This is a genomic window from Butyrivibrio sp. TB (assembly GCF_900110805.1).
Lineage (GTDB): Bacteria > Bacillota > Clostridia > Lachnospirales > Lachnospiraceae > Butyrivibrio > Butyrivibrio fibrisolvens_C.
In genome coordinates this window covers 1-41,367 of the sequence record NZ_FOER01000035.1, presented here as the reverse complement: position 1 = coordinate 41,367, position 41,367 = coordinate 1, and the positions used below count along the sequence as shown (strand labels likewise).

Genomic DNA, 41,367 nt, shown 5'->3' with positions numbered 1-41,367 from the left:
GCTTGCCCTTGATGGGTTCTGACAGAAACGCTACGATGTTGTCCCCGACGGTGGGAAGTATTAGCTGTTCTTATCATCTTCACCGTCGGCAAAGCCAAGCAGCGTTTCTGTCGGGTTCGGTCAAGGGTGGCGTACGGTAGCAATTACATTAGTTTAGTACGATGGAAAGTGGACTATTATTGACACTCAAACTTCATGATGATAGCCTAAAATGAGCGGATGAAATTTCGCTTATTCTTATGATGCCAACAAGGCAAAGGCATATCAAGGTTCCTTTAACCCATTAAATCCTACAGTAAATTTACACTGTCCGTAAGGAAAATCCCGTTTGCAATTTTGCTCATTTTAGTGCAAAGTAATAGAAGCATGGAAGGAGCAGAGATTACAAAATGTTCAGATTATGGGTGAGACTATTCAAAGACAATCATATGTTACAAGATACAGTGATCTGCAATGACGAAGAAGATACCAGAACTCATAAGGTTATGGGAAGTCTGGAGAAGGCATGCTATGAGCTTGATCTTCCAAAGCCTATATGGCTTTCTGTCAATGTTAATGACTTCAAGAAGACCAGTAAATGCAGGTTCACGCAGGACAGCTTCATAGAGGAAGTTCCATTTGACTACATGGAGATCAATGTAATCGAAGAAGATAATACATGGTTTTGAAAGGGGAAGAAAATGAATAACACACAAAATCCTAATAATAACGGATTGAATGCAGCCGGCACTGGTACGCCTGACGCTCCTTTGCAGGGCACATACCAGTATACAGGTAATGCAGGATACAATAATTACAATCCTGCAGGTGCTAATAATCAGGGAGGTACTCCTCCTAAGAAGAAAAAGAAAAAAGGAAAGAAAATCCTTGCGGCGTTTCTTGCAATTGTCATGATTGCAGGACTTGGATGCGGCGGTGTATATGTGGCCAAGAAGAAGGATATCTCAATTAGTGATCTTCTTAAATCCAAAGACAAAGAAGATACAGCTGCCACTCAGACAACAGAAGAAACCAAGGATCAGCAGGAAGAGCAGCTTGTAGTAGCAACTGATGTATCAAGTCTTGTTGAGAAGGTAATGCCTTCTATAGTAGTTATCGAGAATAGATATACTGTCAACCTGGAAGACTATGGCTATGAAGAGGGAGAAGCTCTTAACGGAGGATCAGGTTCCGGTGTTATAATCGGACAGAATGACGAAGAGCTTCTTATCGTTACTAATTATCACGTTGTAGAAGGTGCTGACGATCTTACTGTACAGTTTGTTAATGGTACCAACAAATCAGCTTTTATCAAGGGAACTAATTCAGGAATGGACCTTGCAGTTATAGCAGTACCTCTTACAGAAGTGGATGATGCTACTATGAATGCTATAAGTTTTGCTACAATGGGCGATTCAGACGATCTTAAACTTGGAGAGCCTGCCATAGCTATCGGTAATGCTCTTGGTATGGGTCAGTCAGTAACAGTTGGTGTTATCAGTGCTTTGAACAGACGACTTCCCAATGAAGACGGATCAGAGGGATTGTTCATTCAGACAGATGCTTCCATCAACCATGGTAACTCCGGTGGCGCACTTCTTAATGTCAAAGGTGAACTTATAGGAATCAATTCAAGAAAAGTGGTAGCAGATGAAGCAGAAGGTATGGGATATGCTATTCCGATATCTGTTGCAAAGCCTATAATTGAAGATCTTATGGATTCTTCTACAAAATATAAGGCATCCAAGGAGAACAGAGGATATCTTGGAGTTACAGCTTATACACCTACAGGTGTAGAGGGTGCTTATATATCATCTATAGAAAGTGGTAGCGCTGCCGAAGCTGCAGGACTTGAAGTTGGAGATGTTATCATCAAGGTAGAAGATGCTAAGATAGCTTCAAGAGGAGATCTTGATGCAAACCTTGCTTATTATGAAGCAGGTCAGACTATTACTATCACAGTACTTAGAAAAGGTGACAACGGATATACTGAAGTTGAAGTACAGGTAACACTCAAGGAGCAGAAGGCTTCTAAGTCAGGAAGCTCAAGTGATAAGGATTCATCTTCTAAGAAAGAATCTAGTGATGATAAAGGCTCAGACGACTATGAAGATGGCGGCGACTATGAAGACGGAGACCAGGAAGGCGGATCTGATTCTGAGGGAAGCGGAGATGAAGACGGCGGAGATGACGGAGACGACTTCGGATTTTAAGACATTTTAAAAGCTTGTTTTATTTATAAAGAAAGCCATTTTAAGGAAACTAGAATCCTTAAAATGGCTTTTTATTATAAATAAAACAGGCTTTCGTTTTCTGTTTTGTGAAGCAAAAGGCCATGCTTCACAAGTGCCTATTTAAGCTTTATGCCTGAAGGAAAGCGTACTGGCTGTCATACAGGTTGTGATAGTAGCCGTTTGGTATCTTTAGAAGTTCATCATGAGAACCCTTCTCCTGGATCTTACCATCGTCTACATACATGATGCAGGTGGCATTCTTGATAGTACTGAGTCTGTGAGCGATGATGAAGGAGGTTCTGCCCTTAAGCATCTGCTGCAGACCCTTTTGAAGAAGTATCTCTGTCTCTGTATCGATACTTGACGTAGCTTCATCAAGTATCAGGATCTTAGGATCAGCAAGAACTGCTCTTGCAAAGGATATTAGCTGGCGCTGACCTGCTGATAAGCGGCTTCCTCTTTCGTTGACCTGCGTATAATAGCCGTTTTCAAGATTTATGATAAAATCATGAGCACATACAGTCTTGGCTGCAGCTATAACTTCTTCATCAGTAGCTTCCATATTGCCATAGCGGATATTGTCCATAATAGTTCCGGAGAATATGAAGCTGTCCTGCATCATAACGCCCATCTGCTGTCTTAAGGACTTTATAGTGACATCATTTATATCTATACCATCTACAAGTATCTTGCCACTTCCTACGTTATAGAATCTGCTGATAAGATTTACGATAGTAGACTTACCGGCGCCTGTAGGACCGACTATGGCATAGGACTCGCCTGCACCTACTTTAAAGCTTACGTCGTGCAGGATTTCAACTCCGTCGTCGTAGGCAAAGCATACATTCTTGAACTCTACATCGCCCTTTATCTCAGGCATTGTGGTTGCACCTTCTTTGTCCTTGACCGTAATAGGAGAATCAATAGTCTCGAAGATACGCTCAAGGTATGATATAGCAGTCAGAAGCGAGTTGTAGAAGTTTGCAAGTGTCATAATAGGCTGCCAGAATCTTGATACATAGCCTACGAAGGCAGTCAGAAGACCTACTGTGATCGCGGTCTCTCCGTGAGTAAGCCAACCTATACCCAGTACATATATTACAGAAGTTGTGATAACAGTGATATTCTCAATCACAGGGCTTAGGATGAAGTTGTACTTGACGGCATTCATCCATGCACTTCTTGCATCCTTATTAAGTCTGTTGAAAAGGACGGTATTGGTGTCCTCTCTGACAAAAGACTGAGTGACCCTTATACCATTGATACTTTCAGCTATGTAAGCGTTAAGATTGGACTGCTTGTTGCTCTGTATCTGCCAGGCTCTTCTTTGTCTGTTTTTGACAAAAAGGATGATAACAGTGAGTACAGGAAGACCGCACAGACATACAAGTGTGAATCTTACATTCAGATAGAGCATGAATATGAGTATGAATACCAGTGAGAACATATCTGTGATGGTATTAACGATACCATTGGACAGAAGGTCACTTAAATTGTTGACATAGTTAACAACTCTAACCTGAATCTTGCCATGGGGCTTGTCATCGTAGTAGGAGAAGGGGAGCTTCTGAAGATGTACGAACAGCTCTCTTCTAAGGTTATATATAACTCCCTGACCTACTCGGGATGTAAGTATTATCTTATATTTCATGATGACTGCACAGGTTATACCTACAAGAAGTGCTGCCAGAGCATTGATGATGATAAGCTGCACAGCCTTATCAGGAGTATATACCTTGTCATACACTGTCGCAGATATAACATCCATGACATTTTTCATAAAAAGAGGAATAAGCATGGATATGGCGCTTGATATTACCATTATGATCACGGCTATAGTCAGGTCTTTTTTGTAAGTGCCGACATAGCCTGCAAGTCTTTTTAGCTGATTTATGTCAAAACCGCTGTCAAGCTCTTCGTCTTGTTCTATCTTATTTCTAGCCATTATGCGGTCTCCTTTCTCTTCATGATCTTGTCAAATTCGCCGTACTGATGCTCGAATACTTTCTTGTAGTATCCGTCTTTTTCTATAAGCTCGTCGTGAGTTCCGGACTCTGCAATACGTCCGTCCTCTACAACCAGTATGACATCAGCATCCTTGATAGAGGATATACGGTGAGCGATGATAAAAACTGTATGACCATCAAGCTTCTTGAGGTCGCGCTGGATCTCAGCCTCTGTCTCCATATCAACAGCTGAAGTTGTATCATCAAGTATCAGGATGGAAGGCTCTTTAAGAAGGGCTCTTGCAAGAGATATACGCTGGCGCTGACCACCGGAGAGGCCGACACCCCTTTCTCCTACAACAGTGTCATAGCCGTCGTCCATCTTCTGAATGAAATCATCCGCATCAGCCATCTTGGCAGCCCACTTAACCTTCTCGAAAGGACAGTTAGGATCAGCATAAGCTATATTGCCTTCAATGGTATCTGAGAAGAGGAATATATCCTGCATGGCAATACCGATACCATCCCTAAGTCTATGAAGATCCAGATCCTTAACATTGATGCCGTCCATAAGAACTTCACCTTCCGTGGTATCGAAGAATCTGCACATAAGATTCATGATGGTAGATTTACCTGAACCTGTAGCACCGATGATACCAACTGTCTGGCCCGGCTTTATATGGAAGCTGACATTGTGAAGGACAGGCTCTCCGTCTACTGTGTAAGATACGTTTCTGAATTCTACATCGCCTTTTATCTTATCAACTTCCTTGGGATATCTTGGTGTCTGGATATCAGGCTTCTGGGTGATAGTCTGATATATCTTCTCAACAGAAGTTGTGAACCTGTGGTAATCATTGATAAGCCAGCCCATGAACTGAAGCGGGTTATTGAGCATCCACAGATAACTGTTGATCATAACAAGGTTACCAAGAGACATGTAGCCGTAGATACACATGATGCCGCCTGCTACCATAAGCAGGAAGGTAAGCATATGTGACAGGAACATGAATATAGGTACATACTTGGTCCAGACTCTGGCTGCATCAAGCTCTGCGTCTCTGTACTGGGCGTTCTCCTTGTCGAACTTCTCAATCTCGTAGTCTTCCTTGGCAAAAGCTCTGACAACGCGGTTACCACTTATGTTCTCCTGAACGAATGCGTTAAGAGATGAGAACTTGTCTCTGATGTTCATGAACTTGGGCTTTATAGTCTTACTCTGAGAGTAGGTCATGAAAGCAGTGATAGGAAGAACCAGTATCATTGCAAGACCTATCCTGAAATCTACAGAGAATATCATAAACAAAGCTATTACGAACAAAAGGACATTCTCATATATGCTGTAGATTACAAATGCAACAAAATGGCGGATTGCCATCATGTCACCTGTCTGTCTGCTCATGAGGTCACCGGTTCTGCTCCTGTTATAGAAGGCGAAGTCCTTCTCAAGGAGATTGCGGTATACGCCGTCTCGCATGTCATAGAGCATATCCTGAGAAGCTGTCTCGAACAGATACAAAAAGATAAGTCTAAAGACAGCTCTTACAACAGTGATACCGATCATAAGAAGCAGAAATTTTGGAAGAAGGTCTGTTCTGATATTCCTGCCATCACCTATGATGTCATCAACGATGAAGCCTGTGATCCTGGGATTGATGATCGCAAGAACAGATGTTGCTGTAACCAGGATAAGTCCAAGCGCGACTTTCCAGGTGTACTTTTTGAGGTAGGAATAGAACCACCTCATTGCCGATTGATGTTTTTTGATTTTCATAATGTCCCCTCTGGCAGTCTGAAACTGCTCTAAAACTAATACTCCGTACAATTTATATTAGTCTGTTGCTGGATTTTTACAATGATATATGTTGTCTAAGATTGATTTTTTCTGCTTTAAAATAGTATTATGGTTGTGACAGGATGTATAAGTGGATTATCGGCGGATGGATTCGTAAATTTGATGAGGGTGACATAGAAGTACATCCCTGTACTTCTGAAAATGTCAGATTTACATCCTGTAAAGGCGACATAGAAGTACATCCCTGTAAAGACGATATACTATGATGAAAGGAAGAGCTTATGATATCGGTAGATGCGATTGGTTGTAATTATGTTCATACTAAGGGCTGGGAGATCAACAGGCCGGAGGGACTTAACAATTATCTCTTCCTCCATATACAGACACCTTCGGATATTATGGTTGATGGTAAGATGGTCTATTATCCTGAACCCTGCTTTATCCTGTTTAAAAAGTGGCAGAGACAGCTCTTTCATAATCATGAAGATATGACCTATATCGACAGCTGGGTACACTTTAGGAGCGCCTGTGAATCAGGCAGTGATATCATTCGTAAAGATGGGCATAATGATGCCGCTAGAACAGATTATATAAACTCCGGATCCCATAATAGTAGTAATAACTCCGCTGCCCGAACTATAAGAGACTGGAATGCCAAAGATGATAATAACGAAAAGGACGAGATAGAGATACTCATAGAGAGTCTTGATATCCCATGCGGTAAGCCTGTTATCATTTACAATACAATAGAACTTAGCGATCTGTGGCATCTTGCAGATGCAGAGTTTCATCAGGCAGGGAGTCACAAAAAAGAGCTTCTTGATATGAAGATGAGGGCGCTTATCTATAAGTTTGCAGATATAATGCATTCTGAAAGCGGAACTCCAAGTAAATACAATCATTACAGGAAGGCTTTCGGAGAGCTTAGAAACAGTATCTTTAGCGGCAACAATGCTGCTACCATAACTGATGTTGAGAAGCTTGCCAAGGGCCAGAATATGAGTCTTTCATATTTTGAGCATGTATATAAGGAGCTGTTCCATGTACCTGTGACCAAGGATATCATTAAGGCGAGGATAGGCTATGCAAGGTATCTTCTAAGGTCAAGTGGGAACTCTGTTCAGGATATAGCAAGCTACTGCGGCTATGAGAACATAGAGCACTTCAACAGGCAGTTCAAGGCAACCGTGGGCTGTACCCCCACCCAGTTCAGAAACAGATAGTGTAAACTTTGCGCTTGGGCGGCGTGACATGATATCTGGAGATTTTTATATAAACTTTACTTGCCAATATAGTGTCCTAAGCATATACTTAGAATGCTGAAATCGATTTTACATATATTAGTGAATTAAAAAATAGGCAATAATTGATAGAGACAGATAATATAAAGAGACGATAAATCGGATCGGCGGATCAGGAACTTGGAAGATTCAAAAAGAAAGGTTTTTTATGAGCGATTTTTTTAACAACGACGACAACAAAGATAATACTACTAATGAAACTACTAATACAGAAACAACCGCAAATACAAATAGTAGCGACAATAATGATAACAAGAGCGCTATGGATTTTCGTGAGATAGATGAGAATGGTAAATCTACTGTAGATGATAAGGATCTATCTGGTTCTGATAAGAAGGATAGTGATTATGAGGATATCTGCTTCATCTGCAGACGTCCTGAGTCCAAGGCCGGTCGTATGTACAAGCTTCCAAACCATATATGCGTGTGTGAGGATTGTATGCACCGCACCATGGATACTGTAAGTCAGTATGATTACAACAATCTTCTCAATAACCCTGAACTCATGAATCAGCTTAACAAGAACAGCGGTATTACATTCATGAATCTTGGAGACTTTGGATCTAACCTTCAGGGCGGAATACCTAATTCACAGAAGATCAAGAAATCCAAGAAAAAAGAGGAAGAGGAGACTATTGATATCAAGAAGATCCCTGCTCCTCACAAGATCAAGGCACAGCTCGATGAATATGTAATAGGTCAGGATCAGGCCAAGAAGGTTATCTCTGTTGCGGTTTATAACCACTATAAGAGAGTTGCTACAGGCACTATGGACGATATTGAGATTGATAAGTCTAATATCCTTATGATAGGACCTACAGGAAGTGGTAAGACATATCTTGTTAAGACGCTTGCCCGTCTTCTTGATGTACCGCTTGCTATAGCAGATGCTACATCACTTACAGAAGCAGGTTATATCGGTGATGATATCGAAAGTGTAATATCTAAGCTCCTTGCGGCAGCAGGCAATGATGTCAAGAAAGCTGAGCGCGGTATCGTCTTCATCGATGAGATAGATAAGATCGCCAAGAAGAAGTCCACAACAGCAAGAGATGTAAGCGGCGAATCCGTACAGCAGGGAATGCTCAAGCTCCTTGAAGGATCTGAAGTTGAAGTTCCTGTAGGTGCTAATTCCAAGAATGCTATGGTACCTCTTACAACAGTTAATACCAAGAATATCCTCTTTATCTGTGGTGGTGCCTTCCCGGATCTTTCAGATATCATCAAGAACAGGCTCAATAAATCTTCATCAATAGGTTTTAACTCTGAACTTAAGGATAAGTATGATGACGATGAGAACATCCTTTCATACGTAACTACAGAAGATTTAAAGAAGTTCGGAATGATTCCGGAGTTCCTTGGAAGACTTCCTATCGTATGCACACTTTCAGGTCTTACCAAGGAAGCACTTATCAAAATCCTCAAAGAGCCCAAGAATGCTATCCTCAAGCAGTATCAGAAGCTCCTTGAGCTTGATGAAGTAGATCTTAGATTTGATGACGGCGCGCTTGAAGCTATTGCAGAGAAGGCTCTTGAAAAGGATACCGGAGCCCGTGCTCTTAGATCTATCATAGAAGAGTTTATGCTTGATATCATGTACGAGATACCAAAGGATGACAATATAGGCAGAGTTACTCTTACAAGAGAGTATATTGAAGGCACAGGCGGACCTCAGATCGAGATCAGAAGCGAAAAGCCCAAGATTGAGAATAAGGCAGAAGCTGCTATAGAAGATAAAAAAGAATAATAAAAGCAAGTTATTACGCGAATTTAAAGGGACGGTTTCAGTGTTATAAAGAGCCAAAGGATTTATAATAACACTGGAACCGTCTCTTATATATTATCTGACACCAATGGGAATTATTATGGACATAAATAAAAAAGCTTATGGTAATCTTTTAAAATCTATAAGGAAATACAAAGGTAATTGCCTTTTGTTAAATTATCAGAAAATTTGTAGGCTTTATTGAAAATATTCTGCTTTTATGATAGTATTATTTTGACTAAATAGATTAAAAAGGAAGGCATGACGATGGAAGGTAGCCCGCGCAGAAGAATGGCGAGTATGTCAGTATGGCTCGGAATCACATCTATACTGTTTTATAGCACAGGAGTTATAGCGATCATACTTGGAGGCATAGCAATAATACTTGCATTTCTTTCAAGAGGGAATACTAAAAAGCTTTCACGGCAGGCTATTATCGGATTGATAATAGGTACGATCGGAGTAACAGTTACTTATGTAACAATAGGACTTATTTTTTATAAGATTTTTTCAGATCCAAGTGTCGTATCTGCGATAAGAGAATATGCACAGACCGGTTCGATAGATGCTTACAACAATATGGAGAATGCGATATACAGTATCGTAAGATAGTTGTTGTTACTGATTACGATTATCGGGTTCACAAAGTGACCTTCTGGTAATTCAGTAAGTAAGGATTTAGTTATGATGAGAATTGGCGCTATAGGATATGGAAGCGTATATGGTGGATATAGCGTAGGCGCTGCAGCAGGGGCCGGTGAATCCAAAGCTGTAGTTAATCCCGGAGAGTCTGATGTTAAGTCGGCCGGAAGGAAGTCTTCTCCTGCAGAGTGTGAGACTTGTCAGAATCGCAAATATCAGGACGGATCTGATGAGATGGTTTCGTTCAAGACAGCTCAGCACATGAGTCCTGCAGAAGCAGGTTCCAGAGTACGGGCGCATGAACAGGAACATGTATCTAATGCTTATGCCAAGGCAGCCCAGAAAGGCGGCAAGGTACTTCAGGCATCAGTGAGTATCCATACAGCTATATGTCCGGAATGTGGAAGGACATATGTATCCGGCGGTACTACTACTTCTCAGATCAAATATGGCGGCGAAGATAATCCTTATCAGAAACAGCGTAAGGCTTTGGATGCAGGATTGCTCGCCGGAATGAATGCGGATTATTCTGTATAACATATATTCCTGAATATAAAATCTGATAGTCATAGCTTTTTTAGATCAATATAATAAGTTCTATGAAGAGTTCTATGAATATTGGAAGTGTTTAAAATTTTAGAGATAATAATTATCATAAAACAAGGATAACTATATAAAATGGCTAAAACATCAGGTGTTTCTACTTCTATGATCAAGGCGACTGCCAGAGAGAGGCTCCTTGGTAACTATGGCACTATAATTGCCGCAAGCATTGTGGTCAACATCATCTATTTTGTTAGTATGCTGACCATACTGCAGATAACAAATATATTCATATCGCTTACAACGCAGATCATTGTTGATCTGCTTTTTGGCGTCTTCATATCAGGCCGGTGCTACATGCTTATGAATCTTGCATATGGCCAGCCTGTAACATTTGGAGATCTCTTCTTTGGATTTAAACAAAATCCTGACAAGGCAATCCTTATACAGCTGATCTATACTATAGCATCTCTTATTCTTCAGATACCACAGTTTCTGCATGTAGCAGGACTTATACCGATTACATGGATGGCTATAGGAACTCTGGTACTGCTGATTCCATATATCATCTTTGCAGTTGCCATGTCACAGACTTTTTTCCTGTTGCAGGATTTCCCGGACAATTCGGTAAGGCAGCTTGTGAGAAAGAGCATATCCGTAATGCGCCATAACTATATTAAATATATAGGCTTTGTACTAAGCTTTGTGCCGATGATGTTTATAGGCGTCATTACATTTTTTATACCGCTATTGTGGGTAGAAGCTTATTTTAATGCCAGCAGGGCGATGTTTTATAAAGAAATAATATCGCAGAGATAGAGGGCGTTATTATCTTTTTGCTCCCTATAAAAAGGACAGGAACATATTAAAACTATAATAAGGGGATAAGTCTAAGGGAAGTCCCCTTCTACTTCCTTGGAGGAACCTTTCAATGGATCTTACAGATATCACTCGCAGTATGGTGCGAAGCAAGGAACCTGTAGCTTTAAAGCAGCTTGATACTCCATGGACAGACAAGGCGCTTACAAGTAAGTGTCCTAAATCAGAATATCCAAGACCCCAGTTCGTGAGGGATAGTTATATATCTCTTAACGGAATCTGGGGTTTTTGTGTTACTGATTCACCTTCGATTCCACGGAAGAAGGATATATGCGGGAGTATAAGAGTGCCTTTTTCTCCGGAGAGTATGCTTTCGAAAGTTGATATTACGGCTGGCAGCAGGAAGACTCTCCTTCCACATGTCCTAAAGCCGGGCGAGTATCTCTGGTATTACAGGAAGGTTGACGTTGTGGGAAGACCTGATGCTTCGTCCCGTCTTCTCCTTCACTTTGGAGCAGTGGATCAGGTGTGTGATGTCTATATAAACGGACACAGCGTGGCACATCATGAGGGAGGGTATCTTCCCTTTACTATTGATGTAACAAGATATTCCCAAAAAGACTACTTTGATCTTAAAGTATGCGTTACAGATGTAACTGACACGTCCTGGCTTTCAAGAGGCAAACAGACGCTAAATAGAGGCGGTATGTTCTACTCTGCCCAGAGCGGGATATGGCAGAGCGTGTGGATGGAGTGGGTGCCTGATACAGCTATCCTTAAGGTGGTTGCAGAGCCTTCCAAGGACCTTTCTTTTGTGAAAATAAGGCTGACGGTGACAAAGCCGTGCGATGTGATAATAAGACAGATTCCGGATAGTAGGATAGGACAAAAGGATGATATAGGGGGCGAAGAATCGGAGTTATTTGAAAAGATGATAACAGCAGATAAATTCCACCCCTGTGATCCGCTTGATGCGCAGACCGATCACCCTATACCGTCATCAGATACTATCCCAATGGATACCTTGTATGCGTATACAACTAAGGTCGGAATACTGATAGAGGATGCAAAACTCTGGACACCGGAGAATCCATATCTGTATCATATAGAGATAATTGCAAGAGACGAAGAAGGCAGTACAGACAAGGTTAAGTCCTATTTTGGTATGAGGACCTATACCATGGAGCAGGATGCCAAGGGGCATATGAGATTTTGCCTGAATCATAAGCCTTATTTTATAAAAGGAGTCCTGGATCAGGGCTACTGGCCTGATGGTCTTATGACTGCGCCTTGCGACGCTGCACTTATCTATGATATCAAGACTATGAAGAAACTTGGATTCAACACGCTTCGTAAGCATATCAAGATAGAGGAATCAAGATATTATTATCACTGCGACAGACTTGGCATGCTGGTAGTTCAGGATATGGTCAGCGGCGGATCAACTTATGACAAGCCACTTGTAACGTATCTGCCCAATCTTTTTCCAAATATAATGCAGACACTGGATGACTCGGCTAAGAGTTACAAGTTCCTTGCAAGATCAGATGCGGCAGGAAGACAGGCTTTTGTGGCAGAGATGCGCAGCACGGCTTCCTATCTTAAGAACTGCACATCTATAGCTATATGGACTATCTTCAATGAAGGCTGGGGGCAGTTTGATGCTGCGACGCTTCCGGATATTCTTAAGTTCATTGATAATACAAGGCCTATAGATGCGGCCAGTGGCTGGTTCGATCAAGGGTCAGGAGATTTCAACAGTATACATAACTATTTCAGGAAGCCTTCTGTTCCGGTTGATAAGCATAAAAGAGCATGTTTCCTTTCAGAGTGCGGCGGCCTTACCTACTATATGGAGGGACACTGCGCCAGTAGGAAGACCTACGGCTATGCGACCTATAAAAGCAGGAAGAAGATGAATGAAGATTATGGGCAGTTCATCCATTACGAGATACTGCCACTTGAAACCAAGGGACTGTGCGGATTCATCTATACGCAGGTAAGTGATGTAGAGGATGAAGTCAACGGGATCCTGACTTATGATAGAAAAGTAGTGAAGATCAGAACGAAGATATGGTGATGACCTGTAGATAGAACTTTCATTTGCCTTTAGGTGGTATTACTGTTAATAATAATATCTGGAGCAGGTTCCTGATTCATTTGGGGGCAGATTACTTGTTTATGAATTATTATATAGAATACTGATCAGAGCTTAATTGGTGGAGGATGATCACATGTTAAAAAAGAGAATAGTAATGTCAGTACTTGGCGTACTGATATGCGGGTTTTCTGTAGGTATATTCAAGCTTGCGGCATTTGGAGTAGACCCATTTCAGGCCTTTATGAGCGGCATAGATCACATGATCCCGATTGATTTTGGAACTTTATATGTAATTGTCAATGCTATACTGCTTACGTTTAGTCTGGTGTTCAACAGAAAGAAGATAGGTATCGCGACCTTTATCAATCTGTTTCTTTTGGGATATGTTACACAGTTTAGCTATGAAACTCTTCAGAAATTTTTCCCTGATCCGTCTATACCGGTAAGGGCAGCAGCTCTTATTATCGGCATAGTAGTAATATGCTTCGGTTCAGCCTTTTATATGACTGCTGATCTGGGCGTGTCTACTTACGACGCCGTTGCTATTATCATGGCAGATACATGGCATATGGGCAAGTTCAAGTACCTTAGGATCATAACAGATGTTGTATGTGTGGTTCTTGGAGTAGTGCTCTTTATCATGAGCGGCGGCATGGCTAAGGATATACCGACATTTGCGGGAATAGGAACTATAATAACAGCATTTTTCATGGGACCTTTAATTGAATTTTTTAATGAACATGTAGCAAGACCTATATTAAAAAAATAAACCATCTGGGGCGTGCCAGAGCGTCCCAGGTGGTTTATTTTTAATCTCATGCCACGAGCAAGGCAAGTGGCTAATGGTTCAAATTGGTGGAGCTAAAGGCACCAATTTGGGTTTGAAAGTGGAACACTTCCAAACTTACTCTTCTTCCAAAATCTCATCTCCGATCACGATATATCTATGACTATCATGATCGTAAAATCCTACCAGATGATCTTCTCCGGTTACGTATGTTAACATATGACAGTAATCGCAGACAGTTTCATTATCATAAGAATTAGTTCCAACGCTGCATAAGTACTTATCTTCTTTGACATAGAAGCATCTATCTGATAATGGATCATACATTAGATCAAGGTTGATTTTTGAGCCCTGATCAGCCACCATAATAGCATCTTTGTCCTTTTCCAGATAGTAAACATCATTATCCAAAATGAACCATATCTTATCCAGTGTCTTGTTTGCAACAAAGTCAATTGATATTTCGTCGGTGTGGTATAGTACGCTGCGAGTAACTTCTTTTCCATCATAGGTGAACTTTACCAGATCACCATCTGATGATCCAATGCAGACAGGTCCTTCAGCAGTAATTGCCATTTGAAAATATTTGGCCTTTTCATCATCCTTGGTAAGGCAGATGATCTTGGGAGTATTACCTGAGAAAGCATAGCAATCATCGAATGAATGCATCATCATAGCATCAGAAAAGAAGTCTGTATCAACTATATAATGATCTGAAAAAAACGATATGGGCATTTTTTTGCCACCTGCTATATCGAATTTGAGATCTTCAGTATCTTCGGTCAATATTGTAGGCTCGCTATCTCCGGATTTATAATATTTCACTCCATCATTATCCATGTACATTATCTGATCGCATGATTTGGTAAAATATGACTCAAGCAAATATTTCTCGCTAAGTTTTATCTCCTGTTCGTGATCAATACATTTAAAGCAGTCTTTAGAGCTGCTGTATTCGTTGAAATATATCATGGTCGCATCATTTGAAACTGCTATGACACTTGGAGAATTTTCGGTTATGTATGTCTTTTTTTCAATATCTATTCCGGCAGTGCATATTCTGTCAGTACCTGTATGATCATAAAATGCAACTACACGTCCATTTGGAGAAATACAGGCTCCTATGATATTCCCTTTGGCTAGAGGTTCTGTAGTCTGATTCCATATATCATAAATGAATAATTCCTGATTGGGAGTTCCAACTTCTCCTTTAATACAGTAACAGTATCCGCCATCAAAGCATATCCCTGCCTCAGAAACATCAGATGCAATCTCTGTTACATTAAGCTCTGCGTCAATGTAATAACATACATTGTCATATACAAGAACGGCCTCAGAAGCATCAGCATTAACGGTCACATCAAGATAGTATCTCTCACCATCATGGAAATCTTTTAGAATTTTGCCATCGGAGTTATAGATGTACTGATCAACCTGAGAGATTGTTGGACCGGAATAGTTTGCTGTTCGGCGACTATCTTCTTCAGTGTTTATGATGTTTTTTGGCTGATCATCAGTGCCATGGGACTTGCTTTCGAGATCAGCGGTATTGCCGCTACTGTTATCTGATAATGATGGGGATCCACTTTTGATAAGTATTACTAAAGAAAAAACAGACAATGCACCAATAATAAAGACAATTGCGCTTATAAATCCAACTAGAAGATTCGTTCTTTTTTTGTTCATATAAAAAACCTTTCAATGAATGGCTGATAATAACTGTGATAATAAATAGTCCCGATATTATAGGATGTATAATGGGAATGCATACCTACCACTATCATAAATGCATTCCTGGTGATTGAACAGAACTATATTGCAAATTGTAAATCAACTTATAAAATGAATTTTGGGTGTTGACATGAGGGATAAAAGATTATAAAATAGCATTTGCTTGCGGAAGTGTCGGAATTGGCAGACGAGCAAGACTAAGGATCTTGTGATGGTTACATCGTGAGGGTTCAAGTCCCTTCTTCCGCACGAAACAAAAGGATCAACTCGAAAGAGTTGGTCCTTTTTGTTTTGCGCGGAAGGGGACTTGAACCCGCGCAGCTGAAATGGAACTAGGGGACGGAGTCAAGAGAACATTTTGTGCAGAGACAAAAATGCTTGTTTTTGAAAGTTGTTACCCTTTTAGCCTTATTTTGCTTGTTTTTCGAAAATCTTTTTAAATAATCTTGCCAAAATCAATATTTGTTACCCCTCGACTTGCTTTTGAGGGGTAACAAGGGCGTGTCCTGCTTGCGCAGAGAATCAATTGCTGTACATTTTCGGCTGTACATTAATTCAAAATTCCTATTTATCACAATTCAATCTGGATATAGAATAGTTGTATCGCTGTCTATTTAAGGACAACGGGGGATTGCACTATTCGGACGGATGACGCTTGAGTAAAAAAGGCTTTTATGAGCGGTTTGGATTTGCTAAAAGTCGTGGAATGACAAAATACATTGAAAAGTGAGTTGACTGCTAAAGCTTATTAGCAGGATGGAAAGGAAGGATTTCTATGAAATACACTAAAGAGCAATTATCAGCATTATTCGACAAATATATTAAAAAACTTCGTATCACGCCAAATTGGGATATAAGCCTAGAATTTGTGGAAGATAAAACATGGCGTAAAACCGGAGATTTTAAGATTGACTGTGACGACAAGAAGGCCATTTTGCTGTTAAACATTGAAAACCCCAAGCAGGAAAATCTTGAGGAAGTGATTATACACGAGCTAATGCACATTAAGATGTATCCCTTGGATCAGGTAACAGAATCTTTGATTACCAGCAATTTTGAAGAGGGGACACCTGCATGGAACTTTGCCTATAATCAGTTCTTCAACGCATTAGAACAGACGGTAGAGGAGATGGCGAAATGCTTTTTGTTCGAGTTTGGAGATAACAAAGAACTGTCTTATGGCCGATGTAAGACAATGAAATCCTTCAACGACCTATATGATGGACTTAACAATATTGAATAAGATGAGAGGAAATAATGGGATATTATAAAGAATGTGCGGAACTTGATCGATGTCACGCACTTGATGTTTACTGGGAAAATAAAGAATTTGAGAATTATTCGTTCTATGATGGCGAAGTTTTGGTAGGCTTTATTAATCTTCGGGAAGTGGATGATTATGTGCATTTTGGTATCGGAGTAGTCCCGGATTTGTGTGGACAAGGGTATGGGCAACAGATTGTCGGCATGGCATGTGAACTTGCAAATGAGATTTATCCAGAGAAAAAAGTCTGCCTTGAAGTACGCACTTGGAACAAAAGGGCAATTCGTTGCTATGAGAAGGTGGGATTTTGCATTGTCGGCGAGCCGATTACAAAGACAACTCCGATAGGAACGGGACAGTTTTATAAAATGATGTACGATAAAGATTCAAAACACAATGAATGACAGAATGCTTAGAGCAGAATTAACATAATAGTACAAAAAAAGGGAAGCCGCTTTGGCTTCCCTTATATATTATACCATAAATAGCGGGTGAATCTAAAGCCTTATAATTTGTCGCAGGCGCAGATATAATTGCATCATAATGATTTCGGGAGGGCTATTTATGAAGTATATGACTTTCAATTCTTCATGTACATATGCCGGTTTAGCAAATATGCTCATGGAGAAAAACATTGATGTCGAAGATTATGAGATTGCGTTGGAGATGAAACTTCCATTTTTTATTGAAAGGAATGAGGATGGTTTCTCGACCGGCCCGCTTTTGCAGTCTAAAAAATGGTTTGATCTATATTTGAATCCCCGCGGATTTGAGATGGTTGAAGACTGGGTAGACAACACAGAAATGTTTGACTTTCTGCAAACAAAGGACCAAGCTTTGCTTGGTATAAGAATGCAGAATGGACGTAACGCCTATCATGCAGTTGTATATCGAGGAATGAAAGAAGGAAAAGAGGAATTTATCAACAACAAACATGAAGGTAGCACAGAACCTGATAAGTTCAAATTCACCAGAGATGAACTTATCAATTGTTTACGAGATAAGACCAGAGTTGGTACTTTGAAAACATGTATTAAGAAAGAAGCGGATTTGAAGCCGTTGTTGGAACAGTCTATACAAAATCTGTGCGATTTACAAAGCGAATTCGACGAATTCTGTAAAATACCCAGAACAAATGCAGAAATATTGGAAAAAGAGGAAGGATTGTTTCGACCGATACTGCTTGATGGGCCTTCGATGATGAAGTTACTGAGACAGAATGAATTGTATGAAGACATGCGAACACTACAAAAGGTATTTGTTGACATTGCTTTTAAAGAAAAAGCGGATAATATACTGCTGGCTGAACGTTTTGACATGGATCTGCTTCATAGTATATGTGAAAGATGGCGTATCCTAATTAGTCAGAAATTGAAATTTTTAACAAGAGGGATGAATTAATGCGAATAAAAGGATATTCAAATAAAGAAATGTCAAGAATTGCGCTGGGAACACATCTCGGTGATGCAAATGACGAAGTATCCGCTTCGTATCGGAATGCTATCAAATATGCTGTACAAAATGGTATCTATACTATTGATGGAGCAATCAATTATCGAGGTATGCGCTCGGAAAAGGATGAAGGAATTGCCATTAGAGAGCTTATTGAAAGTGGAGTTATTAAGAGGGAGGATATTTTTGTAACTTCTAAGGCCGGTTTACTGTTTGGGGATATAACCGAGAGAATGAATCCAAAGATGTATCTTGAAAATATCTTAAAACCGCAGGGGATAACAGAATCAGATTTTTCTGAATATGACGGTCTTAGACAAACTTTAAATCCGGCATTTTACGAGATTGCGCTTAATAAGAGCTTAGAAAACCTTGGCCTTGAAACTCTTGATCTGCACTACATCCATATTCCGGAAATCACACGTGCCGGAATGGATGAAACAATTTTCTATGATGAAATGGAGAAGCTGTTTGCCTGGTATGAGGGTAAGGTGACGGAAAATAAGATCAGAAATTATGGTATCGCTCTTGAATTTATGGGAGAAGAACCGGAGGATGTAAAGTGGCACTTTGAGCTTGAAGAGTTGAAAAGACGTGTGGACAAAGTAGCTGGCGGGAAAAGCCATTTAAAGTACGTTATTTTTGAGTACAACATGCTTTGCCCTTATCCTCGGACAGTACTTAGCCAGCATGTTGATGGCGAAGCATTGACTCTTGCCGAGGCATGTCACAAGCTGGGCTTTAAGACCGTAGCAAGTATGCCTCTAGCTATGGGTGATGCGTTAAAAGAACACTCCCTAAATGAACTTTTGGAATTTGCTTTGGATGGTTGTGACCATATAATTGTCGGTAGCAAAAATACAGATCACATAAAAGAACTGCTTTCATTTTTAGAGTAGTGCGAGGGGTTCCCTAGGGGGTTCCCTTTCGGGAGACGGTGCCAGAACCTCCTTTCTTGCTGGTTTTGTGAGATTCTGAAATAATTCAAGTCCCATCTTCCGCATCTGGTTGAAAGTCTAGAAACTTTGGGAAATCAAAGTTTCTAGACTTTTTTATATTATGATGCAAAATCTTCCACAGTGCTATAATTCCCTTAATCTAACAATTAAACACAATTCAATGGAATTATAAAAACAAATCATCTGTTGTTACGACTGCTTGGATTGCATTCTGATATGGATCTGTTTCACAGAGTGTGCAAAAGATGGTACACTCTGATCAGGCAAGAATTGTTCCATTCTCGCTTCCCATAGGATAGAAGAGCTCAGAGTGGTCTGCATTATCATGGATTTCAAGAATCCATATCCCACATTACATCACTACTTGCGCTAAATTCCTCGCGAGTCATCCAGAACACTGCCCCTTCTTCAAATGAGCGAAGGCTTTGTACATCAAGTTGTTAAGGTCAAAAATAACGATTTTGTACCATATAGCAAAAAATAAAATTGACGATTTTGTTGAAAAAGCCTAAAATAAAAATGACGATTTTGAGAAAGAGGAATTCTAATTATGTTTAAACGTAAAATATATAATCAATTATTAGAATGGAAAAAGGAATCAAATGGCAAAACGGCTATTATGGTAGAGGGACCACGAAGAGCCGGCAAATCTACAATCGTTGAAGAGTTCGCGAGAAATGAGTACAAAAGTTACATTTTGGTAGATTTCTTTACGGCTTCACCTGAGACAAAGGCGTTATTTGATAATCTTTCTGATCTAAATTACATTTTTCTGCAGCTTCAACTTACATATCAAGTGAGTCTTACGAATCGGGAATCCTGTATTGTGTTTGATGAGGTGCAACTCTGTCCTAAAGCCCGACAGGCGATTAAGGCTTTGGTGAAAGATGGAAGGTATGACTATATCGAGACCGGTTCATTAATATCGATACGTAAGAATGTAAAAGATATTCTGATTCCCAGTGAAGAAGAAAAGATACACATGTATCCTATGGACTTTGAAGAATTCAGGTGGGCATTAGGGGATGAAGTTACCGTTCCGATGTTAAGGCAGTTTTATGAAGCAAAAAGGCCTTTAGGACAGGCCGCACTTCGAAAGATAATGCGAGACTTCAGGCTGTATATGCTGGTGGGTGGTATGCCGCAGGCAGTAGCAAGTTATATAAATACTAATGATTTTAGTAAAGTAGATAAAGTCAAAAGGGATATATTGACGTTATATGAGGATGATTTTCGCAAGATAGATCCAACTGGAAAAATATCCATGCTATTTGATTCAATCCCGGCTCAATTGACAGGAAATGCGTCAAGATACCAAGTATCAAGTGTTTTATCTGGGAATAGAGCCGCAGATATTTTGGATCAGATTGCTGAAATGAATAATTCCGGTACTGTAAACATAGCATATCATGCAAATGATCCAAACACAGGAATGGCTCAAAATAAGGATTTAACAATGTTTAAGCTATTTACCGCCGATACCGGGCTTTTTGTCACCCTGGCATTTAAAGATAAAACATTTACCGAGAATGATATATATTCAAGAGTGTTAAGCGACAAACTTCAGGCGAATCTGGGGTATCTTTATGAAAATGTAGTAGCACAGATGCTTGCGATTAACGGACACGAATTGTATTATCATACTTTTCTTAATCCGAAAACAAAGCATAATTATGAAGTGGATTTTATAATTGCTGAAAAAAACAAGATAACGCCAATAGAGGTGAAAAGTTCGGGATATAGGAGCCATTCATCGATAGATGCCTTTTGTGAAAAGTACTCGGCGAGAGTTGGAAGAAAACTGCTGCTATACACAAAAGATTTTCAGAAAGATGGCAATATGGAATTATGGCCGATTGTTATGACTCAGTTTCTGTGACTATTTATAACAACTGATAGATTCTATGAGCTTTATTACAGTCTGCAAAACATTTGGTGGTGGTTTGGTGGGAATACTCCCACCATTGACTTCATCACCCAGGGATCATTACATGTATATCACCAGCACATCGAATGTGTCACTGTTTTGGTCATTGAAGAAGTGAAAAGTAGTTGCGCCTTTTTTGACAGGAGTGAAGGTTACGACTATGGTTCCGTTGTCTGTGAAGTGATCGTCCCAGGAAGCAGAAATCCGCTTGTTGTCGCCCTGGAGGTTGCAGGTTCCGTAGAAATCCATAGTGACCTTGATTGTCACATCAGCTCCGCTTGTAGTGACCACATAGTTATCAGCGTAGAAGCGTCCTGAGCCTTCTTCGCCGGCTGTATCATATGTTTCGATATGCTCGGCTACCTGAATATCAGCTTCGTGCTCTTCTATATAAGAAGAGAACTCGGTGATCTCGTCGTCAAGCGCAAGGTTCCTGTCATTAAGATCATCGATCTGCCCATTTAGAGAAGCTATGACTTCTTCCTGAGAAGAAACTGTAGAGATTAGCTCGCTGTTTTGATCCTGAAGCTTATTTACAGATGCAGAGAGCATTTCAGTTCTTCTTTTGAGGTTATAGGTATATATGAAGCCAGAGCCGATAACTGTTAAGAGTAGCACCAGAGCGGCTGTAAGTGCGATGATAGTCTTTTTGTGAGTGACTCTTTTTATGATAGTTACTTCTGAATGGGCGTATGATTTTGATATATCTACAAGATTCCTGACAATATCAAGCACAGCCTTATGCCCCTCATTAGAAGCTTCTGCCTTCATAGATGCAATGATATAATCAGTAAACTCCTCATTCATTACCTCTTCCCAGTTTGCAGAAGCGAACTGAACTCTGGCACCAATATCCCTGAACTTTTCATAATAGGACATGATCTCATCGGAACACTTCTTGTAATCCTGATCTGAAGCGATGTCTTTTAGACTTTCAAGATATTCCGGCAGGATGTTATAGGCAAGCTTTGCATTATCCCCCATAACTGCCACAAGACAAGTCATAAGCCCTACAAGTATACGCTCTGCCGTCTTTCTATCACCATTTTCTTTTGGAAAAAGAAGCTTATTTGTGCATAAACTTTCAGAAGTATCAGATATAAGTTTTAGAATTTCTAAAGACTGAGTATTAAGATCCATAGCCCCCTAAATCCCCCTTTGAACTACAATTGTCATATGTAGCCCACTTAATTAAGTAACAAGCTATACAACAGATTAGCTACATGACTTTCAACATTATACCATAGGTAATTGATGGTTTTACCATCTAACTATACATGAATTATTATAATCAGCATCAGTTAAAACTAGAGTTTGCCGGATACAAATCCTCAAACGATATACAGTATTTTTGTGATATTATTAAAAGGTGAATATATATTTTTTAATAAACTATCCCAGACTTTCGGATTGGATGGTGAAGTATCCTAAAAGGCTTTGTAAGGTTAAGTGGTCCTATGGCGGACAGAATATAAACCATTACCACGCATTTAAACATTTTATAAAATTCTTGAGCGTGATAGATGGAGCTTTTTATTCTGCCCAGGGTCCACATGTTTGAGCGAAGCGAGTTTGGACCCTAGAATAAAAAGGTCCAGATATCATGCCATGAATTTATAAAATGGTTAATGCGTGGTAATGGTTTATATTCTGTCCGCCATAGGACCACTTAACCTTACAATGTCTTTTAGGATACTTCACCATCCAAGTCGGAAGTCTTAACCAAAATTTTAAAAAGAGGTTAATTATGGCAGATAAACGTCCACATTCAAGAACCAAAACACCATCTTCGGGAACAGGTCATGTCAGTAAAAGGGGCAGTGGTACAGGTCACGGTCAGGTCGGCAACATAGGAGGCCTTCACGGGCAGCAAGGCTCAGGCTCATCTTCTCGTCCGGGAGCATCTTTTGGATCATCTCACAAAAAAGGTAGCAGCTACGGCTCCGGAATGGGAGGTGGCTATTATGGCTCAGGTTCAGGCGGCCCTTCATATGGCGGCATGAAGATCCTTCCGTTACTTGTTATAGTTGCAGTTGTATTCTTTTTTGTAATGAGAGGATGTGGATCGGATTTCGTATCTTCTGATTATTACGGTCAGGATGCAGGTACTACCACATCTACCCAGGGTAGCGGAATAGGTGGAAGTTCATATCAGGGGACATCTTTTTCTACAACGGGGTCAGGTTGGATGACAACGCAGTCATCAGCTTATCAGGATACATCTATGTCAGCAGTTGATACATCCGTTGATGCATCAGCAAGAGATAAGTTCACTAAGATCAAAGGCGGCGGAGAAGACACTGTAACAGTAATGGTATACATGTGCGGAGCTGACCTTGAGTCAAGGAGCGGTATGGCAACCAGAGACCTTAACGAGATGGTCTATGCCGATATCTCTGACAAGGTCAATGTCATCGTAGAAACAGGCGGTGCCAAAAAGTGGCAGAATTCTGTAGTGAGCGCATCTACCAACCAGCGCTGGAAGGTTGAAAAGGGCGGTCTTAAAGCCCTTGATAAGAATGTTGGCAAGAAGCAGATGACGGATCCAGATACTCTCGTAGACTTTATAGAGTATGCCAAAGAGAACTACCCGGCAGACAGATATATGCTCATATTCTGGGATCACGGCGGCGGATCTGTATCAGGATATGGTTATGACGAACTGTATCCTAACAGGACCATGACAATAGATGAGATACAGACAGCTCTTAAAAAGACAGGTATAACCTATGACTTTGTAGGATTTGATGCATGTCTTATGGCTGGAATGGAGACAGCTATGGCTGTAGAGCCTTGCGCTGATTATCTTATCGCATCGGAAGAGACAGAACCAGGTACAGGCTGGTACTATACCAATTGGCTTACAGATCTTTCTAATAATACATCTATTGCTACAGTAGATCTTGCCAAGAGGATCATAGATGACTTCACATCAGCCAGTGCATCAGCATCATCAAGATCCAAGACAACTCTTTCTATAATAGATCTTGCAGAGTTCAAGGGAGTGATCCCTGATGTCCTTGCAGGTTTTGGTACAAGCCTTAATGCTCAGCTAAAGAGTGAAGATTACCAGCAAGTAGCCAAGGCAAGGAGCGATACAAGAGAGTTTGCAAGTTCATCTCATATAGATCAGGTGGATCTTGTCAACTTCTGTAATAACCTTGGAACAGATGAAGCAATGAAACTCGCTGATGCTGTCAAGGGATGTGTTAAGTACAATAAGACCTACAATGTGACCAATGCCTATGGAATGAGTGTATACTTTCCGTATAGTTCACTAAAGTCAGTGAATTCTATGGTCAAGATCTATGAAAACCTTGATATGGACGGATCATATTCGGATTCTATCAAGTCTTTTGCCACATTGGAATCATCAGGACAGATAGTTACATCTCAGGCTCCGCAGGGTACGGGACTGTTCGATGTACTGCTGGGAGGAACCGGATCATCGTCGTCTTCATCTTCATCGGTAGATCTTACCTCTATACTGATGCAGGCTCTGTCAGGATCTATGACCGGTACTAACAGTTCATATTCAGGTTCGGGATCTGGATACGGATCACTGCTTGACTATGCATCACTTCTTGGCGGAAGCGGAATAGTTAGCAGCGATTCAATATCAGATATAGCATCACTTCTTGGTAATAGAGCTGTGATCACTTCAGATGACCTTGCTCTTACAAGTAAGGGCGGTCAGGACGTAGTAACACTTTCAGATGAGCAGTGGGCCCAGATGAAGTCAGTAGGTCTGAACGTATTTGTAGATGATGGCGCCGGATATATAGATCTTGGAATTGACAATGTGGCATCTTACAACGATGACGGAGATCTTATAGTATCTTATGACGGAACCTGGATGGCTATAAACGGTCAGGTTGTTGCCTTCTATATATGTCAGGATGACTATGATGAAGAGACAGGATATTACTACACCATGGGATATATACCTGCTGAGCTTAACGGAGTATATGTCAACATCTTAGTTGAGTTTAGCTCTGATAATGAAGAGGGAGTCATACTAGGCGCAAGCGAAGTATATGAAGGAACGGATGGCGAGAAGACGTTCTCTACAGAAGGTAAAGGGATGATCGAGATCACAGAAGGAGATGAGATAGACTTCTTATGTGACTACTACTCATATGACGGAACGTTCCAGGATAGCTATTATCTAAATGATACGTCTCTTGTAGTGGGATCTGATGGCCTTTATATACAGACACTTACATTGGACAATGAAGGTATATATTATAGCTATAGACTAACAGATTATTACAATGCCAATTACTGGACACCTGTCAAGAAGCTGGAGGGATGATAGCGGGAGATTTTATTCTGCCTGCCCCCCTGCAAAGACTTTGTGAATGCTGGCCTGTCCAAGTGGGAAGTAGTTTGAGATCATGAGTATTACAAAAGCCTCCAAAAGTTAGAACAAACCTGACTTTTGGAGGCTTAATTATTGACACTGTATATACTAATTGCAGTATTTTGATTGTTTTAGTACTTATTATTAGAGGTTCTATTTCCTTTTTTGGGCTTTTCCTTACTTGCGTTTTTCCCAGATAGTGCTTTTTTTGAAGCTTTATCTTTTTTGCTTTTTTCACTATTTGCTTTTGCAAAGGAAGGATCTTTCTTTTGCTTTGCATTTTTGGCTGTCTGCAAAGGTTTACTTTTCTTATCTTTAGAAGAAGGGGTCTTGCTTTTGGCAGTCTTCTTCCTGACAGCGAAGCCGAAGGTTCCGAGCTTGTCACCGAGCTCTCTGTAAGTGCCATGCTCATAAGCGATCATACCTATGTCGTCCATATGGAATGCGTTCTTGTCATCCATATATCTGTCATCAACATGTACAGCTACAACCTCTGCAAGGAACATGTCATGAGTGCCAAGTGGCAATACCTGAGTGACTTTGCATTCGATAGACACAGGGGCTTCCTCGATCATAGGAGCTGATATTACAGAACTCTTGGCTGGTGTTAAGTGACACTCTTTGAACTTATCAACTTTACGCCCTGATGTGCAGCCGCAGTAGTCGCAGGCATGAGCCAGAGCTTTGTCCGGAAGATTTATAACGAAGCATCCGCTTTCTTTGATCATCTCATAGGAGTGTCTTTCTTTTCTTACAGAGATATATGCCATAGGCGGATCAGAACAGATGGTGCCGGTCCAGGCTATGGTTATTATATTGGGTTTACCATCAGTGCCCTGACAGCTGACCATCACGGCAGGAACAGGATATATAAAATTACCGGGTTTTGGAAATTGTATTTTGCTCATAACGATATTCCTTTCTGAGGAAAATGTTCTATGGATTAAGCATAACGAACCCTGAGACCATAAGTCAAGGGAGGCCCCGGAAGAGCCTCAGAAATGACCACAAGTGACGAATACAAGGGAATATTTTCTTATCTGGGATCAAGATAGATGACCTTTCGACTGCGCTGCTTAGGGGTATGTGACAGGCAAAGTTGTACATATACATCTTGCGAAAATTGTACATGATTTTTGCACATGTATTGTTGACAGCTACGCTACTGATATCTATTATAAAGATACAAGTTTGCACCACATGACAGCGGACTTGCAGATTTCTATATTAATTTAACTCAAAGTTATACCAATCAGCAAAAGTTGTACATGTATATGTTAAAAAGAATACAACTTTAAAAAATACAACACAATAAGGATGATTATGGCCAAATACCAGGAGATTGTCGGATGGATATCCGAGCAGATTGATAAGGGGGATTATCCTCCGGGGAGTAAGATCCCTTCTGAAAACGAACTATGCAGGAAGTTTGGTATCAGCAGACAGACTGTGCGTCATGCCATTGCCTATCTTATAGAAGAGGGCAAGCTCACAGCTGAAAGGGGAAGCGGAACCTATGTTAAGGGAGACTTCGTTGAGAACTCTTCCAAAAGGATCGCAGTAGTTACCACATACGTTGACAGTTACATATTCCCTAAGACGATTCAGGGAATTGAGAACAAGCTCACAGAGTATGGCTACACCATGCAGCTGTCCTTTACAGGTAACACTTTCACCAAGGAGAGAGCTATCCTTCAGGACATTCTTGATAACGGGGATGTGGCAGGTCTTATCATAGAGCCTTCCAGAAGCGCTCTTCCCAATCCCAACATAGATCTTCTTACTGAGCTTGACAGAAGGGGGACCAGGATCCTGTTCCTTAACAGCAACTATACGCAGCTTCCTTTTCCTCACGTATCCCTTGCGGATAAGGAATGCGCATATCATGCAGTAAGAGAGCTTATACAAGCCGGGCACTGCAGTATCGCATGTATCCTTAAGCTTGATGACAGGCAGGGACATGAGCGTTACAGCGGATATCTCAAAGCTATGATGGAAGCAGGTCTCCCTGTCAGGGATGAATGGGTTGTATGGCTTGATACAGATGATATCTCACATATGAAAGACAATTATGAAAGGATCCGCAGGAGATTTGAAGGCTGCACAGCGCTTTTTGCCTACAATGATCAGGTTGCAGTGGATGCAATAGGCATCCTACAGGCAGCAGGGATCAAGGTTCCGGGTCGTATGTCTGTTGTAAGTATGGATGATTCTGACATGGCCATGATGAACGGCCTTGCTCTTGACTCTGTCCCGCACCCCAAGGAGAGACTTGGAGCCAAGGCAGCAGAGAATATCATACATCTTATACATAACAAGGATTTCGAAGGAACATTTGAATTTGTAGAGGATGTGATCCAAAGAGGCTCTGTCAGGAGCATAAAGAAGTAAGCAGGAATCATAAAGACTTCACATACATTTTTTATCGTTCAATAAACCGCTTTTAGGTATTTTATAGGAGGAAAAGAAATGAAGCTTAACAAAAATTACAAGTTCTGGTTTGCAACCGGTTCACAGGATCTGTATGGTGATGAGTGCCTTAACAAGGTAGCAGCTCATTCTAAAGAAATAGTTGCAGGCCTCAATGCAAGCGGCAAGCTTCCCTTTGAAGTTGTCCTTAAGCCTACACTTATAAGTCAGGCATCTATAAGACAGACCTTCAATGATGCCAACAACGATCCTGAGTGCGCAGGCGTTATCACATGGATGCACACTTTCTCACCTGCCAAGATGTGGATACTGGGACTTCAGGAGTATCGTAAGCCCCTGTGCCATCTCCATACTCAGTTCAATGAAGAGATCCCGTATGACACAATTGACATGGACTTCATGAATGAGAATCAGTCAGCTCATGGTGACAGAGAGTATGGTCACATCGTATCCCGCATGGGTATCGAGCGCAAGATCATAGTAGGACACTGGCAGGATCCTGAAGTTGTAGAAGAGCTCTCAGGCTGGATGTACACAGCAGTTGGCGCTATCGAGTCATCACACATCCGTGTATGCCGCTTTGGTGACAACATGAACAACGTAGCTGTTACAGAAGGTGACAAGGTTGAAGCTCAGATCAAATTCGGCTGGGAGATCGACCACTACAACGTTAACGACCTTGTAGAGATCGTAGATGCTGTATCAGAATCAGATGTTAATGCACTTACAGATGAGTATTACTCCAAGTATAAAATCCTTCTTGAAGGTAGAGATGCTGATGAGTTCAGAAGACATGTAGCAGTTCAGGCTCGTCAGGAGATAGGACTTAGAAAGTTCCTTGAGGACAATGATTATCACGCAGTAGTAACACACTTTGGCATGCTCGGCGGTCTTAAGCAGCTCCCGGGACTTGCTATTCAGAGACTTATGGAAGATGGATACGGCTTCGGTGCAGAAGGTGACTGGAAGACAGCAGCACTTGTACGTCTCATGAAGCTTATGACAGCTGGCAAGAAGGATGCCAAGGGCACATCATTCATGGAAGACTATACATACAACTTCGTTAAGGGCAAAGAAGGTATACTCCAGGCCCACATGCTTGAAGTATGTCCATCTATAGCTGACGGAGAGATTTTTATCAAGGCTTGTCCTCTTTCTATGGGTAATAGAGAAGATCCTGCACGTCTTGTATTTACAGCTAAGGAAGGAAAAGGCATTGCTTGCTCACTTATAGACCTCGGTCACAGATTCCGTCTTATCATCAATGCTGTTGATGTTAAAAAGACTGAAAAGCCTATGCCAAAACTTCCAGTAGCAACAGCTTTCTGGACACCTGAACCTGACCTTAAGACAGGAGCAGCTGCATGGATCCTTGCAGGCGGAGCTCATCATACATCATTCTCATATGACCTTACAGCTCAGCAGATGGTAGATCTTGCAGATGCATTTGGCATAGAGAGCGTTGTAATTGACAAAGACACCGATCTAAAGAGCCTTAAGAACGAGCTTAGATGGAATGAGATGTTCTTTTCAAGACGCTGATAGATATTGATGATTTCTTGAACGTAAATTACAGAAACTCGCATTTACTGCAGTTTTCGTGATTCGATGAATCTGTAGTATTTGGATAATAAATATGTAATTAATATATTCCGGGAAAATAAATATCTTTTCCCGGAATATATAGCTCAAACCTAGGCCTCATGCTACGAGCAAAGGAAGTGGCTAATGGTTCAAATTGGTAGAGATAGAGGTATTAATTTGGAAGTTTTGAGCATATAAATGGTATTGAAAGAAGATATAAGGAGAGACTATGAGTAGCGAAATAATCAAAAGCGGTAAGACAGTAGTTGGAATAGAGTTTGGTTCTACCAGGATCAAAGCTGTTCTGACCGATATGGATCACAACGTGATCGCACAGGGAGGACACACCTGGGAGAACAGACTTGAGAACGGAATCTGGACCTATTCACTTGATGATATATGGTCAGGACTTCAGGACTGCTACAAGAATCTGGCAGCTGATGTCAAAGAAAAATATGGCGAAGACCTTACAAATATAGGTGCACTTGGCTTCTCTGCCATGATGCACGGCTATATGGCATTTGATAAAGATGGCAACCTTCTTGTACCATTCCGTACATGGAGAAATTCTATAACACAGGAAGCTTCCGAGAAGCTTACAGACCTCTTTGGATATCACATCCCTCAGAGATGGTCTATCGCACACCTGTATCAGGCGATTCTTAACGGCGAAGAGCATGTCAAGGATATTGCCTTTGTTACAACTCTTGCAGGATACATCCACTGGCAGATGACTGGTGAGAAGGTTATCGGTATTGGCGATGGTTCAGGTATGTTCCCTATCGACTCTTCCATCAAGGACTATAACCAGAAGATGCTGGATCAGTTCGATGAGCTTATAGCTGACAAGAACCTCCCTTGGAAAATAAGAGACATCCTTCCCAAGAACCTTGTAGCAGGAGAAAAGGCAGGAGTTCTCTCAGAAGATGGTGCTAAGAAACTTGATGTAAGTGGCATGCTTCAGGCCGGCTGCCCTGTATGCCCTCCTGAAGGAGACGCAGGTACAGGCATGGTAGCAACCAACTCAGTTGCTAAGCGTACAGGTAACATCTCTGCAGGTACATCAGTATTCTCAATGGTAGTACTTGAGCATGATCTTAAGAAGGCTCACGACGAACTTGACCTTGTAACAACTCCTGATGGAGAGCAGGTCGCAATGGTACACTGCAACAACTGCACATCAGATCTTAATGCATACGTAGGCCTCTTTAGAGAGTTCGCTCACCTTACAGGCAACGACATAAGCGACAACGACCTCTATGGCAAGCTCTATCTCAACGCTCTTGAAAACGGCGATGCAGATTGCGGCGGCCTTATGGCATACAACTACGTATCAGGTGAGAATATCACAGGATTTAATGAAGGAAGACCCCTCTTTGTACGTCGTCCTGATGCCAAGATGAACCTTGCCAACTTTATGCGTACACACCTTTATACAGCACTTGGTGCTCTTAAAGCAGGTAATGATATCCTTATGAAGGAAGAAGGCGTTCAGGCTGACTATTTCTATGGCCAGGGCGGATTCTTCAAGGTTAGAGGCGCAGGTGACAGAGTCATGGCAGCAGCTCTTAACACAGAGATCCGTATGATGGAGACAGCAGGTGAAGGTGGACCATGGGGCCAGGCTATACTTGCATCCTTCATGCTGGAAAAAGAAGACGGAGAGAGCCTTGAAGCTTACCTTGCTAATAAGGTATTCAAGGAAGGCAAGGTTGAATCCTGCATGCCGAATGCAGAGGATGTAAAGGGCTTTGATAAGTTCATGGAAGACTACCTTGCAGTACTTCCTGCAGAGCGCGCTGCGGTCGAGACACTTAAATGATGATTAGGCTTGCATCCATGCAAACCAATACAATCACCATTTAAGTGTAGTCACATCCTGTAACGGACACTTAAATAAAGACTAATCTCACATCCATGTGAGATTAAGAAGTCTTCATTTAAGTGTAGTCACGTCCTGTGACGGACACTTAAATGATATATATAGGAGAAATAAAGGATATGTTAGAAGAGTTAAAAAAGAAAGTTTATGAGGCGAATATTCTTTTGCCAAAGTATGGTCTTGTTACATTCACATGGGGCAATGTATCTGAGTTCGATCCTGAGACAAGGCTCTTTGTAATAAAGCCAAGCGGCGTTGATTATGATGTTATGAAGCCTGAAGATATGGTTGTTATGGATCTTGATGGCAACAAGGTTGAAGGTGATCTTAACCCTTCATCTGATACACCTACACATGTTGAGATCTACAAGGCTTGGGCAGATAAGGGTGTAAAAGGCATCGTACATACTCACTCATCCTATGCAACAAGCTGGGCTCAGGCTGGCCGCGGCATTCCTTGCTATGGTACAACTCACGCTGACTACTTCTACGGCGAGATCCCTTGCGTCAGATGCCTTACCAAAGAAGAGATAGAAGATGCATATGAAGAGAACACAGGACATCTTATTGTTGGTGAATTCGAGCGTATGGGCAAAGATCCTATCGCTGTTCCTGCAGTACTGTGCAAGAACCACGGCGTATTCTCATGGGGCAAAGATGGCAATGAAGCTGTACACAACTCAGTTGTAACAGAAGAAGTTGCCAAGATGGCTTACAGATGTGAGACGATTAATCCTCGTGTACAGCCTGCACCTCAGGAGCTTCAGGACAAGCACTATTATCGCAAGCATGGTGCCAATGCATATTATGGCCAGTCCAAAAAATCGTAACGTCTTTGTCAATATGACAAAAACTCGTAAATAATTGGCAAGAAATACATGGACGTATCTGTATACATGTGTTAAAGTTGTAACGGTTATAGATAGTACTTTACAAGTGAATTAAAGGAGAATAACTATGACAAACAAGGAACTTCAGAAAACAGCTAACGAAGTCCGTAAGGGTATTGTTACAGCGGTTCATGCAGCAGGCGCAGGACATCCGGGTGGATCACTGTCTGCAGCAGATATTTTTACATATCTGTATTTTGAGGAGATGAACATCAATCCGGAGAAGCCCGCAGATCCTGATCGTGACCGTTTCGTTCTTTCAAAGGGACACACAGCACCGGGACTTTACTCTGCAATGGCTCAGCGTGGATACTTCCCGGTAGAAGAGCTTACAACACTGCGTAAGCTTGGATCAAGACTTCAGGGACATCCAAGTATGCAGTATCTTCCGGGTCTTGATATGAGCAGCGGATCTCTTGGACAGGGTATCTCTGTTGCTTGCGGAATGGCACTTTCTGCTAAGCTTAACAATAAGGACTACAGAACTTACACACTGCTTGGTGATGGTGAGATTGAAGAAGGACAGGTTTGGGAAGCAGCTATGTTCGCTGGATTCCGTAAGCTTGATAACCTTGTTGTCATCGTAGATAACAATGGTCTTCAGATTGACGGACCTATAGATGAGGTTTGCTCACCTTATCCTATCGATAAGAAATTCGAAGCATTTAACTTCCATGTGATCAATGTTGATGCTCATGACTTTGACGCACTTCGTGCAGCATTCAAAGAAGCTAGAGAAACTAAGGGTAAGCCTACAGCAATCATAGCTCACAGCCTTAAAGGTAAGGGCGTTTCCTTCATGGAAGGCCAGGTTTCATGGCACGGCGTAGCACCTAATGATGAAGAGTATGCAAAGGCTATGGACGATCTTAACAAGATCGGCGAAGCACTTGAGGCTTGAGGAGGTTAAGATGAGCGAAGTAAAGAAGATTGCGACTAGAGATAGTTATGGTAAGGAACTTATAGAGCTTGCTAAGGTTAATGACAAGGTAGTTGTCCTTGATGCTGACCTTGCAGCAGCAACAAGAACCGGCTGGTTCAAGAAGGAATTCCCTGATCGTCACATTGACTGCGGTATCGCAGAGAGCAACATGATGGGCGTTGCAGCAGGACTTGCAACAACAGGCATGATCCCATTCGTAAGTACATTTGCTATGTTCGCTACAGGACGTGCTTTTGAGCAGGTTCGTAACTCAATCGGTTATCCACATCTTAACGTTAAGATCGGTGGAACTCACGCAGGAATCACTGTAGGTGAAGACGGCGCTAGCCATCAGTGTAATGAAGACCTTGCACTTATGCGCACAATCCCTGGTATGGTTGTTATGTGCCCTGCAGATGATATCGAGGCAAGAGCCTGTGTAAGAGCAGCAGCTGAGCATGTAGGCCCTGTATATATCAGATTCGGCCGTGCAGCTTGCCCTGTTGTTAATGACAGACCTGATTACAAGTTCGAGCTTGGTAAGGGAACACTCCTTCGTGAAGGTAAGGACGTAAGTATCATCGCTACAGGTATCGGCGTAGGCGCAGCTCTTGAAGCAGCGGAAAAGCTGTCTGCAGAAGGTATCGAAGCAGAAGTTGTTAACATCTGCACTATCAAGCCTATCGATAGAGAGCTTGTAGTTGCAACAGCTAAGAAGACTGGCAAGGTTGTAACAGTAGAAGAGCACTCAGTAATAGGCGGTCTTGGAAGCGCTGTATGTGATGTTCTCTCAGAAGAGTGTCCTACAGTTGTTAAGAAGATCGGTATGCAGGATAGATTCGGTGAGTCCGGATCTGCAGCAGCTCTTGTCAAGAAGTATGGTCTTGACGGAGAAGGCGTATACAACTCTGTAAAAGAGTTCCTTAAATAATTTGGTTCGCCAGAGATATAAGTTTTAATTAAAGCCAAAAAAGCCGGAGAGAATCTGACTTTTTTGGCTTTTCCTTTTAATTGGTAAACTCCATAAAGTGGCGTTGCGAGCTCCACCACTTAGGTCTTTAGTCACTCGCGACAAGAGGTTAATAATGAATAATAAGCTTTTTCCAATTGAGACCAGATACTTTAAGTTGATGCCCTGTGATGTAAAAGAATACTTGGGGAAGTGGAATAGGATATCTTCTCGACAAGAAAACAAACATTCGCAAAGAAAAGTGATTCATAATTCACAAATTAAAAACGACTAGGTTACAGAGCATTTCAGAGGATGGCAGTTGATAAATGAGAATCCTATACAAGTCTGTATTGCGATTGATAATTATTGCAATAGCGATAGTTACTGTGATAAAATTATTGCGTAAATGACTTGACAGATATAGGAGAAACGGCGCATGATTTCACATCACATCACATCACATCACATCACGTCACATCACATCACGTAACAGCACATGTCATAGTGTTTCAGGTGAGCTTATTTATAGTGCAAAAATAGACAGTTAACGTCGGATTAGATATGGAAATTCCATAATCTGATTCGGCGTTTTTTATGCATAAAAATATAGGTGGAAAAAATTATTGAAAGATGAGTTCCAAATGAAAAGCTGTATTAACTCAAAAAATAAAATGTAGGAGGGAAATGGTAATGCTCAAAATGAAAAAAATTCTTAGTTTTTGTTTGGTATTATTATTGGTAGTCACAGCTTTTAGAGGCTTAAGCATAACTGTTGAAGCTGTATCTACTACATTCACGTATAATGTTACAGTTACAAATGTAGATAATAATTATATCGATTCGGATATTTATCATGTTGCGCCAGGTACTGATGTTACTTTTGAGGTATATATTACTAATAACACAGGAAAGTCTCTTTATGATTCATCAACTGTGAGTAATATTGCAGATGGCGATATCTATCATAAGACTGTAAACATGGCGGCACAACCCACCTATATTATGATTCCAATACAGCTAGAGGATACAAGTGTAAGCCCTCTAAAATCTGTTACTGTAAGAATTTATATTGTATGGGATGGCGTTGCACCAGCTCCTTCCGGTGGCTCTAATTCTTCCTCATCTGAAGAAAAGAGTGATGATATTAAGCCGCACACTCATAGTTATTATTGGGAAGATACAGTAGAAGCAACCGAGAATACAGACGGGGAAATAGTATATAGGTGTGAATGTGGTGATATCCTTTATCGTGTACCCAAAAGCGCATATTATGTATTTAATAAGAACACCATGGACAAGATAAAAAATGCAAAGCAAGGAGAAACTGTTAAAATAGAGACTTCCAAATGGATTTCATTCCATAAGATGGTAATGCAGGCTTTAGCCGACAGACCGGATGTAACCTTGGAGGTTAGCTTCCTTGATGGAGAATACAAAGGGAACAGAGTATCATTTACAATCCCTGCCGGAACAGATACTATGGCCCTTGTAGACGATAATGGCTATTCAGGATTCTTGTACCTGGCAGGTCAGTTTGGTTTAATATCAAATTAAAAACACATCTTTTCGCTGTGCATACTAAAAGAAAAAACAGTTATTGCTTTTGGGGTAGGTACGCACCTCATGATTAGCAATAACTGTTTTTTGATCATATATCAATGCGATGTTCGCCTAAGCGGTTTCGAAGAGCATTGAACTGCTCATCGTCTCCAAAATAGTTTGATAGCTCATCGAGGCGATATGAAAGCATTTCTGTTTCTGTGCCAGAGAAGTATTTTCCGTTTCTTATCATGTCACTTGTAGCGAGGTCACAGAATGGTGATGTGAACTTGTACACTTTCTCCTTATCAAGTGAATCATAGTAAGTTGCCATCTTTTCTGCTTTAAGGAGATACTCAATAGCCTTCTCTTTTTGATTCAGCAGGGTATAAAGTTCAGCTATTCTTCGATAGTTCCAGCCAATCTTGCGAGAATACTCTAAGTAGTTACCATCTGGAATGATAGTCGTGAGAATGGTGTTTGCAGCTTCAATATATGCAAGCTTCTCTTCAGGCGACATGGAAGTAGTGAATCCATATTCTTTTTGAAAAGCAATTTTCACAAGTATATCAGAAATATAATTTGCCATATTTAAGATATTATCTTGAAGCTGTTTCTTCTTATCATTTCCAGACAGAATTTCTCCAAGCAGTACTTCTTTAGAATGAAGGATATCTGTCATGCTGTTTGCAATTTTAATAGCTTCATTTGTATTACCAGATTTCATGTAATAGGTAGATAACAGAGCAAGTGCTTTGGAACGATCTGTCTCATCTTTGCTCTCGTCAACAACTTTCTGACACAGCATACGTATCTGCTCAGAGAAGTTTTTATCGCGGTAAAGAGATATCTGCTTACTGTTTCCGCCTTCAAAAAGATCCATGACCTCTGCAAGATTAGTGCAAAAATGCAGGTCGCGAGGAAACATCTTTCTTGCTTCAAGCATCACTTCATATGCACCATCAAGGTCCCCTTCTTTTCTAAAATTCAGATATTTTTGTTCAAGCTCTGACTTTGTAATTTCAGATTCTTCATCTTCAAGACCGAATAAGTGATCAGTCGATACACCAAAGAATCTGGCTATAACAGGAATAAGGCTTATATCAGGTGTCGATATCCCATTTTCCCATCTGCTGATACTTTGAAATGAAACATTGAGTTCCTCCGCAAGCTTTTCCTGTGTCAGATTTTCTGCAATCCTTAGTTCTTTTATTTTTGTCCCCAAATTATTCATAATCTTCTCTTTTCTATTATTGCAATAATATTGTATTCAGCTGTAAGTAAAGTGTAGCAAAGAAAAAGCATGGATTACATATCAGCATACGTGAAAGTTTATTCTCATTATATGATATAAGCTGTTTCGAGAAATCATAGAATAAGTGAATAGAAGAAACTTAGTGCGTTCTAATCGTACAGAGAGCAGGTTTTAAACTATGAATTCAATGACAAATGCATATCCAAACGGTATAATTTGTGTATTGAGGCAACGGAGCAGAGTCTTATTATTTATATGGAGGAAGTAGCTGTGAAATCACAAATTGTGTTTTCATGGGTATGAGAGAAGTGGGTTATGGATCAGAAATATAGAGATGCGGTACACCTTATTAAAACGGCAATACTACAAAGTCAGTACGAGGCTGCAAAGTCTGCTAACGAAAAGCAGTTGATGCTCTATTATGGTATAGGGAAGTATATATCGCTTAATTCTCGACAATGTTTTTGGGGACAAGGAGCGATTGAAGCTATCAGCAGTCAATTGGAACGGGAATTACCGTGATTAAAAGGGTTTTCTGTAAGAAATTTAAGATATATGCGAACATTCTATGAAGAGTGGAGAATGTTAGATGAATGTGGAGATTTTGCACTTGAGGATAAGACTTCTAATTTGGCACTCGCGAGTGCCAAATTAGAAAGAGATTCTGATTCGGAAATTTGGCACTCACAAGTGCCAAATTTGGAAGTGTTCCCCTTTGATGACTATTTGAGTATTGGTTTTACTCATCATAGGGTAAACTGTTGTATATGACGGTCGAACACGCATGGAGTCTGGATTTCAGGCTCCTTTTTTGCTACTATAAAAAAGTGAAAAAGTCATAGTTGACTTAGCCCTTAGGGCATCTATTATTCTTTTTATTTATCATGTTAATTAAAGTTTGAATAAGTGAAGATAATCGCTATAGGCGCGGTAACAGGAGGAAAAGTAATGCTTTTCAAATATTGTGCAGAGTGCGGACATGAACTTGAAGATATAAAATGCGGAGACGATGATTGCAAGATATGTCCTTCCTGCAAAAGAATCTATGGAAGAAATCCCATTCCTGTTGTTGAAGTTCTGGTTGTAAATGAATTTAATGAGATACTTCTATTAAAGCAGAACTATATTTCTGAGGACAAGTGGACAGTTGTATCGGGCTATATGGTCGAGGGAGAGACCATAGAAGAAGCTGTTGTCAGAGAAGTAAAAGAAGAAACAGGACAGATAGTTACAAAATGCCAGTATGTTTCTAGCTATTACTTTGAGCCGAAGCAGCTGATCATGATAGGGTTCATAGCCTATGTAAATAAAGCAGAGTTTACTGATTCTATAGAGGTAGATGATCACAAGTGGTACAAAATAGATGAAGTAGATGATGTAATAGCTAGAGTAAATAATTGCTCTGGAATGCACTTTGATAAGTGCAGGGAGTATTTGAAATAAGAGACTTAGTGTAGGGAGTATTAACAAATGAATAAGCCTAAGATGATACTTTTTGATTATGGCCAAACGCTGGTTGCAGAAGAGAGATTCGATGGAGTAAAAGGCACATCGGCTGTAATCAGCCATGCTGTTGAAAACAAATATAATCTCACTGCTGCTGAAGTTCAAAAAGAAGCTGAAGCTATTAACAAAGAGCTTAAACGCTTCGATCCGATTATGAGGGCTGAGAACACAGTTGAAATTCCAAACCACATGTTTACAAAATATCTCTACGAATCTCAAGGAATTAAGCTTGATCTTTCTGCCGAAGAAATTGATCGTATCTTTTGGGATGCTGCTTCTCCAGGAAAACCCTCTGATGGAATTCAGGAATTTCTTGATTATCTATGGGCGAATAATATAAGAACCGCTGTGCTTAGTAATATCACCTATGCTGGATCTGTTGTAGAGGAAAGAATCAACAGGTTGTTCCCCGATAATCATTTTGAATTTATTCTTGCCACCAGCGAGTATCTTTTCAGAAAGCCTAATCCACGAATTTTTAAATTTGCTCTTGATAAAGCAGGGCTAGCTCCAGAGGATGTCTGGTATGTTGGAGATAATTACGCTTGTGATGCCGTTGGTGCTAGAAATTCAGGCATGTTCCCAGTTTGGTATCTTGGCGCAGTAGATTTTGATCAACCAGATCATGATGATGTAACTAAGATTACGTCATGGTCAGAGCTTAAAGAAATGTTGAAATAAGGGAAGTCACATGGCTACAAGGGAAGCATACATCGGCTTTAAAGGTCGAAACAATTCATCATCAATTCTTGTAAATGCATTATCACAGCAGCACTATCTACTGACTAATTCTTTTGTTGGGCTAAAGAGAGATATTGATAAGCTCCCTGCAGATTATGATGTGGTATATCTCTTTGGAGTGGATAAAAATCTGATAGGCTCATTTCGCATTGAGCAATGCGCGGAAAAAGATGGTATTCATCTGGTTACTAATCTTGATCTTAAGTCCCTTGCTGAAAAACTATCATCCAACGGAATAAAAAGTAAAATATCAAAAACACCGACACATTATCTTTGTAATGAAGCTTTTTGGCATTTACTTGAAAAATATCAGGGAAAAGCGGTGCTAATTCATATTCCAACGATAAAGAATTTTAACAACATTTTTGAAGAAATGACCTTTCCTGAGCATGAATATGATTCAGTACAGAATTACTTGAATAGATTGGGATATTGCTATACCACAAGAGTTTACAAAGAAGTCGGAAAATATAAAGCTGATAAATTATATATTGCACCATGGGGCGATATGCTGAAAATTGAAGAGGTAAAAGAATACCAGAAAGTATCAGATCGTCCTTTTTATAATGAGATGAGCGATGAAGAAAAAGCAGAAATCCGTAAATATTCTGAGGATATGAGGTTACCATATGAATTTATAAAGTTTTCCAGATTTTCATTAAGTAACTGATTACGACAAATTATCATTGGATGGAGAATAATAAAAATGGCAGCAGGTATAGGCATAGGTAAAGATTGGGGACAGGAAAAAGAATACTTACACAGCACAAGGCAGAATCTTTGGAATAATGATTATTTTGAGTTTCTTGTAAAGTGTGTATGGAAGCTTGATAAGCCGGTAAGAATTATAGACTTTGGTTGTGGCTATGGGTATCTGGCACAGATGATATTGCCATTAGTTCCGGAAGGTAGCACTTATAAGGGAATTGATATATCAAAAGATCTTATTGAAGATGCTAAAGGTATTTTCTCTGATCGTAAGGTAGAGGTATCATTCGAAGCTATGGATTTGAATGATTATGACCCTGTAGCTGAATATGATATAGCTATATGTCAGGCTGTGCTACGGCATCTTAATAATCCTGAAGATATAGTAAAAAAGATGACCCAATCTGTAAAGGAGAATGGTCTTGTAATATGCATTGAGCCAAGCAGACGCATGGAAAATGCAGGTATTTTCGTTGATGACGAGGCTTATGATCCGTTTGAAAACGATGAGTTCTTAAGACATAAGTGGCTATCAGAGGAAAAGGCTGGTGGAAGAGACTATCAAATAGGTATGAAAACTCCTGTAATTATGGAAAAGCTTGGATTAAAGGACATTGGCGTTAGAATCAACGATTACGTTGATTTCATTAGCGCAGGCAGAGAAGACTTTGAAGCAGAGAAAACAAGATTTACAAAAGACCTCGGATTGAATGGTAAATATATGGAAGCTAAGAGTTTCCTGGCAGCTAGATGTCATGTGATCTCTTTTGGCTATAAATAACGAAAAAGTGTAATGTGAAGGAGGTGTTTGTGATGATAGAAACAGCAATGGATAAACCAACTCCTAAAAAACCATATGTATCTCCGCTTAATATTACTGATGATATAAAGCAATTTACTGAGCGTAGGGAAAAACGAGCAAAAGAGCTTGGAATAGCTTTGTATGTTCTTGGCGCAGATAGAGAATCCGTTACTGAACTGCAGAAACTTGAAGATTCTATCATGGAAAACTTTATAGATCTTGATCTTGACGTTCCTGAAGAGATTAAAGAGAAATACCTTGTGAATATTCTTGTGCGGCGGAGCCGCCTATCCGGTGTGGCGTGAGCCACGTGTCCGGACAAGCGTGAGCCACCTTTATTTGTACCTTTACAATTACATACGGTCAGTTTCTGATAAACCATAAACCTCTCGCATGGAAAGATCCTTGGATGGATCTATTGGAACGATGTTGATGACGTATCCGTCATGTACGATACGATCCAGTATAGCATCTGCCAGAGGGGAAGCATCTCCTCCGAGCTGTTCATACCAACCCTCTTTTGTATATTGAGAGCAGAAGATGGTGGA

General features: G+C 40.6%; 34 protein-coding genes, 1 tRNA gene and 1 pseudogene. 29 read left to right on the top strand and 7 right to left on the bottom strand.

Translation table 11 applies throughout. The features are described from left to right. Positions 1–389: 389 nt before the first annotated feature. On the top strand, positions 390–668 hold the full coding sequence (locus BMX21_RS17645) for a hypothetical protein (protein WP_022754119.1): 279 nt from the start codon (positions 390–392) through the stop codon (positions 666–668). Positions 669–680: 12 nt separating this feature from the next. Continuing rightward, on the top strand, positions 681–2,192 hold the full coding sequence (locus BMX21_RS17640; protein ID WP_092046412.1) for a S1C family serine protease: 1,512 nt from the start codon (positions 681–683) through the stop codon (positions 2,190–2,192). Between the two features lie 148 nt (positions 2,193–2,340). Here the strand turns inward: BMX21_RS17640 and BMX21_RS17635 are convergent, their stop codons facing one another. Continuing rightward, positions 2,341–4,158, bottom strand: coding sequence for an ABC transporter ATP-binding protein (locus BMX21_RS17635; RefSeq protein ID WP_027203642.1), 1,818 nt, complete (start codon positions 4,156–4,158; stop codon positions 2,341–2,343). Continuing rightward, positions 4,158–5,933: an ABC transporter ATP-binding protein gene (locus BMX21_RS17630; RefSeq protein WP_034489377.1), complete on the bottom strand. Its 1,776-nt coding sequence runs from the start codon at positions 5,931–5,933 to the stop codon at positions 4,158–4,160. The genes BMX21_RS17635 and BMX21_RS17630 overlap by 1 nt, the downstream gene beginning before the upstream one ends. A gap of 302 nt (positions 5,934–6,235) precedes the next feature. Here BMX21_RS17630 and BMX21_RS17625 point away from each other — a divergent pair, with 302 nt between their 5' ends. From BMX21_RS17625 to BMX21_RS17595, 7 genes are all read left to right on the top strand, one after another. Further along, positions 6,236–7,177 (top strand): helix-turn-helix domain-containing protein, encoded by a 942-nt coding sequence (locus BMX21_RS17625; RefSeq protein WP_092046410.1) that lies wholly within the window; start codon positions 6,236–6,238, stop codon positions 7,175–7,177. 226 nt (positions 7,178–7,403) lie between these two features. Beyond that, positions 7,404–9,002, top strand: coding sequence for an ATP-dependent Clp protease ATP-binding subunit ClpX (clpX, locus tag BMX21_RS17620; RefSeq protein WP_022754124.1), 1,599 nt, complete (start codon positions 7,404–7,406; stop codon positions 9,000–9,002). Positions 9,003–9,287: 285 nt separating this feature from the next. Beyond that, on the top strand, positions 9,288–9,632 hold the full coding sequence (locus BMX21_RS17615) for a hypothetical protein (protein ID WP_092046408.1): 345 nt from the start codon (positions 9,288–9,290) through the stop codon (positions 9,630–9,632). 72 nt (positions 9,633–9,704) lie between these two features. Then, on the top strand, positions 9,705–10,199 hold the full coding sequence (locus BMX21_RS17610) for a hypothetical protein (protein ID WP_330390273.1): 495 nt from the start codon (positions 9,705–9,707) through the stop codon (positions 10,197–10,199). A 141-nt stretch (positions 10,200–10,340) separates the two neighbouring features. After that, a complete protein-coding gene (locus BMX21_RS17605; RefSeq protein ID WP_092046406.1) occupies positions 10,341–11,024 on the top strand; it encodes a DUF975 family protein in 684 nt (227 codons plus the stop codon). A 112-nt stretch (positions 11,025–11,136) separates the two neighbouring features. Beyond that, entirely contained in the window at positions 11,137–13,104 is a 1,968-nt protein-coding gene (locus BMX21_RS17600) for a glycoside hydrolase family 2 protein (protein WP_092046404.1), read from the top strand. Positions 13,105–13,258: 154 nt separating this feature from the next. Further along, complete coding sequence (locus BMX21_RS17595; RefSeq protein WP_092046401.1) at positions 13,259–13,894, top strand: YczE/YyaS/YitT family protein; 636 nt, start codon at positions 13,259–13,261, stop codon at positions 13,892–13,894. A gap of 135 nt (positions 13,895–14,029) precedes the next feature. On the opposite strand, the gene BMX21_RS17590 is transcribed toward BMX21_RS17595, so the two are convergent. Next, the gene (locus BMX21_RS17590; protein ID WP_092046399.1) at positions 14,030–15,598 is read right to left on the bottom strand and encodes a hypothetical protein; all 1,569 of its coding nucleotides are present in this window, start codon (positions 15,596–15,598) and stop codon (positions 14,030–14,032) included. A 210-nt stretch (positions 15,599–15,808) separates the two neighbouring features. Here BMX21_RS17590 and BMX21_RS17585 point away from each other — a divergent pair. From BMX21_RS17585 to BMX21_RS17560, 6 genes are all read left to right on the top strand, one after another. Continuing rightward, positions 15,809–15,892: transfer RNA gene (locus BMX21_RS17585), tRNA-Leu, on the top strand. A 526-nt stretch (positions 15,893–16,418) separates the two neighbouring features. After that, positions 16,419–16,886, top strand: coding sequence for a hypothetical protein (locus BMX21_RS17580; RefSeq protein WP_026488246.1), 468 nt, complete (start codon positions 16,419–16,421; stop codon positions 16,884–16,886). A 14-nt stretch (positions 16,887–16,900) separates the two neighbouring features. Beyond that, the gene (locus tag BMX21_RS17575) at positions 16,901–17,311 is read left to right on the top strand and encodes a GNAT family N-acetyltransferase (RefSeq protein ID WP_092046396.1); all 411 of its coding nucleotides are present in this window, start codon (positions 16,901–16,903) and stop codon (positions 17,309–17,311) included. A 160-nt stretch (positions 17,312–17,471) separates the two neighbouring features. Further along, on the top strand, positions 17,472–18,308 hold the full coding sequence (locus BMX21_RS17570; protein WP_092046393.1) for a hypothetical protein: 837 nt from the start codon (positions 17,472–17,474) through the stop codon (positions 18,306–18,308). Continuing rightward, positions 18,308–19,258 carry an aldo/keto reductase gene (locus tag BMX21_RS17565; RefSeq protein WP_092046390.1) on the top strand — a complete coding sequence of 317 codons (951 nt, stop codon included), beginning with the start codon at positions 18,308–18,310 and terminating at the stop codon, positions 19,256–19,258. The genes BMX21_RS17570 and BMX21_RS17565 overlap by 1 nt, the downstream gene beginning before the upstream one ends. 610 nt (positions 19,259–19,868) lie before the next feature. After that, positions 19,869–21,197, top strand: coding sequence for an ATP-binding protein (locus BMX21_RS17560; RefSeq protein WP_092046388.1), 1,329 nt, complete (start codon positions 19,869–19,871; stop codon positions 21,195–21,197). Between the two features lie 108 nt (positions 21,198–21,305). On the opposite strand, the gene BMX21_RS17555 is transcribed toward BMX21_RS17560, so the two are convergent. Next, on the bottom strand, positions 21,306–22,385 hold the full coding sequence (locus BMX21_RS17555; RefSeq protein WP_092046385.1) for a hypothetical protein: 1,080 nt from the start codon (positions 22,383–22,385) through the stop codon (positions 21,306–21,308). A gap of 607 nt (positions 22,386–22,992) precedes the next feature. On the opposite strand from BMX21_RS17555, the gene BMX21_RS17550 reads away from it, so the two are divergent. Further along, on the top strand, positions 22,993–25,560 hold the full coding sequence (locus tag BMX21_RS17550; protein WP_092046383.1) for a clostripain-related cysteine peptidase: 2,568 nt from the start codon (positions 22,993–22,995) through the stop codon (positions 25,558–25,560). Positions 25,561–25,739: 179 nt separating this feature from the next. On the opposite strand, the gene BMX21_RS17545 is transcribed toward BMX21_RS17550, so the two are convergent. Next, a complete protein-coding gene (locus BMX21_RS17545; RefSeq protein ID WP_092046380.1) occupies positions 25,740–26,516 on the bottom strand; it encodes a flavin reductase family protein in 777 nt (258 codons plus the stop codon). Between the two features lie 415 nt (positions 26,517–26,931). On the opposite strand from BMX21_RS17545, the gene BMX21_RS17540 reads away from it, so the two are divergent. From BMX21_RS17540 to BMX21_RS17510, 7 genes are all read left to right on the top strand, one after another. After that, positions 26,932–27,999 carry a GntR family transcriptional regulator gene (locus tag BMX21_RS17540; protein ID WP_242952959.1) on the top strand — a complete coding sequence of 356 codons (1,068 nt, stop codon included), beginning with the start codon at positions 26,932–26,934 and terminating at the stop codon, positions 27,997–27,999. Between the two features lie 78 nt (positions 28,000–28,077). Continuing rightward, complete coding sequence (gene araA, locus BMX21_RS17535; RefSeq protein ID WP_092046374.1) at positions 28,078–29,580, top strand: L-arabinose isomerase; 1,503 nt, start codon at positions 28,078–28,080, stop codon at positions 29,578–29,580. Positions 29,581–29,851: 271 nt separating this feature from the next. Continuing rightward, the gene (locus tag BMX21_RS17530; protein ID WP_092046372.1) at positions 29,852–31,444 is read left to right on the top strand and encodes a xylulokinase; all 1,593 of its coding nucleotides are present in this window, start codon (positions 29,852–29,854) and stop codon (positions 31,442–31,444) included. A 179-nt stretch (positions 31,445–31,623) separates the two neighbouring features. Next, positions 31,624–32,334, top strand: a complete 711-nt coding sequence (locus BMX21_RS17525; protein WP_027203628.1) for an L-ribulose-5-phosphate 4-epimerase — start codon at positions 31,624–31,626, stop codon at positions 32,332–32,334. A 127-nt stretch (positions 32,335–32,461) separates the two neighbouring features. Further along, the gene (locus tag BMX21_RS17520) at positions 32,462–33,295 is read left to right on the top strand and encodes a transketolase (protein WP_022754140.1); all 834 of its coding nucleotides are present in this window, start codon (positions 32,462–32,464) and stop codon (positions 33,293–33,295) included. A gap of 10 nt (positions 33,296–33,305) precedes the next feature. After that, on the top strand, positions 33,306–34,247 hold the full coding sequence (locus tag BMX21_RS17515; protein WP_022754141.1) for a transketolase family protein: 942 nt from the start codon (positions 33,306–33,308) through the stop codon (positions 34,245–34,247). Between the two features lie 711 nt (positions 34,248–34,958). Then, on the top strand, positions 34,959–35,822 hold the full coding sequence (locus BMX21_RS17510) for a hypothetical protein (RefSeq protein ID WP_092046369.1): 864 nt from the start codon (positions 34,959–34,961) through the stop codon (positions 35,820–35,822). A 94-nt stretch (positions 35,823–35,916) separates the two neighbouring features. Here the strand turns inward: BMX21_RS17510 and BMX21_RS17505 are convergent, their stop codons facing one another. Then, entirely contained in the window at positions 35,917–37,041 is a 1,125-nt protein-coding gene (locus tag BMX21_RS17505; RefSeq protein ID WP_092046367.1) for a helix-turn-helix domain-containing protein, read from the bottom strand. Positions 37,042–37,377: 336 nt separating this feature from the next. Here BMX21_RS17505 and BMX21_RS19580 point away from each other — a divergent pair, with 336 nt between their 5' ends. The 6 genes from BMX21_RS19580 to BMX21_RS17475 all read left to right on the top strand — a co-directional run bounded on the left by BMX21_RS19580 (position 37,378) and on the right by BMX21_RS17475 (position 41,124). Next, positions 37,378–37,584 (top strand): DUF1016 N-terminal domain-containing protein, encoded by a 207-nt coding sequence (locus BMX21_RS19580; protein WP_207647651.1) that lies wholly within the window; start codon positions 37,378–37,380, stop codon positions 37,582–37,584. Between the two features lie 426 nt (positions 37,585–38,010). After that, complete coding sequence (locus BMX21_RS17495) at positions 38,011–38,505, top strand: NUDIX domain-containing protein (RefSeq protein WP_092046365.1); 495 nt, start codon at positions 38,011–38,013, stop codon at positions 38,503–38,505. Positions 38,506–38,532: 27 nt separating this feature from the next. Then, positions 38,533–39,249 (top strand): HAD family hydrolase, encoded by a 717-nt coding sequence (locus BMX21_RS17490; protein ID WP_092046362.1) that lies wholly within the window; start codon positions 38,533–38,535, stop codon positions 39,247–39,249. Between the two features lie 10 nt (positions 39,250–39,259). Then, the gene (locus tag BMX21_RS19800) at positions 39,260–39,979 is read left to right on the top strand and encodes a C15 family peptidase (RefSeq protein ID WP_143057287.1); all 720 of its coding nucleotides are present in this window, start codon (positions 39,260–39,262) and stop codon (positions 39,977–39,979) included. Between the two features lie 36 nt (positions 39,980–40,015). After that, complete coding sequence (locus BMX21_RS17480; protein ID WP_092046360.1) at positions 40,016–40,798, top strand: class I SAM-dependent methyltransferase; 783 nt, start codon at positions 40,016–40,018, stop codon at positions 40,796–40,798. 32 nt (positions 40,799–40,830) lie between these two features. Next, a complete protein-coding gene (locus BMX21_RS17475; protein WP_092046358.1) occupies positions 40,831–41,124 on the top strand; it encodes a hypothetical protein in 294 nt (97 codons plus the stop codon). A gap of 48 nt (positions 41,125–41,172) precedes the next feature. On the opposite strand, the pseudogene BMX21_RS17470 reads toward BMX21_RS17475, so the two are convergent. Beyond that, positions 41,173–41,367, bottom strand: a pseudogene (locus BMX21_RS17470) (ATP-binding protein); the annotation flags it as partial.

What these genes read in the sequence shown, in the direction of transcription:
- BMX21_RS17645 (WP_022754119.1), top strand. Translation starts at nt 390, where the DNA reads ATGTTCAGATTATGGGTGAGACTATTCAAAGACAATCATATGTTACAA.
- BMX21_RS17640 (WP_092046412.1), top strand. Translation starts at nt 681, where the DNA reads ATGAATAACACACAAAATCCTAATAATAACGGATTGAATGCAGCCGGC.
- BMX21_RS17635 (WP_027203642.1), bottom strand. Translation starts at nt 4,158, where the DNA reads ATGGCTAGAAATAAGATAGAACAAGACGAAGAGCTTGACAGCGGTTTT.
- BMX21_RS17630 (WP_034489377.1), bottom strand. Translation starts at nt 5,933, where the DNA reads ATGAAAATCAAAAAACATCAATCGGCAATGAGGTGGTTCTATTCCTAC.
- BMX21_RS17625 (WP_092046410.1), top strand. Translation starts at nt 6,236, where the DNA reads ATGATATCGGTAGATGCGATTGGTTGTAATTATGTTCATACTAAGGGC.
- clpX (WP_022754124.1), top strand. Translation starts at nt 7,404, where the DNA reads ATGAGCGATTTTTTTAACAACGACGACAACAAAGATAATACTACTAAT.
- BMX21_RS17615 (WP_092046408.1), top strand. Translation starts at nt 9,288, where the DNA reads ATGGAAGGTAGCCCGCGCAGAAGAATGGCGAGTATGTCAGTATGGCTC.
- BMX21_RS17610 (WP_330390273.1), top strand. Translation starts at nt 9,705, where the DNA reads ATGATGAGAATTGGCGCTATAGGATATGGAAGCGTATATGGTGGATAT.
- BMX21_RS17605 (WP_092046406.1), top strand. Translation starts at nt 10,341, where the DNA reads ATGGCTAAAACATCAGGTGTTTCTACTTCTATGATCAAGGCGACTGCC.
- BMX21_RS17600 (WP_092046404.1), top strand. Translation starts at nt 11,137, where the DNA reads ATGGATCTTACAGATATCACTCGCAGTATGGTGCGAAGCAAGGAACCT.
- BMX21_RS17595 (WP_092046401.1), top strand. Translation starts at nt 13,259, where the DNA reads ATGTTAAAAAAGAGAATAGTAATGTCAGTACTTGGCGTACTGATATGC.
- BMX21_RS17590 (WP_092046399.1), bottom strand. Translation starts at nt 15,598, where the DNA reads ATGAACAAAAAAAGAACGAATCTTCTAGTTGGATTTATAAGCGCAATT.
- BMX21_RS17580 (WP_026488246.1), top strand. Translation starts at nt 16,419, where the DNA reads ATGAAATACACTAAAGAGCAATTATCAGCATTATTCGACAAATATATT.
- BMX21_RS17575 (WP_092046396.1), top strand. Translation starts at nt 16,901, where the DNA reads ATGGGATATTATAAAGAATGTGCGGAACTTGATCGATGTCACGCACTT.
- BMX21_RS17570 (WP_092046393.1), top strand. Translation starts at nt 17,472, where the DNA reads ATGAAGTATATGACTTTCAATTCTTCATGTACATATGCCGGTTTAGCA.
- BMX21_RS17565 (WP_092046390.1), top strand. Translation starts at nt 18,308, where the DNA reads ATGCGAATAAAAGGATATTCAAATAAAGAAATGTCAAGAATTGCGCTG.
- BMX21_RS17560 (WP_092046388.1), top strand. Translation starts at nt 19,869, where the DNA reads ATGTTTAAACGTAAAATATATAATCAATTATTAGAATGGAAAAAGGAA.
- BMX21_RS17555 (WP_092046385.1), bottom strand. Translation starts at nt 22,385, where the DNA reads ATGGATCTTAATACTCAGTCTTTAGAAATTCTAAAACTTATATCTGAT.
- BMX21_RS17550 (WP_092046383.1), top strand. Translation starts at nt 22,993, where the DNA reads ATGGCAGATAAACGTCCACATTCAAGAACCAAAACACCATCTTCGGGA.
- BMX21_RS17545 (WP_092046380.1), bottom strand. Translation starts at nt 26,516, where the DNA reads ATGAGCAAAATACAATTTCCAAAACCCGGTAATTTTATATATCCTGTT.
- BMX21_RS17540 (WP_242952959.1), top strand. Translation starts at nt 26,932, where the DNA reads ATGGCCAAATACCAGGAGATTGTCGGATGGATATCCGAGCAGATTGAT.
- araA (WP_092046374.1), top strand. Translation starts at nt 28,078, where the DNA reads ATGAAGCTTAACAAAAATTACAAGTTCTGGTTTGCAACCGGTTCACAG.
- BMX21_RS17530 (WP_092046372.1), top strand. Translation starts at nt 29,852, where the DNA reads ATGAGTAGCGAAATAATCAAAAGCGGTAAGACAGTAGTTGGAATAGAG.
- BMX21_RS17525 (WP_027203628.1), top strand. Translation starts at nt 31,624, where the DNA reads ATGTTAGAAGAGTTAAAAAAGAAAGTTTATGAGGCGAATATTCTTTTG.
- BMX21_RS17520 (WP_022754140.1), top strand. Translation starts at nt 32,462, where the DNA reads ATGACAAACAAGGAACTTCAGAAAACAGCTAACGAAGTCCGTAAGGGT.
- BMX21_RS17515 (WP_022754141.1), top strand. Translation starts at nt 33,306, where the DNA reads ATGAGCGAAGTAAAGAAGATTGCGACTAGAGATAGTTATGGTAAGGAA.
- BMX21_RS17510 (WP_092046369.1), top strand. Translation starts at nt 34,959, where the DNA reads ATGCTCAAAATGAAAAAAATTCTTAGTTTTTGTTTGGTATTATTATTG.
- BMX21_RS17505 (WP_092046367.1), bottom strand. Translation starts at nt 37,041, where the DNA reads ATGAATAATTTGGGGACAAAAATAAAAGAACTAAGGATTGCAGAAAAT.
- BMX21_RS19580 (WP_207647651.1), top strand. Translation starts at nt 37,378, where the DNA reads ATGGATCAGAAATATAGAGATGCGGTACACCTTATTAAAACGGCAATA.
- BMX21_RS17495 (WP_092046365.1), top strand. Translation starts at nt 38,011, where the DNA reads ATGCTTTTCAAATATTGTGCAGAGTGCGGACATGAACTTGAAGATATA.
- BMX21_RS17490 (WP_092046362.1), top strand. Translation starts at nt 38,533, where the DNA reads ATGAATAAGCCTAAGATGATACTTTTTGATTATGGCCAAACGCTGGTT.
- BMX21_RS19800 (WP_143057287.1), top strand. Translation starts at nt 39,260, where the DNA reads ATGGCTACAAGGGAAGCATACATCGGCTTTAAAGGTCGAAACAATTCA.
- BMX21_RS17480 (WP_092046360.1), top strand. Translation starts at nt 40,016, where the DNA reads ATGGCAGCAGGTATAGGCATAGGTAAAGATTGGGGACAGGAAAAAGAA.
- BMX21_RS17475 (WP_092046358.1), top strand. Translation starts at nt 40,831, where the DNA reads ATGATAGAAACAGCAATGGATAAACCAACTCCTAAAAAACCATATGTA.